The following is a 57671-nucleotide window of genomic DNA, read 5'->3' as shown; positions in this document are numbered from 1 at the left end:
GAAATCCAGTATGGTGCTGGGCCAGAGGAAAGCAAATGCAATGAAACATTTCATCAAAGGATTGGTATTGGCTGCGGCCGTCGCGGCGTCGCAAGTCAACGCTGAAACACAAAGCCTGAACGTGTATGCCTGGGGCGGTTACCTGCCTGAAGCATCGTTGAAAAAGTTTGAACAGCAAGAAGGTGTCACCATCAACTATTCTACTTTCGAGAATAATGAGTCGATGTATACCAAGCTCAAACTTCTCAAAGGTAGTGGTTATGATGTGGTGTTCGCCTCCGCCTATTTTATCGAAAAAATGGGCCGAGAAGGTTTGTTGAGCGAACTCGACCACAACCAAATCCCGAACATGAAGGATACGGTGCCTGCCCTGCTTGGTCAGGCTCATGATCCACAAAACAAGTATTCATTGCCGTACATCTGGGGGGTGACCGGATTAAGTTATAACGAAACAGCCATCCCGCAAGGCATCACTAAATGGCAAGATTTATGGGACAGCCAATACCGCCAGCAAGTCATGCTGATCGACGACATCCGTGATGTGTTTGGTATGGCGCTTAAAATGAATGGTTACAGCATCAATACCAAAAACGAGCAAGAAATTGAAAAAGCGTACCAATCTCTCGCAGCGCTGAAAGATAACGTTTTGCTGTATAACTCAGACGCGCCGCATGTACCTTACGTATCAGGTGAAGCGACCTTAGGTATGCAATGGAACGGCAACGCCTATCAGGGACAACAAGATATGCCGGAACTGAAGTTTGTTATGCCGGAAGAAGGGGCGGTATTGTGGATGGACAACTTCACCATCCCGTCCGGCAGCCAACAAAAAGCCCTGGCACATAAGTTTATCAACTTTATGTACCAGCCTGAAAACCAAGCCGAAATCGTCAACAGCCTGGGTTATGCCTCAGCAACCAAAGGCGGACGAGCCTTGCTGCCGGAAGCGCTGCGTAACAACACCACTATCTTCCCTTCTGATGAAGATATGGCGAAAGGCGAATTTATCAATGATGTCGGCCCGCAAGCGCTGGCTATCTACGAAAAATACTGGCAGCGCCTGAGAAACTAAAGCACTGGCCGTAACCTACACCTATCAAAAAAGCCCGCTTCATAAGCGGGCTTTTGCACTGGCGAGAGCCAGGTTGTATCAACTCAGTTTCTGCTCAACAAATTCCAGAATCTCTTTCATCAACGCATCGTCGACTTTTTTCAGATTCAGCGCCAGATTAGAGCCTTTGCGCGCATAACTTGCACGACCTTTGATAAGATCAACCTTGTTGCTCACGGCACGCTTGGGGGGGACCAGTTCCTGAATCCAGGCTTCCAGCGTCTCAGTTACTTCTTTGGTGATACGGGCAACACCCTGAGCATCACAACGCTGCCAGACGAAACCATCACTCTGATGACACTTAGCCAACAGCTCTCGCTGCTGGGCTTCACTCAGGTCATTAAACTGCTTATGCAGCTTGACGATGGTCGGCCGACCCAGTTCTACCACATTAGGATAAGCCTGCAGCAACTCAAGTGGCAGTGCCGCGGCTTTCAGCGCGCCGCTGACCAGAGCTTCACTGCACTGGAATATCTTAGCCAGCGCTTTCTGATCTTCTGCTTCACCGCTGTCGAGTTTGGCCTGCATTTCACGCCCTTTCTCATACAGCGACAGAGGTTTATGCGCATTTGCTACGTCAGACAGGAACTTGGCGTGTTCGCCATTAATGTGCTCACCAACGTAAATCAAGAACTCTTGGCCGGCCAAAATACAAGACATACGACGACGGCTGCCATCGAGAACCTCAATACGGCCATCCTCACACCGGCGTCCGACCGCCGGATACTGTTGCCCACGTTCACGTAAGGTGGTCAGGACATCCGACAGGGCATGCTCGTTAAGAAAAGCCTGTTCACGGGCGTTTTCGGCAAATACCCGGGTCTGACTCTCTACTTCGTCAGCAGGTATACGTACCAGTTCGAAAGTCACCAGCTCTTCACCGGCCACAGACAGTTCAATCACCTGCGCCTGCTCTTTGGCTGCTGCCTGAGCTTCCGCGGGTGTTGACGCACGACGTTTATTGGCCTTGCCAAACAGTTTTGCATTCAGATCAGACGTTTTAATTGCCATGTGTTACTTACCCCTGGTTAAGTGAAGTCCAATTTGAGTGAAGCACGCGTTCCAGTTCCAGCGCACTCTTTTGCACTGCATCCTGAGCCGTGGCCAGCGTTTTCTTACCGCCTTCAAAGTCACCCGTGGTGAGATCGAATACAGTGCTGTAAGTATCGGCACAAGTTTCAAAAGCACGGCTACGCGGAATGGTTGCCATCATGACCTGATCACCGAGCAGGTAGTTCATTTCGGTCAGGACTGACACTTGTTTCTTGTTGTCATCTTCAAACATGGTCGGCATCAAACGAACAAATTCCAGCCCTTTCCAATCATCCGGAAACATTTCATACACGGTCGGTAAATGCTGAAAGAAGTTCACGGTCGATGCCCAGTCGAGACGCTTCGCGGCACATGGAATCAATAACGCATTCGAAGCATACATCGCATTCCACACCAGCGGGTCGACGTGCGGGCCAGTATCAATCATGATGACATCGAACTCGTCAGCAATCTTGTCAATCAGCTTTTCTTTTAGCAAACGCACAATATCCAGCGACTGATTCTGAGACAGGTATTGCCACGCTTCCGCGTTAAACATCGCATCTTCCGGAAACGCAGAAATGGTTTTCAGGTTTGGATACTGAGTCGAAAGCATCACATTTTTTTGCAGGAATGCTTTGTCAACCTCAACTTCTTCCGGCACATTGTCGAGCATAATGTCGACCGCTGAATAGATGTTGTTGTGCTCTGCCAGGCTGATCTGCGGGTTAAGGAACAAACGCAGTGAGCCTTGGGGATCCAAGTCAATCAGACAAATGCGATAACGTTTATCGAGGTTGAGTGCCAGACACGCCGCCAGATGGACCGCTGTCATCGACTTACCGGTACCACCCTTCTGGTTCTGAACGTTAATAATCCACGGTTTATTATCCGTATTTTTCTTACGTTGGTGGAATTTGGGGATACCCGCCGCATCCATCAGCATATGTGCTTCAGAGAGAGAAATGGAGTAGTGGTTGGCGTTGTTTTTTGTAAACTGATGCCCGGCCTCTTCCATTTTTGCTATTGCCTCATCCAGTTTACGACGTGTCAAACCTGAACGGGTTTCCATTAGCGCCTTGGACATCGGAGGAAAGTGTTCGTCACGACGTTCCTCCAACACAATCTCAATTCGGTCAGATTGGACTTGCTGTGTCTGTTCCGCTAGCTGGTAGAGATTGTCTATCGTTTGTTCTCTTTTCATAGCCAAATTCCGTGATTAGTGCTTTAAGTCGAATTGTACAGCAATATTAACCATATACAATAAAAAGGTGAACAATCACTTTTAGATAACAATCACATTAAATAGATTTTTAACACAACTTTTATCGAATAAGACTTAAAGGCTGAAAAATCATCGTTTAAAACTAGCGTAATAAGATAATCAAACCCGCAAACTTTTAAAAAGTCACAGCGTCACTTATTTACAATGTAAAACCATTACAAAGTACATCAATTCGCCCACTGCGTCTCTCTGGTGATGCACTCACCTAATTTTACCGGAACGATTATCTGTGCGGCTTAAATTACGGAGCCTGTCATTTCAATTTCAATCATTCACCTACCAGAACAAAACCCGAGCATAAGGTGCGTATCTTGATCATTAGACCGAATTGAGCGCACTCAGCAAGTTAGCAATGAAAGCATGATCAAGGCTACAATGATGATCATGCTTCCGGTCACTATGGCTGGTACAGGAAACATGATCAAGGTTATTTTTGATCATCTCGCAGCGCCAATTCATCCCCGCCAAGTTGATCCTGGATCGGATCAATGATCAAGAGCAATGCATTTACGGAAGCATGAAAAATTCCGGCAGAACTACGGACAACGTCAATTACAATCAGGGTTAGCGACGAATACGGCCATTCAAAGCCCGGTGATGAATCCTATTCAAGTAACAGCGTTGACAGTATACAGGCCATGATCATGCTTTCGATGCAGTTTCACACCACAATAAGCAAGCGCTGATAAGTACGAGCCTGTCGATGGATTCAGAAAATGGCGATTTTAGCCGCACACTGACCCGGATTGATGAAACTCTTGATCATGCTTCCGCTAAGATCACGAACAGAAAATGAGAAACAGCTCAGGTTTAACATACTGTTATTTCTCAGCTTGTGGATAAAGTGTGTATCGGCCTTGATCATCGTTTGCAGAATGCGTTGATCATTGATTCATGCTGTTCATGATCATGGTTTCAGAGAAGTTTGATCATGCTTTCAATAAGTTAATGATCATCGTTTCGAAATTACTATGATCATGCTTTCGAGAGGTGTAAAAAAAAGACAAGTTAAAACAATGCATTAGAGGTGACTTTGGACTCAGATCATATGATCACTCTAATCATCTTATATCAATATAATCAGAAAGATCAGTTATTTAAAACCAACAATTTTTTTCTTTATTTATGATCTCTTTTTCTTTATTCTCTTGGAACTATAGCGATATTACGGCTAGTGTGATACGGATCGAATAATGGCATCAGAAAATAAATTGCTGATAAAGGCACCCAGAAGCCACAAAGATGGACATCTCTTTGAGGTTTCTGAAACAGCAGTAGACTGGATTGAACAATATCAGCATTTTAAAGGTGTAACTAAGAGTATTGTTGAACTCCTGAACTTGATCTCACTACGAGGCTTTCGTAGTAGGGACGGCTTAGTTTCAACCACTGAATTGATCGATGCCACCGATGGTCAGCTGACACGTGCTGCGATCCAGCAACGCCTGCGCGCTGCAGTATCGATCGGTCTGTTTAAACAGGTTCCGGTGCGTTTCGAAGAGGGCCTGGCGGGGAAAACCATGCTGCACCGGTTTGTTAACCCCAATCAGTTGATCTCAGTATTAGGATCAACCAGCCTGATGACAGAATCCGTTAAGCAGACCGAAAAACGCAAACGCTCCAAAGCGCTGGCCCAAACTCAGGTAAATCAACGTTTACTCACGGAACACGGCTTGAATACGCCACCAGCAATGAAAGATGAAGCAGATCAGTTCGTTGTTTCTCCAACGAATTGGGCGGGTATTATCGATCAGGCGCTGGCTCCGCCACGAACGCGTAAAAGTTACCAAAAATCCATGGTGTCGATCTCCGGTACCCGAGCTGTGATCGAAACACGATCGTCAAAGAATATCATGACGGTTGACGATCTGATGACTCTGTTTGCTCTGTTTACCCTGACCGTTCAGTATCATGATCATCATCATGAAGACTATCAACTTAATGCCAGCCACGTACCGAATAAAACACCGCTCTATATCACCGATATTCTCTCATTGCGCGGTAAAAAAGACAGTGGCCCGGCGCGCGATTCTATTCGTGACAGTATTGATCGAATTGAATTTACCGACTTTCAATTGCACGAGCTGACCGGACGCTGGCTGAGTGAAAACATGCCGGAAGGCTTCAAAAGTGATCGTTTTCGTTTTCTGGCCCGCACCATTACCGCATCCGAAGAAGCACCGACGGAAGGGAGTGATGGTGAAATTAAGATCAAACCGAATTTGTATATTCTGGTATGGGAACCTTCATTCTTCGAAGAGCTGATGACCCGGGACTACTTCTTCTTGTTCCCGCCAGAGATCCTGAAGCAACACACTCTGGTATTCCAGCTCTACTCTTATTTTCGTAGCCGTATGTCACGTCGCCACACGGATGTGATGCTGCTGAGCGAACTTAACCAGAAGCTGGCGCGTAATATTGAATGGCGGCGCTTTTCAATGGATCTGATCCGCGAACTCAAGCGCTTGTCAGACGGTAAAGGGACCGACGATCTGTTTGTGGTGAATTTGTGGGGTTACCATTTGACGATCACCACTTCGATCGACAAAGGTAAAGTGATCGATTATCAGGTTGATATCAAATGTGATGTCGAAGAAGTACTGCGTTACTCACGAGCCAAAACCACCAATGCTGGCAAACGTAATATGGCGCCAACCCTTCCGAATCCGCTGCGACATGAAATGGTGTCACGTCAGAAACTGGATGAACTGTCAGAAATCATCGATGGCGAATTTGAACCTATTCAGCGTAAAGCGCCTTCTCCGCGCGGTAAACTAGGGCGTCGGGTTAAGCAACGTAAACACCTGGTAGAGATCAACGCGGACGAGATTACCATAACCTTATCCAAATATACCTCTCCAGAGGCTCTGGAACGCAGTATAACGGCTTTAGCCGCTATGACAGGGCATTCCCCTTCCTCTATCCGGGAAGAGTGTGTGGAGCTGATAGATAAGCTGGATTGGCTGCGTGTGGATGACAACGTTATTCCGTACGAGACACTGAGTAAGGTGATTGAGTTGTATAACACCCAAAATCAGAACAAGCATCTGTCGGTCGAGCGGTTGATTTCTGGCCTGGCAGTGCGACGCAAAGTGTGTAAGCAGGTGTTTGAAGGCCATCTGGATGACATGGTATTCCGCGCCCTGGATGAGGTCGCAATCGGAGTGTGAAAACCTCAACCAACACTGAACACAACCCTGACAAAGGCCTGACAAAAGCGGTGACAGGTTTGCGTATCGTTATTAGCGAATAGACAACCTTTTGCCCTATCTGATGAATTAATAGATTGGCTCATATTGTTAGATTCATTCTGAATTATTTTGCGAGTTCTCCCTAAGAACTCGCTTTTTTTTGTCTTAAATTCAATCACATCACTTTAATCCGTTTTACCTTCCTGGAGCGATTTCCTTGATCATGTGTCCGTGAATTGCTGATCGTTGCGCTATATCGCGCAATCTTTGAGCACCAAAAATCGATCCCGCAACAGGCAACTGTCCCGGCTGAATGAAGGGATCGGGGTGAACAGACCGGGCATTGCTCTTGATCATTATCGCCTTGATCATTGTTCCGTCTAGCGAGTTTCGGGTCGTTAACGCTGAATCTTATCGCAGGGGAGGGCGATTGATCTGCTGTTTCTGCCACTCCTTGATCATGCTTTCGTACGTTCAGGAACTGTGGTGTGTAAGAGCAGTAAAACAGCAGTTGGTTATGCAGGACCAAATATGCTCAGGACACGGATGATAGTGGCACTGGAAAAAGTTTAAGAGTCTTGTTGTATAACGGCTGACACGGTGTTTTGCTGCGCTGGTGAGCAATCAACGGGATGAGAAATGAGAACTGGATCGGCTTTATTTTCAGGCGACGATTTTTAAATGTACTTCGAGTTTTGCGGGTCGGCAAAAGATAAATGCAGGCGGACAAATTTAGATTTCTGAACTATCGTTTGAATCACATTCTGGTCTAAATCTGCTTAACAACGATTTACCCGTTTGCTACAGATTAGCTGTCCCTGGCATGGTTTGTTCGGAGGTTAGAATGTCCATCAATTCAATTGACCATGATGAAATGACACATATTGCAAGTAGTTGGGATCTCGCTGAAGAAGTCGAGACTCAACGTCCGGTGAAGAATCTGAAATCAGCGGAAGCGCGCCGTCGTATCGAAACACTGCGCGAGATCCGGGAAAGCGGATTATCCATCGAGGAAGCCAAGGAATTAGGTCTGTTGCATTAACACAACCTGATCGGCATATTGACAAGGGTGGCGTAAGCCACCCTTTGTATTTTTAGCGCTTTTATTGATGAAAGCCGCTTAAAGCGACATTTTGACTCTTAATTTTTACCATTCCTATGCTATATTTCGCCCCACCTTATCTATCTACTGTGGGCTTACTAATGTCTTTCAACCTTGCGCTGCTGGATGCTGCAGAGAAAAACAAAATTGAACTCGATAAACAGGCTTCTTTTTTAGTTTGGAAGATGAAGCAGGCAAAAGGCGGACCGGAAGAGATCACTAAGCAACTAGCCAAGCTCAGCTCCGAGGCGGAGAAAGCGTGGTTTCAACAGTCGGTTGATAAGTACAAACGAGTGATGGGCGTAATGTAACGCTTGGCCCTCTGCAGAAATTTGATTTTCTGCTAAAATCCGTCGCATTAAATTTTGAACTAGAGAGAACATCCCGATGGGAAGAAGTTTTGAAGTGCGCAAAGCCTCAATGGCGAAAACTCAAGGCGCAAAAATTAAAGTTTATTCCAAATACGGTAAAGAAATTTACGTGTGTGCTAAGAACGGTGGTTCAGACCCTGAGATGAATCTGTCTCTGCGTCACCTGATCACTAAGGCGAAAAAAGACCAGGTACCAGCACACGTTATCGAAAAGGCGATTGATAAAGCCAGTGGCGGCGGTGGTGAAGATTACCAACCAGCACGTTACGAAGGTTTTGGCCCTGGCGGTATCAGCGTGATCGTTGACTGTCTGACTGACAACGGTAACCGTACTTTCCAGGATGTTCGCCAGTGTTTCGTTAAGACCGGCGCTAAGATTGGTACGCCAGGTGTGGTTTCACACATGTTTGATCACCAGGCTGTATTCCAGTTCCAGGGCGACGATGAAGAAGCCGTACTGGAAGCGTTGATGATGGAAGATGCTGACGTGACTGATATCGAGCTGGAAGATGGTGTGATCACTGTCTTTGCTCCAAACACGGAATTCTTCAAAGTGAAAACTGCTCTGGGTACCGCATTCCCGGATCTAACTATCGACGTTGAAGAAGTCACGTTCGTTCCTCAGAACCGCACTGCGATTGCCGGTGAAGATGCTGAGAAATTCCAGAAGTTCCTGGATATGCTGGATGATTGTGACGATGTTCAGCAGGTTTACCACAACGCTGAAATCTAATCATTGAAGAGCCGGGCTGAGCCCGGCTTTTTTGTGTCTGCAATTTGTGATGGCAGCGCGGTGAAAAGGGCAGCCTCAATAAGGAGTCAATTATGAATGTCAGTTTTATTGGTTTAGGTGTGATGGGCTATCCGATGGCCGGTCATCTTGTCAAAGCTGGTTTTACCGTGACGGTTTACAACCGCACCGAAGCGAAAGCCAAAGCGTGGGCTGAGCAGTTTGGTGGCCACTATGCAGCGACGGTTGAAGAGTGTGTGCGCCATGCCGAGGTAGTATTGACCTGCGTTGGGAATGACGATGACGTGCGCTGCATGACCACCAGCGCCAGCGGTGCTTTAGCATTTATGCAGCCAGGTGCAATTTTGGTCGACCATACGACTACCTCTGCATTGTTGGCTGAAGAGCTCGCCGCAGCGGCGCAACACGTTGGTGTGCGTTTTATGGACGCGCCGGTTTCCGGTGGCCAGGCCGGGGCTGAGAATGGGGTACTGACCATTATGTGTGGCGGTGAAAAAGCGCTGTTTGATCAATTGCAGCCGGTGTTTGATGCTTATGGTCGCTCGTCGGTGCTGATGGGCGCGGTAGGGCAGGGGCAACGTGCCAAAATGGTCAATCAGATCTGTATTGCCGGAGTGCTGAACGGGTTGTCGGAGGGGCTGATTCTGGCTGAAAATGCCGGGTTGGATATTGCTACTCTGGTCGCTTGCCTGAAAAATGGTGCTGCCGGCTCGTGGCAGATGGAAAATCGGGCGCAAACCATGGCCGAGAATCAGTTTGATTTCGGTTTTGCGATTGACTGGATGATTAAAGATCTCGGTTTCTGTCTCGATGAAGCTGAGCGGCAGGGAATCCGTTTGCCGATGACCGAAAAAACCGCCCAGGCGTACCGGGCATTGTCAGCGCAAGGCGATGGCAGAATGGACACATCGGTATTGATTAAGGCCGTTAAAAACGATAGCCAAAAAACAGCGTAATTAACAGATTGATGTTACACGAGAATGGTTGTTAACTATTTGATAACAAAGAGATCTTGTTCAAAGTTTTAATGTTCCAGAAGCGACGGTTTACAGTGTAAAACCGTCGCTTTTTTAAGCGCTGTTGTTGGCCAATAAGACAGGCACAAATATTAAAATATGGCGTCTATCGACCACATTGGTTGTTGTCGCAGCGGCTTTGACCTGTCAGCCAGCGTGATATGGTGTAACGATGCTTAGCAAACAGAAGATAACACTGGTCGGCTAACGTCTTAATAAGCGGCCAACGTGTCGGTGCATAAATCCAGCCTTTTCCGACCAGTCTCCAAGCCTGGTGTAATACATCCAAACCGCGAATCAATTGGTTACGGTTATTGTAAGCAAGAATGATTCGCTGTGCCTCGGCCGGATCGATGTCGGGATAGTCCGCCATCTGGTCGCTGTTGATATCGATGAGCGCAATCAGATTGTGATCGTCGTAGCGTTTTAAGGCACGCATTTCGCGTACACAAAGCGGACATTGGCCGTCAAAAAAAAATCGTAATTTGTGACATGTTTTAAGAATATTTATTTTCCTTTTCTTTGACAAAATGATGACAGTTATTGACTGAGGTCAAAGAAAGTTTATTTAAATAACAGGAAGTTGACGTCCTTAACCATGGTTTGATAAAGGTTTATATTTGCTTATGATTCCATTTTTGCAAGATTAGATTGCAATTTCGTCTACTGTGATCGACAAACAATGACCGCATAATGCGTCGGATGTAACAATTTGTATGCGGCTGTGGCATTTGGGTATATGCGCGAATGGCAGAGAAAATGACGAATGTCGGAATTCTGAGTGGCGTATACATAAATGTTACATGAAGTAAACATTTGTGCAAGCTCAATTACACATAAAAACTCATAAACATCAACCGCGGGTTCTTAAAAGTGCCAACTTTTGTCTCTGGAATCCCGCAAATACAGTCGAGAAAGTCAATGGAAGCCTCAAGATATAAAAACATCTTGTCGAGAGCCGGATTGTTCATTGCAATTTTGCTCCTCTCGGGATGTCAATCTGCTTTGCTTGATCCAAAGGGCATGGTAGGGGTACGTGAAAAGGAGTTGATCATCACAGCTCTTGTTCTGATGTTGATTGTCGTGATCCCTGTGATTTTGATGACAATCTACTTTGCCTATAAATACCGTGCGAGCAACACTGACGTAGAGTACACACCAGATTGGTCACACTCGACCAAGATCGAAGTGGTGGTTTGGACGATTCCAATCATCATCATCGCGATTTTGGGCGTGATTACCTGGCGTTCTACCCATGAGCTCGAGCCATCTGTTCCTCTGAAAAGCGACGTCGATCATATGACAATCGAAGTTGTGTCACTGGATTGGAAATGGCTGTTTATCTACCCTGAGCAGAATATTGCCACAGTCAACTATGTCGCGTTCCCTAAAGATGTGCCGGTGGAGTTCAAAATCACCTCTGACAACATCATGAACTCATTCTTTATCCCTCGATTAGGTAGTCAAATTTACGCTATGCCAGGCATGGTGACCCGTTTGCATCTGATTGCTAATCATGAAGGTGAGTACAAAGGTATTTCTTCCAGCTACAGCGGCGAAGGTTTCTCTCACATGAAATTCACGGCCAGTGCCCTGCCTGATCAAGCAAGCTTTGATGAGTGGGTACAAAACGTGAAAGCTCAGCCTAAGAAGCTGAACGATTTCAGTGATTACCAAACGCTGGCGAAGCCGAGCGAAGACGTTCCTGTGACTTACTTCTCTGAAGTTCCTCAAGACCTGTTCTCATCTGTTGTGATGCAGTTTATGGGTTCTCTCAATGATGATGAGAAAAAGGAAGTTCACGGTCATATGAACATGGCAGAACACAAAGGGTAACAAACAATGTTTGGAAGACTTACATTAGATTCCATTCCATACCACGAGCCTATCATCGTAATTACTATGGCTGTAATTGCGCTTGTTGGTCTCGCGCTAGTGGCTACCATTACTCGTATGGGTAAATGGCAGTACCTATGGAATGAATGGTTTACGTCAGTAGACCACAAAAAACTAGGCTTTATGTATATCGCCGTTGCAATGATCATGTTGATTCGTGGTTTTGCCGATGCGGTGATGATGCGTAGCCAGCAATTGCTGTCGTCAGCGGGTGAAGCAGGTTACCTGCCTCAGCACCACTACGATCAAATCTTTACCGCGCACGGCGTGATCATGATTTTCTTCGTGGCGATGCCGCTGGTTATCGGTCTGATGAACATCGTCATTCCGCTGCAAATCGGTGCTCGTGACGTTGCATTCCCATACCTGAACAACCTGAGCTTCTGGCTGTTTGTGGTCGGTGTTATCCTGACCAACATGTCGCTGGCTGTGGGTGAGTTCGGCCGTACTGGTTGGCTTGCGTATCCGCCACTGTCTGGCATTGATGCCAGTCCGGGGGTCGGGGTTGACTACTGGATATGGGCGCTGCAGATATCCGGTGTAGGTACCACGCTGACTGGTGTGAACTTCTTCGTGACAATTCTGCGTATGCGTACGCCGTCTATGCCACTGATGAAGATGCCGGTATTCACCTGGGCATCATTCTGTGCCAACATCCTGATCATCATTTCGTTCCCAATCCTGACTGTAACCATCGCGCTACTGACTCTGGACCGTTACTTGGGCATGCACTTCTTTACCAATGACATGGGCGGCAACATGATGATGTATGTCAACCTGATTTGGGCATGGGGTCACCCTGAAGTATACATCCTGGTTCTGCCGGTGTTTGGTGTGTTCTCAGAAGTAACAGCAACCTTCTCGCGTAAGAAGCTGTTCGGTTACACCTCTCTGGTTTGGGCGACAATCGTTATCACCATTCTGGCCTTCGTTGTATGGCTGCACCACTTCTTCACCATGGGTGGCGGTGCAAACGTGAACGCGTTCTTCGGTATTGCAACCATGATCATCTCTATCCCGACCGGGGTTAAGATCTTCAACTGGCTGTTCACTATGTACCGTGGTCGTATCAAGTTCACTACCCCTATGATGTGGACCATCGGCTTCCTGATTTCGTTCTCTATCGGCGGTATGACCGGCGTACTGATGGCGGTTCCTGGTGCTGACTTTGTACTGCACAACTCAGTGTTCCTGATTGCGCACTTCCACAACGTTATCATTGGTGGTGTGGTATTCGGCTGTTTCGCAGCGATTACTTACTGGTTCCCGAAAGCAACAGGTTTCATGCTGAACGAAGCATGGGGCAAACGTGCGTTCTACTGCTGGATCACTGGTTTCATCCTGGCATTCCTGCCGCTATACGCGCTGGGCTTCATGGGTATGACTCGTCGTATCAGCCAGAACATTGACCCAGAGTTCTTCCCTCTGCTGGCGGTTGCTGCCTTTGGTACTGCTATCGTTGCACTGGGCGTACTGTGTCAGTTCATCCAGATTTACGTAAGTGTCCGTGACCGTAAAGAGAACCTGGACGTGACCGGTGACCCATGGGGTGGCCGTACTCTGGAATGGTCAACCTCTTCACCACCGCCGTTCTACAACTTCGCTAAATTGCCGAAAGGCGATGAACTGGATGCCTTCTGGTACCAGAAAGAGCGTGGTGAGCACGATCTGAACAAAGAGGTGGAATACGAGCCAATCCACATGCCGAAGAACACCCCGACGGGTATGTACGTATCGGCTTGGTCTCTGGTCTTCGGTTTCGCGATGATCTGGTACATCTGGTGGCTGGCCGCGATTGGCTTCATCGGTGTGGTTGTGACTTGTATCAAGCACAGCTTCAACGAAGACGTGGACTACTATGTTCAGGTTGATGAAATCAAAGCAATTGAAGAAGCGCACCGTAAGCGTGTGGCTGAAGCTAACAACACCGCAGGTCAGAAAGACGACGATATGGAGGTGACCTATGCACGCTAATGCTCATGATGCGCACGCGCATGATCATCACCACGATACCGGTAGCAACAAGCTGTTCGGCTTCTGGGTTTACCTGATGAGTGACTGTGTACTGTTCGCAACTCTGTTTGCAACGTACGCAGTACTGGCGAACGCAACTGCGGGTGGCCCAACCGGTAAAGACCTGTTTGAACTGCCGTTCGTATTTGTTGAAACCATGCTGCTGCTGTTTAGTAGTATCACGTTCGGTTTCGGCATGATTGCGATGAAACGTCAGGACCTGGCTGGTCTGAAACGTTGGCTGGCTGTGACCTTCCTGCTGGGCGCTGGCTTTATCGCGATGGAAATCTACGAATTCCATCACCTGATCGCCCATGGCGCGGGTCCTGACACCAGTGCATTCCTGTCAGCGTTCTTCACGCTGGTGGGTACGCACGGTCTGCACGTAAGCTTTGGTCTGATCTGGCTGGCAGTGTGCTACTGGCAGCTGTCGACTAAAGGTCTGAACGACATGATGCAAACGCGTCTGAACTGCCTGAGCTTGTTCTGGCACTTCCTGGACATCGTTTGGATCTGTGTATTCACCATCGTCTACCTAGTGGGAGTAATGTAATGAGCAACCAACATGTAGATACTGGTAAAAAGGATTACGTAAAAGGTTTTATCCTGTCACTGATCCTGACCGCCATTCCGTTCTATTTCGTTGCAGCACAAACTCTGCCTGCAGCGGCGACTTACGCGGTAATGTTCGGTTGTGCACTTGTTCAGGTGTTTGTCCATTTTGCATACTTCCTGCACATGGAAACCCGCACTGACGAAGGGCGCTGGAACTTCGTGTCGCTGATGTTTACTGCAATTGTGGTACTGATCCTGATTGGTGGTTCAATCTGGATTATGTGGAACCTCAACGTCAATATGAAGATGTAGGCGTTTCATGATTAAAGGTTACGTTTCTATCACTAAGCCAGGCATCATCATCGGTAACCTTATCTCTGTGGCTGCGGGGTTCTTCCTCGCAGCTAAATCAGAGACGGCCGATGTGGCGCTGCTGGCCTACACCCTGGCAGGGGTGGCAATGGTGATTGCATCAGGTTGTGTGGTAAACAACATTTTCGATCGTGATATCGATTCGCGAATGGATCGCACCAAAAGCCGATTACTGGTGAAAGGCGAGATCAATGCTGACCATGCGTTTGTGTTTGCCATTGTGTTGCTGTTAGCAGGCACAGCTGAGCTGTACCTGCTGGCCAATCCGCTGTCGACAGTGGTGGTGTTGCTGGGATACGTGTTTTACGTGTTCTTCTACACCATGTGGTACAAACGTACCTCGGTGTACGGTACGTTAGTCGGCAGTGTGTCGGGAGCAGTTCCGCCCCTGGTCGGCTACCTTGCGGTGACCAACTACATCAGCCTGGAAGCTGTGTTGCTGTTCGCGTTGTTTGGTCTGTGGCAGATGCCACACTCTTACGCAATCGCGATGTTTCGTATGCAGGACTACAAATCGGCGGGCATCCCTGTGTTGCCTGTTGTGTCCGGCATCGAGAAAGCGCGCAAGCATATGATGGCTTACGTTGTGGCGTTTAACGTTTTGGCGTTTGCTCTGTTCCTGGCCGGTGAAGGCGGTTACGAGTATCTGGCCGTTGCGTCAGCCGTATGCTTCATGTGGACCCGAGTGACATTCCGCCCGGTGACCGAAGACAATTATGTCCAGTGGTCAAAATCGGTGTTCAAAGTGTCATTGTTGGTCGTGATGGGGATCAGTTCGGTTCTCGGACTGGAACTTATTCCTATCTCTATCTAACGGTCCCGCCATTTAAAGCGTCCAAAGGCACCCAATCGGGTGCCTTTTCTTTTTACAAATACCACTCTGAGCGGACCTTTGTGCTATACTTCGTGCCCGTTTCACGAAGAGAGTTTTCCCATGAGTCTGAAAAACGACATTCAACAACTGAACAACCGCCTGGATACTTGCCGTCGCAAGTTGGATGCCGCTAAGACTCGCGGCGACAGCGCGATGATCAGCAAATTCACTGATGACCTGGATCAACTGAGCAAAAAGCTCAACGGCCTCAAAGGCAAAGAAGATTACGAACTGAATAAAGAACGCAAGCAACTGGCGGATATGCCGTTCTCGCGTGAGCTGACCAAAGCTGAACAGTCTGATTTGGGTAAGCTGAAAAAATCAGTGAAAGGTCTGGTGGTGGTACACCCGATGACTAAAATCGGTAAAGCCCTGCGTCTGCAGGCGATGACAGGTTTCGCGCCGAAGTCGTTTTAATCGACCAATGCGTCCTGAGGGCCTGTTAACGGGCCGGAATAAAAAGAGCCAGCAGATTGCTGGCTCTTTGCGTTTTAGCGGCTCTGATGGCACCTCGGGGCTTAATATCCCATCAGCTGCAACAGATTCTCCGCGGTACGCACCGCTTCTTTACGATTGGCGATGTTGAGTTTCTGGTACAGATTACGGATGTGGGTTTTGATCGTGGTACCGGCCACATCGAGTTCCTGCGCAATCTGCTCGTTACTCAGCCCGGAGTAGATAAGACCAAGCACCTGCCACTCACGCTGTGTAAGCGGGCTGGTGCGCACCAGCTCAGGAATGTTCGGGTGATTGATCAGATTCTCAACAAACTCCTCGTCAAAGTGCACGGAGCGGCTGCGCTGAGTGGTGGAAATCTCTTTCATCAGTTGCTGAGCGCGGTGACGTTCCAGATCGCCCAAATCAACCCGGTGGGAGAGTTTTTCCAGCAGATGACCTATCTTGTTCCCGTCGATGAGGAAATTACCGATCATGCCTGTCTGGTTGGTCAGGCGCAGTGCGGCTTTAAGTTTGTCGCGTGCCACGTCATCCTGCGCGCAGGAAGTGGCCAGACACGCTTCGACGATCAGGTTACGGTTGGTATCGGTCACCAACTGGTACTGCTCCGCTTCACTTTGCATAAACGCCAGAGTCTCGCGTGCTTCATCATATTGACCTTGGTTTATCTGCGCGCGGGCTATGTTGCGCCACTGCATCTGCTGGAAGTGGTTGCGGGCATGCTGCGGACGAATACTGCCTTGCAGCCATTCTGCAATCGCGGTTTGATCGTCGCGTGCCTGCCAGTACAGGAGCAGGGACAGTGACGCATTGGCGGTCCAGTCGACATGGTAATTGGACTGCTTGAGCAGATGCTGAATCTGTTCGATAAAGCGGCCGGCCTTATCGAGTTCACCCCGGCCTATCGCAATGCGCGCCAACATGGAGTAACTGTGCAGGTGCTGGCTGGGTGACTGTTTACCCAATACATCCAGCCCTTTATAAGCGCACTCTTCTGCTTCATCAAGGCGGTTCCAGCACCACAGGATCTGAGCGCGGATACGCAGCAGGAATTCATGCAGCGGCAACTGGTGCAAATGCTGATCTTCCACCAGTTTAAATGCGTTATCCTGCACTTCAAAGGCAGCCTGAACATAACCCTGGGCAATCAGAATTTCACTCTGCTGCAGCAGTGCCCATAGCGCCTGATGGTAGACCTGATACTGGCGCGCCAGCTTTTCCGTCTGTTGCATCATAGACAGAGCACGGCTGAGATTGCCGAGCACATGGTTGACTTCGCCGACCACCGACGTGGCGACAATGCGGCTGCGGTAGATGGTGTTATCGAGTTGGCCCAGTGCCTGCTCCGCTAGCTCAAGTGCTTTCTCCGGTTCATTCTGGTTGATGGCGACCTGGGCACGCAGAGCGCAGAACTCACCCTGCTCTTTACTGCTGGGCTTGATATTCAGGGCGCTCATCTCCTGATCCGCACGTGCCAGCAGATCGCCGACGGCATTGTAGCGGTGCTGACTTTGTGCCAGCCAGGCTTGCAGCAGGCACAGTTTCGGCTGGCTGTAGAGCTGGGTCGGGCTGAGCAGATTAATCGCTTCTTCGAGAATTTCCAGTTCACCTTCGTTAAACATTTTCCAGCCATGTTCAACCAGAATTCGTGCCAGCAAATCTGAATCCTGGGCTAAGCGGGCATGGAGCAGGGCCTGATGCGCCGTATTGGCTTCCAGCCAGGCAAGCGCGGCAGCCCGATGCAACTCCTGCTCCTGCTGCGGAATATTAGCCAGGCGCTGGTGGGCCAGAAATTCGGCAAACAGGTTATGAAAGCGATACCAGTTATGTTCGCCTTCCAGCGGATAGATAAACAGACCATAACGGTTGAGCTGCTCTATCATGTTGAGTGCGTCATCACGTTTGGTTAACGCGGCGACCAGCGCATCGTTAAAGTGATCGAGGACCGAGCACTGCATCAGGAAGTGGCGGGTCTCTTTGTCGAGCAGATCAAACACCTCCTCGACCAGGTAGTCCCACAAGTGGGCGTGATTAAACTGAGAGACAGATTCGGCCGACTGGGCCAGGGTGCGTCTCTGGTGCTGAGCCTGCAACGCGATCAGCTGCAGTGCGGACGGCCAGCCTTCGACATAATTTCGCAGGCTGACTGCGGTGCTGTCATCAATGCCTTCGGCAACACGCTGATTGAAAAAGCGTGTGGTCTCCTCATTATCAAACGCCAGCAGATCGTTGCCGATTTCGATCATCAGATCGCGTACCCGCAGGTTGGCCGTACCCAGCGGTGGGATCATACGGCTGGTGACTACCAGGGTCAGGTTATCCGGCATATGCTTGAGGAAGAAGCGCATTACTTCATGAATATCTTCGTCACTGATCAGGTGATAGTCGTCTAAGACCAGATAGCACTCTTGCTGGAACTCGGACATTTCTGCAAACAGTTCGCTCAGCAGCGAGTGCAGGGTAGAGAACTGACGTCGCTCGGCCAGTTTCTGCGCATTCGGGCAGCTTTGATGAGTGGCTTTATTGAGCGCCTGCAGCATGTAATTCATAAAGCGAAACGGATCGTTATCACTTTCATCGATGCTGTACCAGCCGACGTTGGGCTTATCGGCCAGCCACTGCGCTGCCATGGTGGTTTTGCCGTAGCCGGCCGGAGAGCGGAACAACACCAGTTTGTAGTAGGGCGCCTGCTGGAGCAGTTCCAGAACACGTGGCCGGACGATGGCATTATGCAACCGCCCGGGACGCGTGAGTTTAGAAGGTATCCACATGTTAATACGTTCCGTTCTGTCATTTTTGTTATATGAAGTGAGTCAGCTCACGTCTTGATGTAAGAATGTTACTTGATGTCATTGCCTACGTTTATTGATCCGCGGCGAGATTTAAGCAGGATTCACACTTCTTACCGAACTACGCCCTGTAAGTGTGAGTCTGATCACCAATTTGATGCAGTTGTGCACCGTTATGGCGGTGGTCTTCCACCAAATCGCGCGCCATTAGCGGCTTCTGCTCTGTTTGAAATGTGAGCAATGTTGCATTTTGAGCAACGGGTCCATCCATCAATCACCTTGCTTTCATAAAATCTCCGTACGCTTTAAAGGCAGTTTGCTGTGATCCTGGTCACTCAGAAATTCTTACTGGCTGGTTTCTGTGAGAGATGGATCACTCAAACCCGGGAGCTCCTCCTCTACGCCCTTACTCCTACTCCCGTGGGAGCGGTGTTGTGGGAGGATGTTTTGCTGGCGCGCTAGATGCAGGATATGTCCCAGCTGGATTAGAACCATAAGTGAGATTTCTCCATGAAACCTACGCAACAAAAAACATTTGATAAAGCTTTATTCCAAGACAACGTGAAACGCCATCTGACTGCCACCTACGCGAGTACCGTTGAACATGCCAACAGCCGTTTGTGGTACCTGGCGATGGGACGTGCCCTGGCTGAGCTGACCACCTTTGACCTGCTGGAAACTGAGCAGGATGAGCGCATTGTTAATGCTAAGAGCCTCAACTATCTGTCTCTGGAATTCCTGATTGGCCGCCTGACCGGTAACAACCTGATCAGCATGGGTCTGTATGAACAGATCGCTGAAGCTATGGCGGAGCTGGGCCTGAGCCTGACCGATATCCTGGAAGAAGAGCGTGACCCTTCACTCGGTAACGGCGGCCTGGGACGTTTGGCGGCGTGTTACATGGATTCTTGTGCTGCGCAGGAGTACCCGACCGTCGGTTACGGTTTGCATTATGAATACGGCCTGTTCAAGCAGTCATTTGAAGATGGCCACCAGAAAGAAGCGCCGGATGCGTGGGGCGGGGTGGAAGGCTACCCATGGGAAGTGGCCCGTCCGGAACTGAAACAGGAAATCGGTTTTTACGGCCATGTCGAAGTCACCCAGGAAAACGGAGTCGAGAAACGACGCTGGGTGCCGGGCATGCTGGTGCAGGCGATGCCGTGGGATTTGCCGATTGTCGGCTATCAGAGTGAAACCGTTTATCCGCTGCGTTTGTGGGAGTGCCGCGCGATTGCGCCGTTCTCACTGGAGAGCTTTAACAACGGTAACTACTTTGAAGCGCAGCACGCGCTGATCGATGCGGGTAACATTACTAAAGTGCTGTACCCGAACGATAACCATGAAAAAGGCAAAACTTTGCGTCTGATGCAGCAGTACTTCCACAGTGCGGCATCAGTGCGCGACATTCTGCGTCGTCACGAAGCGGCCGGTTTTGCTCTGGCTGATTTGCCTAAGCAGGAAACCATTCAGCTCAATGATACCCACCCGACCATCGCCATTCCGGAACTGATGCGTATTCTGATCGATGAGCGTGAGTTGTCATGGGATGAGGCGTGGGCTATCTGTTCGCATACGTTTGCTTACACCAACCACACCCTGCTGCCGGAAGCGCTGGAAACCTGGAGCGAATCTTTGATCCAGCGTTTGCTGCCGCGCCATATGGAAATCATTTACCAGATCAACCACTTGTTCCTGCAAGAAGTCCGCGCTAAATGGCCGGGCGATGTGTCTAAACAGCAAAAACTGTCGGTTATCGAGGAAGGTTTCCACCGTATGGTGCGTATGGCCAACCTGTGCGTTATCGGTTCGTACGCGGTCAACGGGGTGGCAGCACTGCACTCTGAGTTAGTCAAACGCGATCTGTTCCCTGAGTTTAATGAACTCTATCCTGGCCGTCTGCAAAACGTCACTAACGGTATTACCCCGCGTCGCTGGCTGAAATTCTGTAACCCGGGCCTGTCAGCCCTGATCAGCGCTAAGATCGGTGACGAGTGGCCGGCGCATCTCGACCAGTTGGAGGCCATTTCGCAGTACGCGGATGACAAGACATTCCAGCAGCAGTTTATGGCGGTCAAGAAAGAGAACAAACAGCGTCTGGCGGATTGGGTCAAAGAGCACATGGACATTGAGCTCGATACCAATGCGATTTTTGATGTTCAGATCAAACGTCTGCATGAATACAAACGCCAGCATCTCAACATGCTGCACATTCTGTCGCTTTACCATCGCCTGGTGAACGACGCCAGTTTCGATATGCACCCCCGGGTGTTCTTCTTCGCAGCGAAAGCGGCGCCGGGTTACCACCTGGCGAAAGAGATCATCTACGCGATTAACAAGATTGCCGAGAAGGTCAACAATGACCCGCGTGTCAGTGACAAGCTGAAAGTGGTGTTCATTCCGGATTACCGGGTCAGCATGGCGGAAATCATTATCCCGGCCGCTGATGTGTCCGAGCAGATCTCGACCGCCGGTAAAGAAGCTTCCGGTACCGGCAACATGAAGATGGCACTCAACGGTGCGCTGACCATCGGCACCATGGATGGCGCGAACGTTGAAATTCGTGAAGAGGTCGGTGATGACAACATTTACATCTTCGGTCTGGAAGTGGACGGTGTGGAAGCGTTGCGGGCGCAGGGTTACAACCCGTACGACTTCTATCATGCCGATCCGCTGCTGAAAGCATCACTGGACTTGCTGCTCGGTGACGAGTTTACCCCGGGTATGCCGGGTAAACTGCGCACCACGTATGACAGCCTGCTGGATGGTGGTGACCCGTATCTGGTGCTGGCTGATTTCGCTTCTTACGTTGCGGCGCATCAGGCAATTGATGAGCAGTACCGCGATCAGGCCGGTTGGGCTAAGAAAGCGATTCTCAATACGGCGCTGGTGGGTAAATTCAGTTCCGACCGCAGTATTCGTGATTACGTGAATAACATCTGGAAACTGGAAGCGATCAAACGCTGAGCCTGATTCCAAACCAGTCCGGGCCAACGTCCCGGGCTGTGCCTTCATCATATTAATTACAATAAACCCTACATGATTTGAAGGGTGGCAATTCCCTTCGGAGAGAGCGATGAAAGACAATAATGCGTTAATGCAGGTCGCTGAAATGGCGAATATATCCAACCGCTATATCAGTGCCTGGGGCGACGAAGCGCACGTACAGGATGAGACGATTCGCCATTTACTCGGTTGCCTGGGTTATGACACCAGTAGTGACGACGCACTACTCAAATCGGCGGAGAAAAAGCACAAGAAAGATGTGCTCGAGCCTGTGCTGGTGATCCGCGACGGTGAAGCGGTGGAAGTGCCGTTATACCTTGGCGTTAGTGCGCGTGAAAGTGAATTTAACTGGCGCCTGGAAACCGAGCAGGGAGAAGTACTTGAAGGCTATCTTCAGTCGCAGATCGTTCGGGACGAGCGTGCCGAGGGTGGCCCTCTGGTATTTGCTTTGCCCAGTAATTTGGCCTGGGGATATCACACCCTGTTGATCACCCGCAAGCGTCGTAAAGCGCCCTATAGCATGACGCTGATTATTACTCCGTCAGCCTGTTACAAGCAGCCGGCTCTTGAGCAACACAAAAAACTGTGGGGCCCGAGTGTGCAGCTCTATACCCTGCGTACCCAGCACAACTGGGGTATGGGCGATTTTGGCGACCTTAAACAGCTGGTAGCGGACATTGCTTCACGTGGCGGTGATTTCGTCGGTCTCAACCCGATTCATTCGCTGTTTCCGGCTAACCCGGAAGGGGCCAGTCCGTATAGCCCGTCATCGCGTCGCTGGCTCAATATCCTCTACATCGATGTCAGCTCGGTACCGGAATTTGCGCTGAGTGCTGAGGCGCAGCAAAAAGTCGGCAGTCCGGATTTCCAGCAGCGCCTACAAAAAGTGCGTGAAGAGCATTGGGTCAACTACAGCGAAGTCGCAGCGATGAAGATGAGCGTGCTGCCTTTGTTGTTTGCAGAGTTTAAAACTCGTCATCTGGATAAAAATAGTGACCGCGCTGCCGCGTTTCTGAGCTTTGTTGAGCAGGGCGGTGACAGTTTGTTGCATCAGGCCGCGTTTGATGCGCTGCACGCCCAGTTGCATGCCGAAGACAGCAACGTCTGGGGCTGGCCGGTGTTCCCGGAAAAATATCGCCGCTTTGATCTGGCGGCGGTACAGAAATTTATCGAAGACAACCAGGACAGCGTGCATCTCTATATGTACCTGCAGTGGATTGCCGATACTCAGATCAGTGAAGTGCAGACTCTGGCTGAAGAGAAAGGCATGGCGGTCGGCCTGTACCGTGACCTGGCGGTCGGTGTGTCTGATGCCGGTTCGGAAACCTGGGCGGATGAGGGGATTCTGGTGCAGGATGCCAGTATTGGTGCACCGCCGGATATTCTTGGTCCTCTGGGGCAGAACTGGGGCCTGCCACCACTCAATCCGCAGGTGCTGGAGCAAACCGCGTATCGCGCTTATATCAATCTGCTGCGCTCTAATATGAAGCATTGTGGCTCGCTACGCATTGACCATGTGCTTGGCCTGCTGCGTCTGTGGTGGATCCCGAAAGGTGAAAATGCCAGTAAAGGTGCTTATGTCTACTATCCGGTACGTGACATGCTGGCGATTCTGGCGCTGGAATCGCATCGTCACCAATGCAGTGTGATTGGCGAAGATCTCGGCACCGTGCCGGATGAAATCGTGGAGTTACTGCGCGATGCCGGTGTGCACTCCTACAAGGTGTTCTTCTTTGAAACCTCCAAAGAAGACGGCGGCTTTATCTCGCCTGCTCATTATGCGGATCAATCCATGGCAGCGCTGTGTACCCACGATATGCCTACCCTGCGTGGCTTCTGGCACTGTGATGACCTGAAAATGGGGCGTGAGATCGGCCTGTATCCGGACGAAGAGCAGCTTGAAACCCTGTTTGCTGACCGCCTCAAATGCAAGCAGGGCATTCTTGATTCGGTGGCCTGGCATGGATTTCTGCCAGCAGGTGTCGGGCGTGATGCCAGCCTGGTACCGATGGACTCTTATCTGAGTGAAGCGCTGCAACTGCATGTGGCAGCGGGTTCCTCGGCGCTGCTGAGTGTGCAGCTTGAGGACTGGCTGGAGATGGATAAGCCGGTCAATATTCCTGGCACGGTAAATGAATATCCTAACTGGCGGCGTAAATTGTCGATGAATCTGGATGAGATTTTTACTCGCGAGGATGTAAACCGCATTGCCTCTAAACTGAGTGAAGTCCGAGCCACAGCGTGCAAGTAAATGATTGTGGAGTGATTTATGATTTCTCACTACTTACGCTGAGAAGTTTAGCCTGGGTCACTCCACGACCAGGATGAGTTCGATAAGATGGTTTTATGCTAGCAGCCCGCTTCTTAGCGGGCCTTTTTTTCCTTAGGTAAGTTCAGGTTTAGGAGTAGGAATATTGAAACCGACCAAAAAGAAGCCGTCCAAGCTGCAATTGGCTTATCAGCAACTTTCCGGCGCTGCCTTTGCTGATCCCTTCGCATTTCTCGGTCCTTTTATTCCCGCACAGCAGGGAGCACTGCGGGTATGGATGCCCGGAGCCAGTAAAGTAGAACTTCTGATTGAGGGTGAAGCGAGAATTGAGCTGCAACGTGAACTGGATTCCGGCTTTGTGCTCAACGCAGAACGTGATTTACGCTTTACCCATTATCAGCTGGCGATTGACTGGGATGGGGTCGAGCAGATCATCGATGATCCGTATCAGTATCACGGGATTTACGCCGAGTATGATGATCTGCATACGCCCAAAGCCATGTATCACCATATGGGCTCACAGTTTGTCACTGTGGAGCGCGACGGCAACCAGATTTCCGGGGTACGTTTTTTAGTCTACGCGCCGCATGCATCCGCCTGCAGTCTGGTTGGATCATTTAACCAGTGGGATGGTCGCCGCCATCCGATGCAGCGTCTCGATTACGGCATCTGGGGCCTGTTCATTCCTGGCTTGCAAGCCGGTGTACAATACAAGTTTGAACTCAAGGGCCCGCATGGAGAAGGTTTGCCACACAAAGCCGATCCGTGGGGCAGTTATGCCGAGCAGTATCCGTCGTTTGCCTCCGTGGTTTATGATCATCAGGGCTATCAGTGGCAGGATGAGGCGTGGCAGACGCGCGCGGTAACCGAAAAACGTAAAGAAGCATTGTCGTTTTACGAGCTGCATGCCGGCTCCTGGAAACGCGGTGAAGATGGCCGCTTCCTTAATTACCGCGAGTTGGCCGATCAACTGGTGCCTTACTTGGTTGATATGGGCTATACCCATGTCGAGCTGATGCCGGTCTCGGAGCATCCGTTTTACGGCTCGTGGGGCTATCAGCCAGTCGGACTGTTTGCGCCAACCAGCCGTTTTGGCAGCCCGGATGACTTTAAATACTTTGTCGATGTCTGTCACCAGGCCGGCTTAGGCGTGGTGCTCGACTGGGTACCGGCGCATTTCCCGTCTGACGATCATGGTCTGGCTAATTTTGACGGCACGCCGCTGTATCACGATCCGGATCCTCGCCGTGGCTGGCACCAGGACTGGAACTCGTTTATCTACGATATGGGGCGCGAGCATGTACGTCGTTTCTTAGTCTCGAACGCCTTGTACTGGTTTGAGATGTTCCACATCGATGGCATTCGTGTCGATGCGGTGGCCTCTATGCTATATCTCGATTACTCGCGCAGCCACGATCAGTGGATACCTAATATTGACGGCGGGCGGGAAAACTACGATGCGATCGCCACGCTGAAATGGATGAATGAGGAAGTGTACAAATACTTCCCGAATGCAATGACCATTGCCGAAGAGTCGACCGCCTTTCCGGGCGTCTCCGCACCAACCTTTATGGGCGGGCTAGGTTTCGGTTTTAAGTGGAATATGGGCTGGATGCACGACAGTTTGTCGTACATTAAAGAAGATCCGGTGCACCGTAAGTACCACCATAATACGCTGACCTTCCCGCTTATCTACGCGTTCAGTGAGAACTATGTGTTGTCCTTGTCTCATGACGAAGTGGTGTACGGCAAGCGGTCGCTGATCTACAAAATGCCCGGAGACGAGTGGCAGCAAACGGCCAACATGCGCGCTTACATGGGCTATATGTATGGTCAGCCGGGTAAAAAGCTTAACTTTATGGGCGCTGAATTCGGCCAGACCGCAGAGTGGAATCATGACGACCAGTTGCAGTGGTTCCTGCTGGATTTCCCGCGTCATAAAGGCGTGCAGAGTCTGGTACGTGACCTCAACCACCTCTATCGCAGTGAAGCGGCGTTGCATGAACTGGATTGCGAACCGAAAGGCTTCGAATGGCGTCTGCAGGACTCGGCTGACGCCAGCGTGATTGCCCATGAACGTTTCAGTGCGGACGGCGAGCGGATTCTGATTATTACGAACTTCACTCCGGTGCCGCATGACGCATTCCGACTCGGTGTGCCGGTAACAGGACGTTATCAGTTGCTGCTGAATACCGATGCAAGCAAGTATGACGGCAGCGATTTTGACGTCAAAGATCTGGTCGCGACCGAGACAGTCGCGAGCGAGGATTTGCCGCAGTCGCTTGAACTGCGCGTACCGCCGCTGGCGACACTGATGTATAAATTTATAGCTTGATTCTCAGGCGCAATAGATTGACCATCGCCTGAATGACCGGCCCGATTTATAGTGTAAATCGGGCTTTTTCATATCTGTCTCAATCCATCAGCGCAGGAAGAAGTTTACCCGCCAAGCAAAATGTTGCTCACCCGGAGGCAGTTTGTTGCTCTAAAAATAGTTAATTCAATATAACTAACTGATTTTTAATAGTTGTGTTTTTGGCATTGACCTTGCTCCCTTATGACTGAATTCGCGCCCGGCGCATATTTCAATCATCGTCGCATTAAACGACATCATCAGTTAGAAAGGAATTAGCAATGCCAACTCCATGTTATATCTCTATCGAAGGTCAAACTCAGGGTCTTATCACTGCAGGCGCTTGTACTGCGGATTCTATCGGCGATTCATTCGTTGAAGGTCACGAAGATCAAATGCTGGTTCAGCAGTTCGATCACAACGTGACTGTACCAACTGACCCACAATCTGGTCAGCCTTCTGGTCAGCGTGTACACAAGCCGTTTAAATTCACTGTGTCTCTGAACAAAGCGGTTCCTCTGCTGTACAACGCACTGGCATCTGGTGAGAAGATGACCAACGTTGAGCTGAAATGGTACCGTACCTCTATTGAAGGCAAACAAGAGAACTTCTTCACCACTAAGCTGGAGAACGCCTCTATCGTGGATATTCACTGCGAAATGCCACACTGTCAGGATCCGGCGAAATCTGATTTCACTCAGAACCTGACTGTGTCTATGTCTTACCGCAAAATCACCTGGGATCACGTTAACGCGGGTACTTCAGGTTCTGATGACTGGCGTAAGCCTGTCGAAGCGTAAGTCACGCTCGAACTCAGTTGCCCGCCGCTGGCGGGCAACTTTGTCAGCCTTAAACCCAAAGTATCTGACCCGCGCCATTCTGTTTCAGCATGGTCACGGGTGTTTTGCGTTTAGGGGTGAGCAAAAATTTGTCCGGCTGAGCGCACAGCGTCAACCGGTTTAACTCAGCAGTTACCCATCTTTACCGAGTAGCAAGGAATGGCAGCATGGCGACGTTAAGTTATCAAATTCAGGTCGAAGGGCTGGAAGACGACACCCTGGTGGTGCATGCGTTTAACGGGCAGGAAACCTTGTCCAGTGAGGGGCAGGGTAGTGCGCCTTGTCATGGTTTCCGCTATCAGATTGAACTGGCCAGCCGGCAACCGAACCTGAGTGCTGACGCTATCGTCGATAAAACCGCAGAGCTGACGTTTTATCGCGACAATGTGCTGGTCCAGCGCGTCAACGGCATTGTGCGCCGCTTCAGCCGCGGCGATACCGGCCATCACCATACCTTCTACTCACTGACATTGGTGCCGGCGCTGGAGCGTTTGTCACTGCGTCACAACAGCCGGATTTTCCAGCTTAAAACCGTGCCGGAGATCATCGCTGTGCTGCTGCAGGAGATGGGCATTAATGAGTATGCCTTTTCCCTGACCCGCGATTGCGCGCAGCGTGAGTTTTGTGTCCAGTACCGCGAATCTGACCTCGATTTCGTTCATCGTCTCGCCGCCGAAGAAGGGCTGGTGTACAGCTTTGTGCATCAAGAAGGCAAGCACACCTTGTTATTCAGTGATGCGTCAGACTCTCTGCCGTCACTCGGCGTGCCGGTGCCCTACAACACGTTAGCCGGCGGCGTGATGGATACGCCTTACATCTCCGCACTCAGCAGCAATACCCAGGCGGAAGTCAGCGACACAGCGCTGCGTGACTACAGTTTTAAAAAGCCGGCTTACTCGTTTGCCCAAAGCGCGACCGGCGCCGAGATGGCCTATCAGCAGGACGGTTACCAACACTTTGATGCGCCGGGGCGCTATAAAGATGATGCCAACGGCAAAGCGTACAGCCAGATCCGCCTCGACTATCTGCGCCGTGACGCCCACAGCGCCAGCGGGCGCAGTAATCAGCCGCTGCTGCGCGCCGGGGTTAAGTTTGCCCTGACTGAGCACAGCGATGACAGTCTCAACCGCGAGTGGCTGGTGGTCAGTATTGCGCATCAGGGCAGGCAGCCACAGGCATTGGAAGAGGCGGGCGGCAGCGGTGCCACGACTTATGCCAACCAGTTTAAGCTTATTCCGGGCAATATGAACTGGCGCGCCACGCCGCAAACCAAACCTCAGGTAGACGGCCCGATGATAGCCACTGTGGTCGGCCCGCAGGGTGAAGAGATTTTCTGTGACGAGCATGGCCGGGTCAAACTGCATTTCCCCTGGGATCGCGATTCCAACCGCGACGAGCACAGCTCATGCTGGGTGCGGGTTGCCCAGGACTGGGCCGGCAGCCAATACGGTATGTTGGCTATCCCGCGTATCGGCCATGAAGTGATTGTGTCGTTCTTAAACGGCGACCCGGATCAGCCGATTGTCACCGGACGAACCTACCACGCGACGAATGTGGCGCCGTACCCCTTGCCGGACAATAAAACCAAAACCGTGTTGCGTACCCAAACCCATCAGGGCGAAGGCTATAACGAACTGAGCCTGGAAGACCAGGCCGGTAGTGAGCAGATTTATCTGCATGCGCAGAAAGATCTCGAGCGCCTGATTGAAAACGACCAGACCTACCGCATCAAGCACGATAAACATCAGACCATCACCAATGACAGTTTTACTCAGGTGCACAACAACCAGCACCTCACCATCGGCGGCGAAAGCCGGACCAATATTGCCCTTGATAACAGCGTCGACATTGGCGGCGGACTGCAGCAGAAAGTCGGCGCCAAATCCATCTTTGAAGCCGGCAGCGAAGTTCACCTTAAAGCGGGCAACAAACTGGTACTGGACGCCGGAAGCGAGATCACCATTCAGGGTGGCGGCAGCTTCATCAAAATCGACCCGGCCGGCGTACATGCGGTCGGCTCAGCTATCAACCTCAACTCCGGCGGCAGTGCCAGTTCAGGCTCTGGCTACGGCGGCCTGACGGCTGTATTGCCAGGGGGGATAGAGGCGGTGGCTGCGCCGCAAGCCGCTGAAGCGCAGAGCATCACCGCCAGTCAGCAATCGATGTCGCCGCTGCTGAAAAGCCGGCAGATTGAAGCGCTGAAAGGTAAAGACCCGGTTTGTGAAGTGTGTGAAGAGGCAAAAGAGCAGGCATGAAAGCAAACTTAGTGACCACAGTTCCAGATATGACTATCGATTCACATGAGGTGCTTTACCTTTTGGTCGATGGTGCGCAGATTGAACATCTTGCGGTTAAGCTGTATGGCCTCAAAGGTGAGCTGGATCTGGAGCCGATTTATCTCGATGCTCCGTATCAGGAATTGCTGCCGGTTTCGCCGTATGTCATCAGAGCGACACAATCGGTAACAGATTGGTTTTTAGAGTTAAATGAAGCGATGGCGGGGTATTTCTTTTCCTCATCACTGCCACTCAATCAGGTCGCGGATGGGTTACGAAGTCTGATTAAGGTCAAATCCCCCTATGGTTCTTCAGTATTTGCCAAAATGGCGAACACAGAATGTGGATACATATTGCTCAGTACCGGAGTGGCCAATTTGTGGCAGGTGATGAATCAGGCCTGGCTACCCACCCGAAAAGGCTGGCAGCACTTGGTAAAACCTGACGCGCTGCTTGCGGCGGAGCAAGGCACCTACAAGCTTTCTGATGAGCAGTGGCGATTATTGGGTCAGGTAACCTGGTGTAATACCCTGGAAAGTATCGAAAATCATATGCTGCGCTGGTTTCCGGAAACACTGGCTCAACATGCCTCTCAGCCTGGCTGGCTGGCACGGCAGGCCGAAAATGCCTATCAGCAAGGCTTTAGCTCTGAGCGTGACCTGTTGATGTTTTTTAATGTCATCGGCTTTGTCGGCCAGCAAGCCGTTCAAGAGCCGGTTTATGCAGATATTTATCAGTTGATTCATCAACCTTCGCAACAAACCCCATCACAACGTATTGAAGCAGCAGCAAACCTGGCATACCAGTATTCACAATCGCAGGAGAGACAAGCATGAGTGGCGCAATGAATTCAGCCAAATCCGGCCAGACAAAAGATTCTCAGGATCCGGCCGGTACTTGTCCGCTTAAGCTGTCAAAATTACAGCTGATTCCAGTTAGGTATGCTTTGGTTGAATCACAGCCAGAGCATCCGGCCATTTCCAGTCGCTTAAAACCTGAAGTGTCTTATCGGCATGTTGGTGTAAGGCCTATTGACGAAGGATATATTTACCTCATTCATAGTCAGCGCCAAGATATTATTTATGTTTATCACATTCAGCCAGACGGAAAAGTTATCAAGTTAGAGCAGCAGCAACTTGTGGACGGTCAATCTGGTGAAGAATATGTTTATCTCGAATCAGAGCAAGGACTTTTTGTTGCAAGAGAAGGGACAATAGAGGTCTTATTCAGTCCAACGAAAATATCACCTAAGCTTCAGTCACAGCTTTTAGATTCTGAAAATTTGCGGGCTAAAATGATGCAGACTTGCGATGTAGGTTCGTTCAGTTGTTTAACTGGGTCTCGGCATTTATTACCTACGAGTGCATTAGAGAGTAATATGGCAGATTGTAATCCGGAAAACAGTGATTACGAAGAGGCATATCGCTGGTGCTGGCTGAAAGATAAACCACAGCAAGTAGACCCTAATGAATTACTCAGCCAAATAGAACCAGAATTTGAATTAGACTCTGCTGTACTTATTTTAGAAGATCCAATGGGTGTGATGACAGAACTGTCAAACTGCGATAATAGCATTATTAATATGGAAGTTGAATGGTTTCAACAAGACAATAATAGAGCGAAGTACTTTGCTGCTACACAGATTAAACTTCTTATTGAGGTCGGAGAACGTCAGTTTAATGCGAATACCAATAATGAAAAACTGATGAACTTTATTAAAGCCGACGAAGAAAAATTAAAACAAAGGTTTATCGACTATACGCAAGCGAAAAAGGAATATTGGAGTTTTGTTACTGATAAGACTAGAGGCTATTCACAATATTCTTTGGATATGGATAGCATTGAAACCTCGCATGAATTTCAAAATTATCAATATCAGCGTCAGTTAAACCTGGAAATGGCGGAAAGAATTGGTATAGCTCAGAGTGAATTGGAGTTTTTCTTTCATCAGGTAAAAAAAGAAAATGATGATCAAGTGGAAGGTGAGTTTGGTGGATGGTTAGGTGACCGAGGAATTTTAGCCAGAATTGAATACGAGGATATGGAAGCTTGGTTTAGTTCGGTTCAAAAAAAAAATAGAACAGTGGCATATTCAAGGTGATAAAATAGAGAATGACCGCGTTGCGGTACTGCCTTTCGCTTATGATATCATTCCTGTATTTGATAAAGAAAATAAGGATGAATTTGTATCTCGTTTAGTTTTAGAAAATCATTGGATAGAAGATATTGCAGAATATCATGATAACAAGAAAAAAGTACGAGATTTCTTTTTTGGTACGGTTGGTGAACAAAACTTACATACCTATGTGGGTAATAAAGATAACATTGGCACGATTGATGACAAGTATCTAGATTGGAAAGAGTGGGTTCAATATATTGCACCTTCAAAAAGTGTTTATGACAATACCAATAATACATTGGATGGGCTTTCTGGTTTACATGATTTTCAGGCGTTGTTGACTGGTTTACATTTGATTGAAATAGATAAAGTAGCCGATAGTGTTAAGGAACAATTAAATAGGTTTGCGATTAATCTATCTAGTTTATCTCTAGATGAACTAAATGAATTAGCAAAGAATATTGATTCAACTCAAGCAAGAGTGAACTCTTTTATCTATCAAGCTCGTCCAGGTATGATCGCAGCATTATTGGGGCATAAAAAGAACGCAAATATAATTCTTGATGTAGGTGTTTATTCTGGAATTGAAAGTTTTAATAGAGAGTTTAGTAAATTAGAAAATATTCGGGTAGAGTATGAAAAAGTTATAAAAAATCGTACGTTAGTAGAATCAAACAAACTAACTACTGCACAAAAAGATTCACTTCGCGCTGATTATAATCGTCAGTTAAAGCTGTTAGGTGAAGAATCTGAACAAATTCTGTTGGCATTAGCAACTCGCTCGGAACCGATTGCAAAATCTGGAAGTAAGCATTTACCTTCACAAATTATTATCAAAGCGTCTGGCGTCACAGCGGAAGAAATTAATGAGCTACTTGAAATACGCAGGAAAGTATTGAAAAATGAGCTTTTGTATGGCGTCTCTGAGGGGAAATCATTCAGAGGATCAATAGGGAGTGGTAGTGCGGCATTCGTTGTCTTTGCACTAAATGTATGGAATTGGACTAATACAAAGGAAGCATTCTCTAAAAAATCAGCGTTAACTATTACTGAATCTTTCGAGTATTTTTCTGGATTTACTAGCTTATTATCATCAGCTGCTTCTATATCTCTAGAAATTGCAAAGGTAAAATCAAGTCTAAATTGGATATCTATGTCAAATAAAGCTGACTATAGAGTTCTTTCTAAAGTGATAACTTTTGGTTCGGCAGGCATTAGTACACTAACATTATTTTCAAGTGGGACTGATTTATTAAAACAGCAAGAAAGAATGAAAAAATCTTGGAGTAATGGAGATTTTGCATCAGTAATATCTTCATCCAGTGCTTTTGTCGGAGATTCAATACAAGGTTGGCATAGCGGTAAAATTGCAGGGAAAACTTTCTTATTAGCAGCTTCAGCAGCCCAAGGGCAGGTAACTTGGACTGCTGTAGTAGAGCAAGCATTTGGACTTGTTGCTAGATCTAATCCATATATGTTGTTTGCATCATTATTAATTTTAGGTGGAGAGATCGGATATAATTTTCTTAAATCCTCCCCACTGATGAATTGGGTAAGTAAATCATCTTGGGGAAAGAGTGGTTTTTGGTTTTGGTATGATAATCAAAATTGGAGTTATGATGAACAATTTACAAGTTGGCTCGAAGCAACACAGGCCCCTATAGTACAGATAGCTACAAAAACTTTTAGACAACAACAATTGTCTGCGAATGGTAATATGCTAAGGTATGTAACAAAGCATCGAGTAAAAAAATTACGAATTTGGGCTCCAATGGCTACTCCTAGACAGGTAAAGATAGCTGGCTTTGTTAAAACAGTGGCCAATAAAGAATCTTTAGATATTACTAATGAATTGGTTGATAATGGCCGAGTGAAATATGATGGTAGTAATACATTATTTGAGTTTGATTGGCCACAGGATATACTTCGACAGAAGAAATTACGATATTTAGATTTAATGGTTGAGGTAACATCACAATATGGGAATAAGTTGTTTTCAGAGCAAGGGGGAGCTAGATTCACTATTGATCTGCTCGAACCAGCAACAGGAGATAAAAAGGATTGGTATCAAATTGAACTACTAGAGGATAATGACTTACAAGCAGTTGATGGTTCAGTCTTAGTTGGTGCGTTGAAACAGTTAGAAGATAAAATTGAGGAATATAATGATTAGTAATAGTAGTTCTTTCCCTTTTGTATCTGGTCAAAAAACGGATATAGCATTTGGTGATAGTCAAGTGCTAAGTCCTTTACCCATAAAGTCTTTAGTCAAGAGAGCAAAGAGCTGTAACCAGTTAATCAATAAAAATTCGAGCTATATAGATATTGGTGGCGTAGGTGGGGTTATTTTTCAAACACAGTTAATGTGGATGGTGTTTTGTATCGGCTTCAGTCTTTTTCTATTGCCATATAGTTATTTAGGTGGGGTTGAAGGGATGTACCAGAATTCTTTTAGAGAGGTGCTCATTAATGGTGAATGGCAAAATGAATTCCGAGACCAAGAATTTTACTCAGCACTGTTTGTTTCTTTTGTGCCCTTTCTCGGTCTTTTGTTTATTATTTTTAAAACAATGTTCTCCATGAGAAAACAGCTTTCTCAAACACTTCCAGTTCGTTTTCACCGTCAACGCAGGGAAGTGTTGTTTTCACGTTGGAATGAAGAGCTGAAAAAGACTGAGACACGAGTTGTGCCCTGGGAGCACGTATATGCCATGGTTGGGCAGAGCCGCACAGTGAGCACTGGTGGGGTGATGTCATCGGCGAGTCTGATGATTGCCGCCAACGATGAAGACCATTACGGTCATTTCTGGTCAGCGCTGCAGATTGGGTCAATCGATAAGTTTTATGCCGCATCTGTCTGGGGAGATGATTCGCGTCTTTATGGAAGAGGGGCCGGATGCCATAGGTGACCCCTCACCACTGACGTTGGAAGGGATTATTGAAGAGCACTGCGCGGCGCACGAGATTCAGCGGGATGAATTTAGCTCGGCGACCCGTTTTTGGTGGTACATCAACGGCACGATGCTGGGTATCTGGCGTACTAACTACGAAATGAGCAGATTAAAACGCCGCCCGGATGATTTTCCTGAAGTCGCTGAGTGGAGCAAGCCGCTGCCAGAAGAACAGTGGAAAAAGCCGAGTGCAGAGCTCAATTACGTCAATGACATGCTGGCTCGCAATGAATATGCCCAAGGCCACACCATTTTTAGCATCGGTGATGCGTGCAGCCGCTATATGGAGGCCTGGCAAGAAAAACAGGCCTGATATTGATGCTATCTACACTCATACTCAAAGCGTTGCCGAGCAGCGCTTTTTGCGTTCTTTTCATCTACACTTATCTCCTCAATTGATACTAAGGAAATCTTATGGTTACAGCGTTGTATGCCGTCATTTTGGCTGGGTTGATGATTTGGTTGGCGGTGCAGGTCATCAAGCAACGTCGGCGCCATCGAGTGAAGTATAGGGACGGTGGTGTGAATGCGTTGACTCTGGCGTGCAGTGCGCAGGGCAATGCGACTGAGTATGTACCGATCACTTTGATTTTGATGGGGCTGGCCGAAACGAATGGTGCCGCCGTATGGTGGATTCATCTGTGCGGGATTGCTTTTATGGTCGGTCGCGTGCTGCATGCTAAAGCAATATTAAATGATCAGCTCAAAGGCCGCGTGATCGGCATGAAGCTGACGTTTGGGGTGATGACGCTGTTGATGGTGCTGAATCTGATTCATCTGCCTTATGCCAAGCTGTGGTAATTATTCACTGACTTGAGAATGCTGGCGCTGCTGATATTTGGGCAATTGCTGTCTGAGGCCCTGAAAGGTATTAAAGGCGCTGGAGACGGATAGCTTGTTGGCCATCCAGTCTGGCAGGTTGCCGCCCGGATCGGCGAAGGCAATGTAGTCAATATGAGTCAGACCGTTGGTGAGTTTTTCCAGTGTCCAGGTCGCTTTGACCCCTTTAATGCGAATATAGTCCGGCTGTGGCGGGTAGCGGTTTGAAGCATCTTCGATGGTGAGAATAAAAGCGCCGTTCGGTTGTTCAAAGCGGGAATAAGTTACCATATCGCGATTGCGTGCCGGCCAAGGGGCGCTGAAGCGGGTATAAACAATATTCTCATTGGGTGAGAGCTGTTTGAGTACACGGCTGGAAGAGACGTTATCTATCCAGTTCGGGAGATTGGCGCTGTCTTCCAGCAGCGCCAGAAAAGCCGCATAGCTGGTTTGCTCAAACATCTGGGCGCGGATTTCGACCAGACCATCCTGATGATGGCGGGTGTGAATGGTAATACCATCCTCGTTTTTGGCTATTTCCCATCGTTGTGGACTGTCAGCCTGTGCTGTACAGACTGACAGCAGCCATAGCAAACATAACCAGCGGATTCGCATTGTTGCTCCCTTACGCTCTGGGCGGGTTAAACTTGTATTTGTAAAGCTTAGGGGCTACAGCGCTGCTGTGCCGTTTTTATCTGGCTGGTTTCATCAGGCAGCGCCTTACAGCAACTGGAAGGTCGACAGCAGAAATATTCCCAGGGTACAGGTCACTAGTGAAAAGACCGTGGTCATGGCGATAATATTGGCCGCCAGTGCCGCGTTACCGCCCATCGCGCGCGCCATGACGTAACTGGCGGCGGCGCTTGGGGACGCGCTCATCAGGAAAATCAGGCCCAGTTCCATATCGCGGAAGCCGTAAATCATCGCGGCGACAGTGATCATCAGCGGTGCCAGTACCAGTTTGTAAGCCGTGGAAATCCATGCCGCGACTTTATCATCCCGAAGAGAGCGAATATCGAGCGAGCCGCCGGTGCACAGCAGCGCCAGTGGCAGTGTCATGTTGGCAAAGTAGTGGCCGGCTTTTTCAACCACCTGCGGGATTGGCACGGCGAGAAAGTAGCAAATCATGCCGAGCACAATCGAAATGATGAGCGGGTTTTTGGTCAGGGTTTTGACCATCAGTTTCGCCGCCTGCAGGCCGCTGGTACTGCCTTTTGGCGTCAGGGTGATCACGGCCTGAATGTTGTACAGCATGGTCATTGAGGCCACGTAAATCGCCGCCAGCGCTACGCCGCTGTTACCGTAAGTGTTGGCCATGTAAGCCAGACCGATAATCGCGGTGTTGGCGCGAAAACCACCCTGAATCACCACGCCCTGATCTTTCGGGTTCGGTACGGTGCGTTTGGTGGTCCAGGTGGTGAAAAGGAAGAAGGCAAAATTGGCAATCAGACCAAACAGGATCAGCGGCATACTGGATGAGAAGTCATGCTTAGAGCCGACTATGCTCAAAAACAGCAGGGCAGGCAGGGTAACCTGGAACACCATGCGTGATGCGACGTCGATAAAATTCTCATTGATTAAGTTCATCCGTTTGAAGATGACACCGAGCGCCAGCATTAAACAGATTGGTCCGGTGATAGAAGCAGAAAATTGCAGTTGTTCGAGAATGCCTTGCATATCCTTCCTTAAACGCGGGTGAAGTTTGCTCATTGTTTCATAGTTTCAACAGGGCGAGAAATGCTATTTGCAAAATAGAACGAACGTGCTAAAAATGGAGGGATATTCGATAATAGTGGTCAATATGAGCAAAGGTAGAATCACCCGCGATAATATTCTCGCTACGGCTTTTGAGCTGGCGAGCGCCAATGGTCTGGAGAGCCTGACGATTGGCGAGTTAGCCAAGCAGTGCGGGATGTCCAAAAGTGGCTTGTTTGCGCATTTTAACGCCAAAGAGAATTTGCAGCTGGCGGTGCTTGACTATGCCAATCAGACCTTCGTGGCGCGGGTGATCGCCCCGGCGCGTGAATTGGATGACGGCAATATGCAGGGTAAACTGCGCCATATCCTGGCCAACTGGCTCAACTGGAATCAGTCTTTTCAGGGCAGTTGTATGTTTCTTGATGCGTGGCGTGAAGCGGGACACAGCGAATGTGCCCTGCAGCGAGCACTGAAAGCGACCATTGCCAGCTGGATAGAGTACCTGAGAATCCAGATTGGCAAAGGCGTGATCAGCGGTGAGTTTAAGCGTGATCTCGCGATTGAGCAGGCCAGTTACGAATTGTATGGCTTGTATCTCAGCGCGCATCTGTTTTACTCCCTGTATGGCCAGGAACGAAGTGAGCAGCATTTCTGGCAAGGGGTGGATAGGCTGTTTGCCAGTTGGTTAGGTTAGGCACGGGCCGGAGTCGTCTGGTGGCCTGATTTCATTCTTCGCCTGAGGCGAAAAAATTTAGGATTAAAAAGCACGAGCGTTCTTTTATTAAGCCCTCGTCAAGGACAACATAATGAGTGACAAGATTTACTTTAATACTTCCCGTGGTCTGCATCTGCGCCGCCGGATGATCAACTGGACCACCCGTCTGCACCACACGCTGGCGCCGGCCCATGCCCGTAAAACCGCGCGCAAGCTGCTGCTGACACCGGCACGCATGACGGGCAAAAATGCGCTGCCGCAACGGCTGATCAAATCACAGGTCGATTCTTCGGAGGGCAAACTGACGACTTACCGTCTTGGTCAGGGCCCGGTATGGATTCTGACCCATGGCTGGTCCGGATCATCTAGCCAGTTCTTCCCTTTGATGGAACACATTGCGGCGCAGGGCTTTACTGCTTTGGCTTACGATCACCCGGCGCATGGTGAAAGTGAAGGTATGTTTGGTCATATTCCTGCGTTCGTCCGTGGTCTGGAGAGTATTCTCGACAGTGAAGATAACGTGGCTGGCCTTATCGGACACAGTATGGGTAACGTCACCGCGCTGGAGTGCCGTCATGCCAAGCTGGCCCAGTGTCCACTGCTGCTGATTGCACCAGTGCTGGACTATCTCGATAACCTATTTGGTACTGTGGCCCGTTCTGGCTATTCGATGCGTCTGTTTGAAGAAGTCGTGAATCAGGTACAGGATGAGTATCATTATCCTATTCATTCTATTCAGCCGTTGGAGAAGCTCAGACAGCGCCAGGGAATGACGATTATTGTTCATGATGAAAATGATAAATTTGCCCGTTACGCCGAATCGGAAAAAGCGGCGCGTGAAATAGAACATGTCATGCTGATTACCACGCAGAATCAGGGGCACGGGCGTATCATGAAAGGAAATGAAGTGCTAAATGCATTTGACAATATTGTTAAATTCATTGATTAGATAAATATTTTTAAATGAAACGGGTGTTTTTCATTTTTGTTAAATTTTGGATCTTTATTAATTCTATTTATTTCATGATGTTAAATTGGGTGTAAGAGTTTTGATTGGCTTAACAATTTGGCAATAATAATTGCCCCGGAGCTGGCAAACTATGTGAACATAGAACTGCCGTATGGCCTCCACAAGGAAGCATAATAATGAATAGAAATGATAGTGTCCCTTTACCTAACAATACCCGAGAATGGTTTTTTAACCGTAATAGTCTGATCGTGCTGGCGGATGTCGCCCTGTTTGCCATCCTGTTTAATACTCTGCCATTTGAAGCCAATGTCGTGCTGGGTATCAGTATGCTGGCGTTTATTGCCGTACTTTGGCTGACCGAAGCACTGCATGTCACGGTAACCGCGATCCTGGTACCGGTGATGGCGGTGCTGTTTGGCGTATTTGACACCCAGGCTGCACTGAACAACTTTGCCAACTCAATTATTTTCCTGTTTCTGGGCGGGTTTGCATTGGCGGCGGCCATGCATCGTCAGGGGCTGGATAAAGTCATCGCCGATAAAGTGCTGATCATGGCGCGCGGTAAGATGAGCGTAGCGGTATTTATGCTGTTTGGTGTCACCGGCATACTGTCGATGTGGATCAGTAATACCGCGACCGCGGCGATGATGCTGCCGCTGGTACTGGGTGTACTGAGCAAGGTCGATGATGACCGTGGTCACAGCACTTACGTGTTTGTCCTGCTGGGTATTGCCTACAGCGCCAGTATTGGCGGGATCGCGACCGTGGTGGGCAGTCCGCCTAATGCCATCGCAGCCGCGGAAGTGGGGCTTTCGTTTACCGATTGGATGGAATTTGGTCTGCCGACAGCCATTGTCATGCTGCCTATGGCGATTACTCTGCTGTACTTTTTGCTTAAACCGGATTTGAGCGGCCATTTTGAGCTTAACCATGACCCGGTCCAGTGGGACAAAGGTAAAGTGGTGACGCTGGCGATTTTTGCCCTGATTGTCTTTTTGTGGATCTTCAGTAAGCCGGTGAATGCGATGCTGGGTGGCTTCAAGAGCTTTGATACCATCATTGCACTGGGTGCGATTATTCTGGTCAGCTTCGCGCGCGTTGTGCACTGGAAAGACATTGAGAAAACCGCTGACTGGGGGGTATTGCTGCTGTTTGGTGGTGGTATCTGTCTGAGTAATGTACTGAAGCAGACCGGAACCAGTGTTTTCCTGGCCAATGAGCTGAGTTCGATGATTGCTGATCTGGGTCTGTTCGTGATTGTATTGGTGATCGCTGCGTTTGTGGTCTTCCTGACCGAGTTTGCCAGTAACACCGCCAGTGCGGCGCTGCTTATCCCGGTGTTTGCCAGCGTGGCAGAAGCCTTTGGTATCTCGCCTGTACTGCTGTCGGTACTGATCGCGGTTTCCGCGTCGTGCGCCTTTATGCTGCCGGTTGCGACGCCGCCGAATGCGATTGTGTTTGCGACCGGACACATCAAGCAAAGTGAGATGATGCGGGTGGGTATGTTCCTGAATATCTCCTGTATCGCGCTACTGACTGCGATTGCGATGTTCTTCTGGCAGTAAAGCCGTCAAGATTCCCCCGCTACAAGAACGGAGCAAGATGCTCCGTTTTTTTAGCGATGAAATAAAGGTCTTACCTGGAAGTGCGCGACAGACCATAAATCACATGGTCAACAATTCGCCCGTTGAGATTCTCCGCACGGGTGATGATGCCTTCCTGACGGAATCCAAGCCGTTTTGCCACTTGTTGACTAGGCTGATTACCGTTTGCGATAGCCAGCTCTGCTTTTTCCAGTTGATAGCGGGTAAATGCCACGTCAATTAGCTTTGCCACACAGCGGGTGATGATGCCCTTGCCCTGTTGGTTCTCGGCCAGCCAATAGCCCAGCCGGGCTTTTTGCAGATCGGGGTTGATCTCTTGCAGGCTGCAGTTGCCGACCAGTTCATCGCGGTAAAAGATGGCGCATGTCATCGATTTACCATCGGCATAATCGTGCAGCATCGTTTGGGCGAACAGGCGGAAGTCCTGCTCTGAATGGCAGTAAGCCGGCCAGGCAAGCCATTGACATAGATAGTCCCGATGCGCAGCAACCAAGTGGGCGTAAAGGGGGGCAAAGGTTTCTTCGATCAGAGCCAGCTGCAGATTTTTATCGACCGTTAACGTAAACATGACGGGATCCATGGTGGGTGAAAAGTGTGCAAACTGTAGCATTAACAAGGAGCTGCTCAAACTTTATTAGAATGCTGTTCCAACAAGTTCTCAGTAGCACACAATTACCGTCACAGAATACATCAAAACCTTAATAAAACTAGGGACGGATGACTCAGTTTGTATTAGTCTTTGCTGACATTATTATATAAAAAAGTAGTCAGTTAGCTTTATGGAAACTTGTGAGGAAAAAGTCAGCATTGATCTGCGCCGGGTCTTGCTGAGTATTGCACAGGCTCTGGATGACGTCGGATTTGATACGCTCCATCACAGTCATCGGGTCGGGTATATGGCTTACCGGTGCGCATTACGAATGGGCTGGGATCAAGAGCTGGCTCAGCTCTCTTTTGCTGCCGGTTTGGTTCATGATTGCGGTTCTACTCAGCATTCCGCATTGATGACTTTTGCGGCCACTCGGCGGCCTGGTAGTTTTGCCCGCCACTGTGAAAAAGGATTTAATCTGCTGAGTGCATGTGGGCCGCTATCCCGTTTTGCTTTGCCGATACTTTACCATCATACGGCCTGGTATGAATTGCAAACGCTGGCAATGGATTCGCACGACAAACAAATTGCCGGGTTGATTTATCTCGCCAACCGGGTTGATCATCTCTATTTTCATCAGCACAAAGACCTATTTGGCAACCTTTCTGCCGCCGGTAAACGCCAAATCATCGAACAATTGCAGGCTCATTCGGGCACTCTGTTTGCGGCTGATATGGTTGAGGTTATGGCCGATCTGGTGGGCAATGATGATTTTTGGTTTTCAATGCATCCCCAGCACATTGAGGCCGTTCTGTTACGACTCGAAGCCGCACCTCTGTTCTCCCGTAATCTGAATCTCAATGAACGGATTGAAATTGCCGAGCTGTTTTCTAAGATCGTCGACGCCAAAAGTCCGTTTACTTTCCAACACTCTTTGAAGGTCGCCTTGTTATCACAATTTCTGGCTAAGAAAATGGGCTATTCTGCCAAAATGCAGAAACTGCTCTACCTGGCGGGATTGCTGCATGACATCGGCAAGCTGAGAACGCCAGATTTCGTGCTGCATAAAGAGGGAACACTGACGGCTGAAGAGTATACCTGCATCAAGCGGCATGCGACGGATACGCGATTTATTCTGCAGAACATTCATACCTCATCACTGGTGTGCGATTGGGCATCGAATCATCATGAAAGACTGGATGGCTCCGGTTATCCGCTCGGAAAAACCGCGCAGGAGCTGGATGGCCCGAGCCGTATTGTTGCGGTGGCTGATGTGTTTCAGGCGCTGACTCAGTCACGGCCTTACCGGCAAGGCATGTCGCTCGAGGAGTCATTAAACATTATTGCTGAGCAGGTTGCGAATCATCAGCTTGATGGTGATGTGTTCGCCTGTCTGCAGCATAACGCCGAGCACTGCTACTGGTTATCGGCTGATGAGAATGAAGTTGGGTTGCAGTCGGCGGTAGGCTGAAAAACACGGTGTCGGGCTTAAAAACAGAGATAATAAACGGGCGCTGAACAGCCCGTTTATTTTTTAAATCACGTAGAGGCTTACTTGTTGACGTAAGCTTTAAAGCGCGCTTTGGTTGCCGCATCGGCTTTGTTGTACCAGAAATGCAGCATTTCTTCGGCTGTCGTATCGTTGGCCGCGCCATTGCTCGATTTACCGGTTTTGATGAAGGCGGTGCCGACAGCGGCTTCACCGCCACTCAGGTTGTACTCAAACGTTTCTTGTTTGTAGTCACGACCAATCTGCATACCTTCTTTAATCAGGCGGTCTTGTGTGACCTGCAGCGCCTGTCCCTTATCATCACGCAGTGACCACTGCATAGATTTGATGTTTTCTTCTGCTTCGGTCGCGTTGCGGTATGTCGGCATGTCGAAGCTCAGAGATTGGTCTGCTGCATCAAATTTGGCAATGACAACATCGCCTTCCACACCAATTCTTTCACTACCCTGGCTGTAATATGGGTGATAGCGGAACACGATTTGTTGTTCGCCGTCTTTCAGTTCCACTGAGGTCACCGATGAAAAAATGCTGCCTGACGTTTCTGGTTTTTGGCCGTTCACGACCAGCATTTCTATCGTATCAGGGATCGCCAGCGTGACTTTTGCCGCTGCTGTTGCACTGAAAGCGATAGCTATAATGCATGTTAAGGGTTTGATTATATTCATGAGTTTTATCCTTTAAACCGCTTTAGCGTAATCAGCGAAAAGGGTGCCGATTGTAGCGAAGAAAAGCAAGTTTTCGGCGCGACTCCAGGCCAGATTTCATCAAAACTTAACCTAACCTCAGATTTATCGGGCTCGTCAGCGCTCACGTTCTGTTATCGCTGAATCATCAGTTTTCTGTCCGGTTTCTTTATTGTCAATAAAAATAAACTCGTTTTTTCGAGGTGATGTTTTTTGGAATTAGGACGTTATTTTGATGATTTATGATTAATGAATTTATCATTTGGTCATTATTTACTGTGATTCCGACTCCGTTTTTATGATGTTTTTTTCTATTGGAAATAAACACTCCCTATAGTTAATAGAACGTCATTCTGTTAATCGTTTATACAGAGTATGGCGCAGGTTAAGCTTCTATTAACAAAGGAATTTAAAAACAATGATAAATCGTGTCTCATGGGGCGTCATGTGTGTGGCAATATCGATCAGCGGAGCGGCAGTCGCGCTCCCTTCGACACCGAGTATTGACGTTTATGGCTCAAATAATCTGCAGTTTTCCAAAATTGAGCTGGATATGGGGGCGACCGCAGGCTATTCGCAGATGGTACATTATCAGGATGAAGCGCCGATCAGCATCCTTTTCAACCAATGGGGCGCTGAAACCGGCGACCACTATAAAATTTACTTTGATGGTCAGGAAGTCGCGACCGGCCCGATTACCTCGAGTCAGACCACGGCCAGTTTTGGTTACAGTGAGGGGGGGTAAGTATCAACTTGAAGTTGCAGCTTGTGATGACAGCGGGTGTAGCGTCAGTGCTCCGACTCAGTTGCTCATTGCCGACACCGATGGTGCTCATTTGGAACCGCTGCCGATGAACATCGATCCCAACAATAAAACTTATGCGGAAAAAGCGGATGGCGTCGTAGCCAGTTATTTCGTCGAGTGGGGGATTTATGGTCGTGACTACAGCGTGGATAACATTCCGGCTCAGAACCTGACCCATATTCTGTACGGATTTATTCCGATTTGCGGTCCGAATGAATCCGTAAAATCGGTCGGCGGCAACAGCTATAACGCTTTGATGACCGCGTGTCAGGGAGTGCCGGACTATGAAGTGGTCATTCATGATCCTTGGGCTGCCTATCAGAAAAGCTTTCCGCAGGCTGGCCATGAGTTCAGTTCACCGATAAAAGGGAATTATGGGATGCTGATGGCGCTCAAACAGCGTTACCCGGATTTGAAAATCATTCCATCGATTGGTGGCTGGACTTTGTCCGACCCTTTTTTTGATTTCACCAGTCAGACCAACCGCGATGTCTTTGTGGCTTCAGTGAAGCGCTTTTTACAAACCTGGAAGTTTTTCGATGGCGTGGATATTGACTGGGAATTCCCCGGCGGGGACGGTGCTTCAGCAACCTTGGGTGATCCGGTAAACGATGGTCCGGCTTACGTTGCGCTGATGCGTGAGTTACGCGCTATGCTAGATGAACTCGAAGCCGACACCGGGCGTTCTTATGAGCTGACGTCGGCTATCGGATCCGGTTATGACAAGATTGAAGACGTGAACTACGCCGAGGCCGCGCAATATATGGATTACATCTTTGCGATGACCTACGATTTCTACGGCGGCTGGAATAATGTTCCTGGTCATCAGGCGGCATTGTACTGCGGAAGCTTTATGCGCCCGGGCCAGTGCCAAGGTGATGGCACTGATGCCAGCGGTGTGGCATACGCAGGGCCGGCTTATACCGCAGACAACGCGATAAAGCTTTTACTCGCACAAGGGGTGCCGGCGGGTAAATTGGTACTCGGTACCGCGATGTATGGGCGTGGCTGGGACGGCGTTATGCCATCGAGTCTGAGCGAACCGTCCGACCCGATGACCGGAAGTGGACAAGGTAAACTGACCGGCACCAATGCTCAGGGTGTATGGGAAGCGGGCGTGATCGATTACAAAGGTATTAAAGCCAATATGTTGGGCAGCGACAATCAGGGGATCAATGGCTTTGAATATGGTTATGATCAACAGGCGGAAGCTGCCTGGGTCTGGAACCGTGAGACCGGACAACTGATTTCATTTGATGATGCACGCTCAGTAAAAGCCAAAGCGGATTATGCCCGTAGTCTAGGGCTGGCGGGTCTGTTCTCGTGGGAAATGGACGGTGACAACGGCGATATTCTCAACGCGATGCATGAGGGACTATCCGGCTCCGGGCTGCCAGTGACCAATCGTATGCCGTCTGCTGACGCCGGTCAGGATCAGGTGGTGACCGGCCCGGCCGTGGTGGTGCTGGATGGGTCTGCTTCAACGGACAGTGATGGTACTATTACACACTACACTTGGCAGCAGACCTCCGGTCCTGTGGTGGCGCTGAGTGATGCCTCCGGTGCTGAGCCAAGTTTTACTGTCGATGAGGTGCAACAGGAGCAGACACTGGTTTTTCAGCTGACAGTGACAGATAACGATGGCGCAACCGCGTCAGACAGTATCACCGTGAGTGTGCAGCCTGCCGCTACAGAAACTGAAAACGATGCACCGGTGGTAACGCTGACTGCCCCGGCTGAGGCTGAGGCCGGAGACCGTGTTGTGGTCGATGCTTCAGCATCCAGTGATGCCGATGGTGATGCCCTGACTTTCAACTGGCAGATTCCGGAAGGGATTGAGGCGAGTGTCAACGGTGGCCGTGTTTCGTTTATCGCTCCTGCGTACAACCAAAACACCACGCTAACCTTCACAGTGATGGTCAGCGATGGTCAGAGCACTAGCGAAGCAACCATTCGGATCATTGTACATGAATCGGCACCCGTCAGCGGAGAGTGCGATAACCTGTGGCAAGCCGGTGCGGTGTATGTTGGCGGTGACCAGGTGAACTGGGCAGGCAGTGTGTGGCAGGCCAAGTGGTGGACCCAGGGTAATGATCCTACGTTGTCCGGCCAGTGGGATGTGTGGCAGCGGATTGGTAGTTCGGACTGTACCGTCAACTGACCACTGAATATTGATTGATACAAAGCTCTGCCTCGGCAGAGCTTTTTGATTTCTGCGTCGCGAAAGACTAGGGTTGCGTATCTGCCAGATTCGATATAGTGTTATATCTATGTATAACACTATATCGGTGTATGATAGTGACTGAGTGGCACGATAGCCAGCCGATTTTTCGCCAACTGGCGGATAAACTCATCGCGCAGATTGCGCAGGGTCTGTGGCCGGAAGGTGAGGCTTTACCTTCGGTGCGTACAATTGCATCGGATTTGAAAATTAATCATTTAACTGTGATGAAAGGTTATCAGTTGCTGGTGGATGAAGGACTGGTCGAAAAACGTCGCGGGCAGGGTATGTTTGTTGCCGAAGGCGCCGTATCGGCACTGCGCTGTCAGCAACGTGCGCAGTTTCTGCAGCAGCAAATTCCGCACATCGCCGCAACGCTGGCCCAAATCGATATGTCGCTGGATGAATTCGTTGAGCAGCTTAAACAACACGTCAAGGGTGAATCATGAATCCATATGTTGAAGTGAAACATGTGTCTAAACAGTATGCCGGTGCTGACACGGCTGCGGCCCTGCAGGAGGTGAATTTTACTCTTAACCCCGGACAGGTGCTGGGCTTGCTGGGGCATAACGGTGCTGGTAAATCGACACTGATTAAAGCTCTGCTTGGGGCTCATCGTTTTCAGGGAGAGATCGCCATTCTCGGCCTGGACCCGATTCAACAGCGTGACAAAGTGATGGAGAACCTGGCGTATATTTCAGATGTCAACGTGCTGCCACAGTGGATGACGGTGCAGCAATTGCTGCGTTATACCGCCGGGGTGCATCCGAAATTTAATCTGGAAAAAGCCAACGCGGTGTTGAGTAAAACCAATATTCAGGCACGCAGCAAGATTCAGTCACTGTCGAAAGGGATGCAGGTTCAGCTTCATCTTGCCCTGGTCATCGCGACGGATACTAAGGTGCTGATTCTGGATGAGCCTACATTGGGGCTGGATCTGATTTATCGTGATACGTTTTACCGTCACCTGCTGGAGTGGTTTCATGACGGGCAGCGTTGCCTGATCATTGCCAGTCACGAAGTGGCCGAGATCGAACACCTGCTGACGGATGTATTGATTCTCAAACAGGGCAAGGTTGTATTGCAACAGAGCATAGCCGATGTGGAGCAGGGGTATTTTGTGCTGGAGGCGCCATCGACGCTGGCGGATCAGATTGCTCCTTATCAGCCTTTGGCCTCTGAGCCAGGTTTAGGTACTACGCGTTGGCTGCTGGCTGCGCAATGTTTGCCTCAGGTGCAAACCCTGGGGCGTATTTACACTGTAAAACTGGCCGACCTGTTTCTGGCGCTGCAAAAGGAGAACAACTGATGCATCCTGCGTTTTATATGCTAGAAAAAGAGTGGCTGGAGCACAAATCTGTCACCCGAATCCCGCTGTTTGTCTTGATTTGCGTGTTGGTTTTGTTCGCCGGACTGCTCAGTAATGGGGGATTATCGGCTAATTTCAGTTTTCAAATCAGCAGCAGTGGCTTTGAAGATTTTGATCTGCAGTTTGTTGATGAGTTCAGCTCGTTGCTGATGGCTGGCGTGGGTTTATTGTCGGTAATGCTCAGTACGCTCTATTTCCCGAAAACACTGCGTAAAGAGCGTCAGGAAGGCAGTTTTATGTTCTGGCGCAGTATGCCGGTCAGTAACTTACGTATTCATTTGGTTAAACTCGGCTTTGGACTTTTGGTGATCCCGCTGATTTGCTCGCTGTTAGTGGTGACGGTTGATAGCCTGTTGTGGGTGGTGAATGTGATGACAGACGATGCGATCACGCTATTTTACAATCAGCGTGATGTGCTGTTCATCCCTGTTCATTGGCTGCTGTTTCTGTTGCGCATGGTGTTAGTGGCGCTGGCACTGTTGCCGCTGGCCTGTTTTACGCTGCTGCTTTCTCAGCTGGTCAGTGCGCCGATTATGGTGATGTTTGTCGGCGTATATGCGCTGCAATGGGTGACGTTTGGCCTGACGGGCAGTGACTGGTTTGAACGTTTCTTTGACCAAATTTTCGCTTTGCCGCTGCATTTGCTGACCGACAGCGATATGGCAGAATTAATGACACAAATCAGTATGCTCAATTTGCTGATTTACTTTGCGGTCGGAGCGCTGAGCTTTATCGCCAGCCTACGGCTTTATCAAACCGATGAGACCAGTTGGCGGGCACTATTGAAGCGCTAAGCGCAGGTTTAATTTTTTTCAAAGGGAGCTTTTGCTCCCTTTTTTCTAATCTCACTTTCGGGGGGAGATATTTTAGCGTAGTAATATCGGCTGATTTTTTACAGAATGAAATGCAGATTAGATTTTAGGTCTGGCAACGTAAAGTAATTGCCCGATTCGTAAGCCAGATCTAATTGGCATCAATTCCAAAAAACTATAATTTTATTCGTTATTAGAGCGACTTTGTTGATCAGGTTAAACAGGATGCAAACGGGATAGTCTATGTTCAAAAATCTTTCTTTAAAAAATAAACTGGCCATTTCGGCCAGTGCTGCGATTGTCATCGGCAGTGTTCTGGTGGAAACGTTATCGTTTAACGCTTCACTTCAGCGACTCGATGTTGAAATGGAGCAGCGTTTACAAAGCACCACGGCGTCTTACAACCAGTATGTGACCGACTGGCTGGAATCCAAGCAGTTGGCTTTGACGTCGTTGTCTGAGGAGATGCAATCGGATGCGATAGTGACACACTTGAAGCAGCTCAGGCATGCTGCTGGGTTTGACAATGTCTTTCTCGCCTATCCTGATGGTTCGCAGCAAAATGCCAATGGTGTGACCTTACCGCCAGATAATAACGACCCGCGTAAATGGGGTTGGTATATTAATGCGAAGGCCAATCCGCAGCAGGTGTATATGGACAATCCTACGGTAGCGGCTGCAACCGGAGCCAATGTGGTTTCTTTAGGGAAAGCCATGCAGCTGCATGGCCAGTCGCTGGTGTTGGGAGCTGATGTGGAGATTACTGATATTCTCAACAGCATGCAGCAGGTTATTTTACCGGGCTCAGGCTATATGTTTATTGCCAATCAGCAGGGTAATATTTTTACTCATTCTGATCCTAGCCTGCTCAATCGCAGTGTTGCTGAGCTTGGTCTCTCTTTTGCCGATATTCAGCGTGCGCAGAACTCAGGGGAAGATATTCAGGTTGAGATCAACGGCGAAACCTATGTTCTGTATGCCAAGGCGATTGCCGGCAGTCAGCTCAGTACGGTGATTGTGATTAATTACCACTCACTGGTTTCCCCTCTGTTTGATGCATTGTGGGGCCAGCTACTGGCGACACTTATCGTGGTGGTGGTCTGTATTGTACTGTTTAACCTGCTGTGTAATGTCTTGTTCCGGCCACTTAAGAATGTCGCCCAGGCACTGGAGCAAATTGCCAACGGTAGCGGTGACCTGACCCAGCGGATTGAGGTCGAAAATAACGATGAGGTTGGCAAGCTGGCTTATAGTTTTAATACCTTTGTGGCCAGTTTACAGCAGTTGATCGGTCATATTCGCCATCAGTCACAGCAGTTAAGTGGCCAGGCTGAACACAGCGCGCAGCGCGCCAATCAGTCCGCTGCGGAGCTTGGCACCCAGCAGCAGGAAATTACTATGGTGGCCACTGCAGTGACGGAGATGGCGTCGGCTACTCAGGAGATCGCCTCTCACGCAGAGCAGACTGCGCACGCGGCGCAGAATTCCTCTACCAGTACCAGTAATGGCCGCACTCTGGTGCAAAATACCCGCGCGTCGATCAGTAATCTGGCACAGGAAGTGGGTCAGGCTGGAGAGGTGATTGTCGCTCTCAATCAGCATGCTCAGGATATTTCTGCTGTGCTGGCGACGATTCAGGGTATCGCCGAGCAAACTAATCTGCTGGCACTCAACGCTGCCATCGAGGCTGCTCGTGCCGGAGAGCAGGGGCGAGGATTTGCTGTGGTCGCTGATGAAGTACGGGTGTTGTCGCAACGCACTCATACTTCGACCGAAGAGATTAAGTCGACAATAGATACGCTTCAGGCGACGACCGGACGTGCGGTGACCATGATGCAAAGCAGTTCTGACCTGGCGGTCAGTTCAGTCGAGGATGCCGATAAAGCTGCGCATGCGCTGGAAGAGATCAACGCCGCAGTCGCGTTAATCAGCGATATGGCGACGCAAATTGCCACCGCTGCAGAAGAGCAGACTCATGTCACCAGCGAAATTACTCAGAATATTACCGCGATTAAGGATGTGACTGAGCAGTTAGCTGAAGGCGCCAGCGATAGCTTGAATCAGTCAAATGATCTGCGTCATCAGGCGGCAGAACTGAGTGCGAAAGTGGCGACGTTTAAGTTGGCCTGATTAGCGGTTCCTTCTGTGCAACGGATACCGCTTGGCGTGACCCGTTCAAAAAGCGATGCATTAGCGTCGCTTTTTTTTATCGCTGCAAAACGCGGATGTGCTGTCACTTTACACCGATATTGCATGCTTGTTGTTCGTTTGAATCTGGCGCAGACTCGGCAAAAAACAATCCAATTTTATGGCTATTCCCACCAGGTGAGAATGCAATGCTTTAATTAAAATTAAATTCTCGCTATATAGGAATTCAGGTTTGAGCTTATCAAGGATAAAGGCTAAAACATCGTTATGAAAGAAACAAAGCTCACTGCGAATCAGGTTAACGAAAAATCACTGCAGCTGCTGATGCAGGTTGCGGTAAATGATGAACCGGTATCAGCCAAAGTATTAAGCGAGCAACTCCAGGTTCCTTTGAGCAGCCTCTATCGGCATCTCAAATTGCTTAAAGAGTGGAACCTCATTGAGGAAAGCCCGCATGACAAGACACTGATTATTGGTCCTGCCGCGTTATTACTGATGCGCAGTTACGAAACCAGTCAGCATAATTTAGATGCGGTTGATGCGGTTTTAAGCCGGCTGCAGAAGCAGACGGGAGAAATGGCAGCCTACATGGTTCCGGTCGGTTACCGGGCTTTGTGTGTCAGCCAGAAAGAAAGTATGCAGGCGCTTCGATGCAGCTTCGTCCAGGGTCAAAGTCAACCCCTGCTTCGTGGCGCCTCATCCAAAGTCATGTTGGCGTATATGCCGGCGCAGCGTTGTGAAAAGATCCTGCGCTATTTCGGCGAAGAGCACCAGATGGAAAAGTGGCAAGCCGAACTGGAAAAAATACGCCGCCATGGTTATGCCGTGAGTGAGTCTGAAATTGATACCGGGGTATCAGGTATCAGCGCTCCGGTGATGAAAGGGAGTAAATTGATTGGTGCGATCTCTGTGATGGCTCCGGTACACCGGGTTGAGACTCACAAGCAACGGATCATTTTACATGTGTTGCAGGCCGCGAGAGCGTTGCCACCGGAAAGGTAATTCATCATGTTAAGCTTATTCAAACGTTACCGATTGAGCCGCAGTGCGGTTCCACACATTTCGGCGTTTACCTTTATGACCGTATGTGAACGCGTGAAACCCATGTCTCGCGTTGAGTTTGAATTTGCCCAGCATAGCCTTGAGTTATCATCAGAGTGGCTTTATCAGCAGCAGAGCACCCCTAACTATGCCGATGCAGGTCACATAGTGATTGAAGACAAAGCGGATTTCCGCTTTGAGGATCTGATAAGCCGCAATCTGGCACTGAGTTCGGTGCCTGTAGTACTGGCCAACTGCCATGAAGTGCTGCTGAAAGCCTTACCTGTGATTGTGCTGGATAATGATGAAGTTGGTATTATTCATATTGGTCACGAGCTTGCCTTAAAACAGAGCCTGGAACCTCAGGTTGGATCAGTGTTTCACTTTGCTCTGTCGCGTTTTGCCAATGTACGTCTGTTTTACATGGGGATAGATCCCGAGCGTGTAGCTGGTCCGATGCTGGAATATGCCGAAGATCTGGGTTGTAACTGGGTGACGCATCAGGAGTCTCAGTTCCGTCATCGCAGTCAGCTCAAAACCCAGCTCAACCATTACATGCAGCATTGTGACCAACTGGTGCTCAATATTGATTTGGCTTCTCTGGTGCCGGGACGCAGTCTGGATGACCATGCGGTGTTGGACCTGCAAATGGTATTACGGGTGGTTCGACACGCAGTATTATCCGGTAAGGTGCGTATGATCCAACTGGTCGGGGCCAAAGATAAGCTTATCTACTCCAAACAGACCAAAGCAATTGTCGATGAGTTGTGTGCTCTGTCGGCGGAAGTTACTGTCAGCGAATAACACCACCTCTCCAACGCCACCCTGGGGTGGCGTTTTTACTTCATCTCTTTTTGCTTTAAGAGAAAGTCCCTGTTTATTAAGAAAAATATCTATAAGGTCGCATGGCCCGTCTCGCTATCGCTGCGAATTTTTTCACTCTGGCTTGTCATTATTTAGCAATATATCTTTCACTTAAGCGTCATTTATTCCCGCTAAGCTCCTGCCATCATAAAATTGCATTGATGCAACATAAGACTAATTTGCGCAAACAAACATAACGACTGCGCAACTATAAATCACGAAAGTAAGGAGCAACCCTATGTGGAACCGTGATGAGCAAGATTCACAGTTTAGCGCAATGATTGATGCGCGTTTATCACGCCGTCGTTTTCTGACTGGTACTGCCGCCGCTGGTGCGGGCGCTTTTTTGTCTCTGAACCCGGTTGCTAAAGCGATGGCTGCCAAGCCTCAGTCTTCATTACTCAACTTCGAGCCGGTACCCGCATCCACGTCTGATACCCTGGTGGTACCAAAAGGCTATAAAGCGACACCACTGATGTCGTGGGGGATCCTATCTTCGCTAATGCACCAGAATTTGATCCAAGCGGTAAACAGGACTCCCGTGCCCAGGCGCAGCAGTTTGGTGATAACACCGATGGTATGAGCCTGTTCCCAATCAGCGACGACCGCGCGGTACTGGCCATCAATAACGAATACACCAACTACGAGTACCTGTTCGCTCATCAGGGTAAGGCGATGAGCGCCGATGATGTTCGCAAAGCCCAGGCAGCAGTGGGTATCACCATCGTGGAAATCGTACGTAGCAACGGTCAATGGAGCATTGACCGCTCAGGCAAGCGTAACCGCCGTATCACCGCCAATACGCCGATGCAGCTAACGGGGCCGGCTGCCGGACATGACATGCTGAAAACCCAAGCGGATCCTAAAGGTGTCCTGGCTTTAGGAACGTTTAACAACTGTTCAAATGGTCAGACGCCTTGGGGCACTTACCTGACCTGTGAAGAGAACTTTGATGACTTCTTTGGCGCCAGTCAGGAAGCATCTGTCACGGCGGATCAGAAGCGCTACGGCATTGAAGCCAAACCAAACGACTATCAGTGGTATGTCCACGATGAACGTTTTGATATTACCAAGAACCCGAATGAAGCTAACCGCTTTGGCTGGATTGTAGAAATCGACCCGCATAACCCGGATTCCACGCCAATGAAGCGTACGGCGTTGGGCCGGTTCAAGCATGAAAACGCCGCGTTCACCCTCAACAGCGATGGTCATGCTGTCGTTTATTTGGGCGATGATGAACGTGGTGAGCACCTGTACCGCTTTGTGTCTAAAAATCGTTATCAGGAAGGTAATGATGCGGCTAACCGCGCTCTGCTGGAAGAAGGCACGCTGTATGTCGCCAAATTTGATATGGATGACAAGGAGCTCAAAGGCCAGGGCCACTGGATTGAGCTGACCTTTGGCAAAAATGGCCTGACGGCAGAAAATGGTTTTAACAACCAGGCTGAAGTGTTGATTTTTGCCCGCCGCGCCGCGACTCTGGTCGGTGCGACGACGATGGACCGTCCTGAGTGGGTGGCGATTCACCCGGACAACAAGCACGTGTTCTGTACCCTGACCAACAACAAAAACCGTGGTGTGAAAGAGGGCCAGCCAGTTGGCGGACCGAACCCGCGTGCTGAGAACCATTACGGTCAGATCCTGCGCTGGATGCCGGTCAATGGCGACCATACGGCCGATATGTTTGCCTGGGACCTGTATCTGATTGCCGGTAACCCGACGGTTCATCATGGCGATTTGTATGCGGGTAGTGCCAATATCAGCGCTGAAAACATGTTTAACAGCCCGGATGGTATTGGTTTCGATCAATCAGGTCGCCTGTGGATTCAAACCGATGGTAACTACTCCAACAAGGGTGATTTTGCGGGGCAGGGTAACAACCAGATGTTGTGCGGTGACCCGATCACTGGTGAAGTGCAGCGTTTTCTGACCGGTCCGATTGCGTGTGAAATTACCGGCCTGACTTTCTCTCCGGATTACAAAACCATGTTTATTGGTGTGCAGCACCCGGGCGAAGACAATGCTCCGTCGCATTTCCCGGCTGGTGGTAACAGCAAACCACGTTCAACGGTGATGATGATTACCCGCGAAGATGGCGGCGTGATTGGTGCATAACGGTTTGCCAGCGTAAACAGCGATTAAGCTTAAGCTGCATATGACCAATAAGAAATCCCGGCTCTGCCCGGGATTTCTATTTACGCTTTGTTGATTTTCTGACGGCTTTTATTGCGTAGATCAAGCAACGCTGAGCAGATCAAGCAACAAAAGTGGACAGGATACCAATCACACCGCCAAAAATACCGCCCCAAACGACCAGCCAGCCCAGATGCTCTTTGATCATGGTCTGTACCATTTCTTTGACTAACTGCGGCGTCAGCTCGCTCAGGCGCTGATCAATGATGTTCTCAATATTGGTTTTAATTTCATTCAGCATTGCCGGTGATTCAAGTTGCTCTTTGAGCGCGTTTTTCACCGTATCACTCTGGCTGATATCAACGACAGCATCCTGCATTTTTTCGACAAACGGCTGCTTGAGTGGTTGCAGCGCTTCACGACCGCCAAACATCGCCAGCATGGCGCCAAAGGAAGAGTTTTCAATCACTTCAACCAGAGAATCAAAGGTCGGGTTAAAGTCGATTTTAGCGATCACAGGTTCAAGATCGAGCGCTTTGTCGCCCGCCATTTCCTGATTGAGGAAACGGTCGATGTTGGCGTCGCTGAAAAACTGCGTCATCATCAGCTGTTTAATCGCTGCTTTAAAGGCTTCGAAGCGGGCCGGAATAACCCCTGAGCCGTATAATCCGGGCACTTTTTCAAACAGCATATGAATGGCGAGCCAGTTAGTGATGGCACCGGAGAAGGCAAACAGACCGGCATACAGGGCCAGTCGGTTGTCGAGAGCGTAGCCGCCCGCCAGCAAGACCAGCGCGACAAAATTGGTAATAAAGCTTTTATTCATAACAACGCATTTAGAGTGAAAAGAAAGAGAACTGAATTTTAAGAGAAATTGTCTGGCGGGAAAAGGGTCAGCGTATACACGCTGACCCCGGGTTCTCGATAAATAGCAGGCTTGCAGCTTTTAAGCGACTTCGCCTTCGGTTTCATCGCAGCCGATAAAACCACCGGTCTGATGCGCCCATAACTGGGCATAGATTCCATTTTGCTCAATCAACTGCTGGTGGGAGCCCTGCTCAACGATTCGGCCTTGATCGAGAACGATCAAGCGATCCATTGCCGCGATGGTGGACAGGCGGTGGGCGATGGCAATCACGGTTTTGCTCTTCATCAGCTGATTGAGGCTTTCCTGTATCGCCGCTTCGACCTCAGAATCAAGCGCTGAAGTGGCTTCATCCATTACCAGCAGCGGGGCATCTTTTAGTAACACCCGCGAAATGGCAATGCGCTGACGTTGCCCGCCTGACAGTTTAACGCCACGCTCGCCGACTTGCGCATCATACCCGACATTGCCGTAGGGATCGGTCAGAGTCTCAATGAATTCGTGTGCATGTGCCTGTCTGGTAGCGCGCAGCAGGTCTGCTTCGCTGGCATCCGGATGGCTGTAGAGAATGTTGTCACGGATTGAGCGGTGCAGCAGAGAAGTATCCTGCGTCACCATGCCTATCTGACGGCGCAGCGAATCCTGGGTAACGCCTTTAATGTTCTGACCATCAATGCGTATTTCACCACTTTCCACATCGTGGAAACGCAGCAGCAAATTAACCAGTGTCGATTTGCCGGCTCCGGAGCGGCCAACCAGGCCGACTTTTTCACCGGGTTTGATGTGCAGGTTGAGGTGGTTGATCACCCCTTTGTTTTCGCCGTAATGAAAGCTGACGTCGTTAAACTCGATGCCACCCTTAGGTACATTCAGTTCGCGCGCGCCGGGTTTGTCTTCAATACTGATTGGCTGGGACAGGGTTTTCATGCCATCGACCACGGTCCCCATATTTTCAAACAGACCGCCCACTTCCCACATGATCCATTTCGACATGCCGTTGATACGCAGGGCCAGACTGATGGCAATCGCAATGGCACCCACGCTGATGGCGCTGTGCATCCACAGATAAATCGAAATCGCAGCAATGGAAAATACCAGCAGATAGTTGGCGATTTCTACCCAGATATTAAAGCCGGTCACCAGACGCATCTGGCGGTATACCGTATCGAGAAAACCCTCCATGCCTTCTTCGGCATACTGGGTTTCTCGCCGGCTGTGCGAAAACAGTTTTACGGTCGCAATATTGGTGTAGCTATCGACAATGCGTCCTGTCATGGTTGAGCGGGCGTCTGCCTGTTCAGCCGAGATCTTTTTCAATTTCGGCACAAAGCGGACCTGAATGGCTATGTAGGCCACAAGCCACAACAGCATCGGCATCATTAGGCGCCAGTCGGCCTGAGCCAGCATGACCAGCATCGCGGTGAAGTAGACCGCGACATAGACAAACACATCCAGCGTTTTCATCACGGTTTCCCGTACTGCCAGCGCGGTTTGCATCACTTTGGTGGCGATGCGTCCGGCAAATTCATCCTGATAGAATGACAGGCTCTGTTTGAGCAGATAGCGGTGTGCCAGCCAGCGGATTGACATCGGATAGTTGCCGAGCATGGTCTGGTGAATCAGCATGGAATAAACCGAGACCAGAATCGGCATGCCGATCAACAGCAGGAGTGATAATCCAATCAGGGTATTGCGGTTATCCTGGAAAAACGTTTCCGGATTGCTCGATGAAAGCCAGTCAACCAGCTGACCCATAAAACCAAACAGCGACACTTCGATGATCGCTATGGTGGTGCTCATCAGAGCCATGACCAAAAGTGGCTTTTCGTAGCCGCTGGTGTAGTGGCGGCAGAATGCCCACAACGTATCCGGTGGACGTTGGGGCTCGTTTTTCGGGAAAGCCTGAGTAAAGCTTTCAAACAATTTAAACATGAAACATCCTTTTGATTGTCCCGTAACGCTCTTCTGCTGGCCGGACAACGATGGGCTAACAGTGATGGGGCAAGAGTTTGATGACCCGGTGGCTGCGGCAGCCAGTATTATGCAACTGATTGTTTTCTGAGTCGTAACCAGTATAACCTGAATCCGTAGTTACGGGGCAGGATTCAAGCGAATCGGCCGCGCAGATGAAGGGCGATTTTTGTCACAGAGAATGACAACGCCCGGCTGGCGGGCGTTGTGGAAGGCTGTCAGACAATATG

General features: G+C 49.4%; 43 protein-coding genes and 2 pseudogenes. 35 read left to right on the top strand and 10 right to left on the bottom strand.

Translation table 11 applies throughout. The annotated features are described in order from the left end of the window. Positions 1-40: 40 nt before the first annotated feature. Complete coding sequence (locus tag KNV97_RS04460; RefSeq protein WP_136483657.1) at positions 41-1072, top strand: ABC transporter substrate-binding protein; 1032 nt, start codon at positions 41-43, stop codon at positions 1070-1072. Between the two features lie 78 nt (positions 1073-1150). On the opposite strand, the gene KNV97_RS04455 is transcribed toward KNV97_RS04460, so the two are convergent. Together KNV97_RS04455 and KNV97_RS04450 are read right to left on the bottom strand one after the other, a co-directional pair. After that, entirely contained in the window at positions 1151-2122 is a 972-nt protein-coding gene (locus KNV97_RS04455; RefSeq protein WP_136483658.1) for a ParB/RepB/Spo0J family partition protein, read from the bottom strand. 7 nt (positions 2123-2129) lie between these two features. Next, complete coding sequence (locus KNV97_RS04450; RefSeq protein ID WP_136483659.1) at positions 2130-3347, bottom strand: AAA family ATPase; 1218 nt, start codon at positions 3345-3347, stop codon at positions 2130-2132. 1274 nt (positions 3348-4621) lie between these two features. Between KNV97_RS04450 and KNV97_RS04445 the strand changes: the two genes are divergently transcribed. The 5 genes from KNV97_RS04445 to KNV97_RS04425 all read left to right on the top strand — a co-directional run bounded on the left by KNV97_RS04445 (position 4622) and on the right by KNV97_RS04425 (position 9799). Next, positions 4622-6598 (top strand): replication initiator protein RctB domain-containing protein, encoded by a 1977-nt coding sequence (locus KNV97_RS04445; protein ID WP_136483660.1) that lies wholly within the window; start codon positions 4622-4624, stop codon positions 6596-6598. Positions 6599-7463: 865 nt separating this feature from the next. Beyond that, the gene (locus KNV97_RS04440) at positions 7464-7661 is read left to right on the top strand and encodes a PA3496 family putative envelope integrity protein (RefSeq protein ID WP_136483661.1); all 198 of its coding nucleotides are present in this window, start codon (positions 7464-7466) and stop codon (positions 7659-7661) included. 161 nt (positions 7662-7822) lie between these two features. After that, positions 7823-8032: a DUF3283 family protein gene (locus KNV97_RS04435; protein ID WP_168796966.1), complete on the top strand. Its 210-nt coding sequence runs from the start codon at positions 7823-7825 to the stop codon at positions 8030-8032. 76 nt (positions 8033-8108) lie between these two features. After that, a complete protein-coding gene (locus KNV97_RS04430) occupies positions 8109-8825 on the top strand; it encodes a YebC/PmpR family DNA-binding transcriptional regulator (RefSeq protein ID WP_218561629.1) in 717 nt (238 codons plus the stop codon). Positions 8826-8917: 92 nt separating this feature from the next. After that, complete coding sequence (locus KNV97_RS04425) at positions 8918-9799, top strand: NAD(P)-dependent oxidoreductase (RefSeq protein WP_218561628.1); 882 nt, start codon at positions 8918-8920, stop codon at positions 9797-9799. Positions 9800-9965: 166 nt separating this feature from the next. On the opposite strand, the gene KNV97_RS04420 is transcribed toward KNV97_RS04425, so the two are convergent. Then, a complete protein-coding gene (locus KNV97_RS04420; RefSeq protein WP_407701867.1) occupies positions 9966-10298 on the bottom strand; it encodes a thiol-disulfide oxidoreductase DCC family protein in 333 nt (110 codons plus the stop codon). 482 nt (positions 10299-10780) lie between these two features. Between KNV97_RS04420 and cyoA the strand changes: the two genes are divergently transcribed. The 6 genes from cyoA to KNV97_RS04390 all read left to right on the top strand — a co-directional run bounded on the left by cyoA (position 10781) and on the right by KNV97_RS04390 (position 15986). Beyond that, entirely contained in the window at positions 10781-11695 is a 915-nt protein-coding gene (cyoA, locus tag KNV97_RS04415; protein WP_136483666.1) for a ubiquinol oxidase subunit II, read from the top strand. Positions 11696-11701: 6 nt separating this feature from the next. Continuing rightward, entirely contained in the window at positions 11702-13729 is a 2028-nt protein-coding gene (gene cyoB / locus KNV97_RS04410) for a cytochrome o ubiquinol oxidase subunit I (RefSeq protein ID WP_136483667.1), read from the top strand. After that, positions 13719-14321, top strand: coding sequence for a cytochrome o ubiquinol oxidase subunit III (gene cyoC / locus KNV97_RS04405; RefSeq protein WP_136483668.1), 603 nt, complete (start codon positions 13719-13721; stop codon positions 14319-14321). Before cyoB ends, cyoC begins: the two co-directional genes overlap by 11 nt. Beyond that, a complete protein-coding gene (cyoD, locus tag KNV97_RS04400; RefSeq protein ID WP_218561627.1) occupies positions 14321-14635 on the top strand; it encodes a cytochrome o ubiquinol oxidase subunit IV in 315 nt (104 codons plus the stop codon). The genes cyoC and cyoD overlap by 1 nt, the downstream gene beginning before the upstream one ends. A 7-nt stretch (positions 14636-14642) precedes the next feature. After that, complete coding sequence (cyoE, locus tag KNV97_RS04395) at positions 14643-15509, top strand: heme o synthase (protein ID WP_218561626.1); 867 nt, start codon at positions 14643-14645, stop codon at positions 15507-15509. 120 nt (positions 15510-15629) lie between these two features. Further along, a complete protein-coding gene (locus KNV97_RS04390; protein ID WP_136483671.1) occupies positions 15630-15986 on the top strand; it encodes a YibL family ribosome-associated protein in 357 nt (118 codons plus the stop codon). Positions 15987-16087: 101 nt separating this feature from the next. Here KNV97_RS04390 and malT read toward each other — a convergent pair whose 3' ends face one another. After that, positions 16088-18796, bottom strand: coding sequence for an HTH-type transcriptional regulator MalT (malT, locus tag KNV97_RS04385; RefSeq protein ID WP_136483672.1), 2709 nt, complete (start codon positions 18794-18796; stop codon positions 16088-16090). Between the two features lie 528 nt (positions 18797-19324). On the opposite strand from malT, the gene KNV97_RS04380 reads away from it, so the two are divergent. From KNV97_RS04380 to KNV97_RS04330, 11 genes are all read left to right on the top strand, one after another. After that, positions 19325-21778, top strand: coding sequence for a glycogen/starch/alpha-glucan phosphorylase (locus KNV97_RS04380; RefSeq protein ID WP_218561625.1), 2454 nt, complete (start codon positions 19325-19327; stop codon positions 21776-21778). A gap of 109 nt (positions 21779-21887) precedes the next feature. Then, positions 21888-24068, top strand: coding sequence for a 4-alpha-glucanotransferase (gene malQ, locus KNV97_RS04375; protein WP_218561624.1), 2181 nt, complete (start codon positions 21888-21890; stop codon positions 24066-24068). 163 nt (positions 24069-24231) lie between these two features. Continuing rightward, entirely contained in the window at positions 24232-26421 is a 2190-nt protein-coding gene (gene glgB / locus KNV97_RS04370; protein ID WP_218561623.1) for a 1,4-alpha-glucan branching protein GlgB, read from the top strand. A gap of 299 nt (positions 26422-26720) precedes the next feature. After that, positions 26721-27239 carry a type VI secretion system effector Hcp-2 gene (hcp-2, locus tag KNV97_RS04365; protein ID WP_218561622.1) on the top strand — a complete coding sequence of 173 codons (519 nt, stop codon included), beginning with the start codon at positions 26721-26723 and terminating at the stop codon, positions 27237-27239. 206 nt (positions 27240-27445) lie between these two features. Beyond that, positions 27446-29533 carry a type VI secretion system Vgr family protein gene (locus KNV97_RS04360; RefSeq protein WP_218561621.1) on the top strand — a complete coding sequence of 696 codons (2088 nt, stop codon included), beginning with the start codon at positions 27446-27448 and terminating at the stop codon, positions 29531-29533. Beyond that, positions 29530-30390 carry a DUF4123 domain-containing protein gene (locus KNV97_RS04355; protein WP_218561620.1) on the top strand — a complete coding sequence of 287 codons (861 nt, stop codon included), beginning with the start codon at positions 29530-29532 and terminating at the stop codon, positions 30388-30390. Before KNV97_RS04360 ends, KNV97_RS04355 begins: the two co-directional genes overlap by 4 nt. Continuing rightward, positions 30387-31655 carry a toxin VasX gene (locus tag KNV97_RS04350; protein ID WP_218561619.1) on the top strand — a complete coding sequence of 423 codons (1269 nt, stop codon included), beginning with the start codon at positions 30387-30389 and terminating at the stop codon, positions 31653-31655. The genes KNV97_RS04355 and KNV97_RS04350 overlap by 4 nt, the downstream gene beginning before the upstream one ends. Beyond that, positions 31582-33846, top strand: coding sequence for a hypothetical protein (locus tag KNV97_RS04345; protein WP_218561618.1), 2265 nt, complete (start codon positions 31582-31584; stop codon positions 33844-33846). The genes KNV97_RS04350 and KNV97_RS04345 overlap by 74 nt, the downstream gene beginning before the upstream one ends. Beyond that, a complete protein-coding gene (locus tag KNV97_RS04340) occupies positions 33839-34582 on the top strand; it encodes a hypothetical protein (RefSeq protein ID WP_218561617.1) in 744 nt (247 codons plus the stop codon). The genes KNV97_RS04345 and KNV97_RS04340 overlap by 8 nt, the downstream gene beginning before the upstream one ends. Beyond that, the gene (locus tag KNV97_RS04335; protein ID WP_218561616.1) at positions 34539-34937 is read left to right on the top strand and encodes a hypothetical protein; all 399 of its coding nucleotides are present in this window, start codon (positions 34539-34541) and stop codon (positions 34935-34937) included. Before KNV97_RS04340 ends, KNV97_RS04335 begins: the two co-directional genes overlap by 44 nt. A 101-nt stretch (positions 34938-35038) precedes the next feature. After that, positions 35039-35425: an MAPEG family protein gene (locus tag KNV97_RS04330; RefSeq protein WP_218561615.1), complete on the top strand. Its 387-nt coding sequence runs from the start codon at positions 35039-35041 to the stop codon at positions 35423-35425. Here the strand turns inward: KNV97_RS04330 and KNV97_RS04325 are convergent, their stop codons facing one another. Next, positions 35426-36058: an START domain-containing protein gene (locus KNV97_RS04325; protein ID WP_136483683.1), complete on the bottom strand. Its 633-nt coding sequence runs from the start codon at positions 36056-36058 to the stop codon at positions 35426-35428. A 105-nt stretch (positions 36059-36163) separates the two neighbouring features. Further along, positions 36164-37120 (bottom strand): AEC family transporter, encoded by a 957-nt coding sequence (locus KNV97_RS04320; RefSeq protein WP_136483684.1) that lies wholly within the window; start codon positions 37118-37120, stop codon positions 36164-36166. Between the two features lie 124 nt (positions 37121-37244). Between KNV97_RS04320 and KNV97_RS04315 the strand changes: the two genes are divergently transcribed. From KNV97_RS04315 to KNV97_RS04305, 3 genes are all read left to right on the top strand, one after another. Beyond that, positions 37245-37835 carry a TetR/AcrR family transcriptional regulator gene (locus tag KNV97_RS04315; RefSeq protein WP_136483685.1) on the top strand — a complete coding sequence of 197 codons (591 nt, stop codon included), beginning with the start codon at positions 37245-37247 and terminating at the stop codon, positions 37833-37835. 112 nt (positions 37836-37947) lie between these two features. Beyond that, positions 37948-38805 (top strand): alpha/beta hydrolase, encoded by an 858-nt coding sequence (locus tag KNV97_RS04310; protein ID WP_136483686.1) that lies wholly within the window; start codon positions 37948-37950, stop codon positions 38803-38805. A gap of 197 nt (positions 38806-39002) precedes the next feature. Further along, entirely contained in the window at positions 39003-40391 is a 1389-nt protein-coding gene (locus KNV97_RS04305) for an SLC13 family permease (RefSeq protein ID WP_218561614.1), read from the top strand. A gap of 70 nt (positions 40392-40461) precedes the next feature. Here the strand turns inward: KNV97_RS04305 and KNV97_RS04300 are convergent, their stop codons facing one another. Then, complete coding sequence (locus KNV97_RS04300; RefSeq protein ID WP_136483688.1) at positions 40462-40998, bottom strand: GNAT family N-acetyltransferase; 537 nt, start codon at positions 40996-40998, stop codon at positions 40462-40464. 211 nt (positions 40999-41209) lie between these two features. Here KNV97_RS04300 and KNV97_RS04295 point away from each other — a divergent pair, with 211 nt between their 5' ends. Beyond that, the gene (locus KNV97_RS04295; protein ID WP_218561613.1) at positions 41210-42490 is read left to right on the top strand and encodes an HD-GYP domain-containing protein; all 1281 of its coding nucleotides are present in this window, start codon (positions 41210-41212) and stop codon (positions 42488-42490) included. A gap of 80 nt (positions 42491-42570) precedes the next feature. On the opposite strand, the gene KNV97_RS04290 is transcribed toward KNV97_RS04295, so the two are convergent. Then, on the bottom strand, positions 42571-43185 hold the full coding sequence (locus KNV97_RS04290; protein ID WP_206208386.1) for a DUF2057 family protein: 615 nt from the start codon (positions 43183-43185) through the stop codon (positions 42571-42573). 445 nt (positions 43186-43630) lie between these two features. Between KNV97_RS04290 and KNV97_RS04285 the strand changes: the two are divergent. The 8 genes and pseudogenes from KNV97_RS04285 (at position 43631) to KNV97_RS04250 (ending at position 54587) form a co-directional block, all read left to right on the top strand. Beyond that, a pseudogene (locus KNV97_RS04285) lies at positions 43631-46178 on the top strand (glycosyl hydrolase family 18 protein). Between the two features lie 137 nt (positions 46179-46315). Then, positions 46316-46687 (top strand): GntR family transcriptional regulator, encoded by a 372-nt coding sequence (locus tag KNV97_RS04280; protein ID WP_136483691.1) that lies wholly within the window; start codon positions 46316-46318, stop codon positions 46685-46687. Next, positions 46684-47547, top strand: a complete 864-nt coding sequence (locus KNV97_RS04275; RefSeq protein ID WP_218561612.1) for an ABC transporter ATP-binding protein — start codon at positions 46684-46686, stop codon at positions 47545-47547. The genes KNV97_RS04280 and KNV97_RS04275 overlap by 4 nt, the downstream gene beginning before the upstream one ends. After that, positions 47547-48401: a hypothetical protein gene (locus tag KNV97_RS04270; protein WP_136483693.1), complete on the top strand. Its 855-nt coding sequence runs from the start codon at positions 47547-47549 to the stop codon at positions 48399-48401. The genes KNV97_RS04275 and KNV97_RS04270 overlap by 1 nt, the downstream gene beginning before the upstream one ends. A 261-nt stretch (positions 48402-48662) precedes the next feature. Beyond that, entirely contained in the window at positions 48663-50549 is a 1887-nt protein-coding gene (locus tag KNV97_RS04265; protein WP_218561611.1) for a methyl-accepting chemotaxis protein, read from the top strand. 285 nt (positions 50550-50834) lie between these two features. Then, positions 50835-51569 carry an IclR family transcriptional regulator gene (locus KNV97_RS04260; protein WP_136483695.1) on the top strand — a complete coding sequence of 245 codons (735 nt, stop codon included), beginning with the start codon at positions 50835-50837 and terminating at the stop codon, positions 51567-51569. A gap of 6 nt (positions 51570-51575) precedes the next feature. Continuing rightward, complete coding sequence (locus tag KNV97_RS04255) at positions 51576-52412, top strand: arginase family protein (RefSeq protein ID WP_218561610.1); 837 nt, start codon at positions 51576-51578, stop codon at positions 52410-52412. A 298-nt stretch (positions 52413-52710) separates the two neighbouring features. After that, a pseudogene (locus KNV97_RS04250) lies at positions 52711-54587 on the top strand (PhoX family protein). Between the two features lie 139 nt (positions 54588-54726). Here KNV97_RS04250 and KNV97_RS04245 read toward each other — a convergent pair. Then, entirely contained in the window at positions 54727-55431 is a 705-nt protein-coding gene (locus KNV97_RS04245) for a DUF445 domain-containing protein (protein WP_218561609.1), read from the bottom strand. A 120-nt stretch (positions 55432-55551) separates the two neighbouring features. Beyond that, the gene (locus KNV97_RS04240) at positions 55552-57402 is read right to left on the bottom strand and encodes an ABC transporter ATP-binding protein (RefSeq protein ID WP_218561608.1); all 1851 of its coding nucleotides are present in this window, start codon (positions 57400-57402) and stop codon (positions 55552-55554) included. Positions 57403-57671: the final 269 nt, after the last annotated feature.

Source organism: Vibrio ostreae (genome assembly GCF_019226825.1).
Classification (GTDB): Bacteria; Pseudomonadota; Gammaproteobacteria; order Enterobacterales; family Vibrionaceae; genus Vibrio; species Vibrio ostreae.
Note: the sequence above shows the minus strand (reverse complement) of the source record. Positions and strands in the feature narration are given on the sequence as shown.

What these genes read in the sequence shown, in the direction of transcription:
- KNV97_RS04430 (WP_218561629.1), top strand. Translation starts at nt 8,109, where the DNA reads ATGGGAAGAAGTTTTGAAGTGCGCAAAGCCTCAATGGCGAAAACTCAA.
- KNV97_RS04390 (WP_136483671.1), top strand. Translation starts at nt 15,630, where the DNA reads ATGAGTCTGAAAAACGACATTCAACAACTGAACAACCGCCTGGATACT.
- KNV97_RS04270 (WP_136483693.1), top strand. Translation starts at nt 47,547, where the DNA reads ATGCATCCTGCGTTTTATATGCTAGAAAAAGAGTGGCTGGAGCACAAA.
- KNV97_RS04360 (WP_218561621.1), top strand. Translation starts at nt 27,446, where the DNA reads ATGGCGACGTTAAGTTATCAAATTCAGGTCGAAGGGCTGGAAGACGAC.
- cyoB (WP_136483667.1), top strand. Translation starts at nt 11,702, where the DNA reads ATGTTTGGAAGACTTACATTAGATTCCATTCCATACCACGAGCCTATC.
- KNV97_RS04255 (WP_218561610.1), top strand. Translation starts at nt 51,576, where the DNA reads ATGTTAAGCTTATTCAAACGTTACCGATTGAGCCGCAGTGCGGTTCCA.
- KNV97_RS04445 (WP_136483660.1), top strand. Translation starts at nt 4,622, where the DNA reads ATGGCATCAGAAAATAAATTGCTGATAAAGGCACCCAGAAGCCACAAA.
- malT (WP_136483672.1), bottom strand. Translation starts at nt 18,796, where the DNA reads ATGTGGATACCTTCTAAACTCACGCGTCCCGGGCGGTTGCATAATGCC.
- KNV97_RS04305 (WP_218561614.1), top strand. Translation starts at nt 39,003, where the DNA reads ATGAATAGAAATGATAGTGTCCCTTTACCTAACAATACCCGAGAATGG.
- KNV97_RS04295 (WP_218561613.1), top strand. Translation starts at nt 41,210, where the DNA reads ATGGAAACTTGTGAGGAAAAAGTCAGCATTGATCTGCGCCGGGTCTTG.
- KNV97_RS04320 (WP_136483684.1), bottom strand. Translation starts at nt 37,120, where the DNA reads ATGCAAGGCATTCTCGAACAACTGCAATTTTCTGCTTCTATCACCGGA.
- KNV97_RS04340 (WP_218561617.1), top strand. Translation starts at nt 33,839, where the DNA reads ATGATTAGTAATAGTAGTTCTTTCCCTTTTGTATCTGGTCAAAAAACG.
- KNV97_RS04275 (WP_218561612.1), top strand. Translation starts at nt 46,684, where the DNA reads ATGAATCCATATGTTGAAGTGAAACATGTGTCTAAACAGTATGCCGGT.
- KNV97_RS04265 (WP_218561611.1), top strand. Translation starts at nt 48,663, where the DNA reads ATGTTCAAAAATCTTTCTTTAAAAAATAAACTGGCCATTTCGGCCAGT.
- cyoD (WP_218561627.1), top strand. Translation starts at nt 14,321, where the DNA reads ATGAGCAACCAACATGTAGATACTGGTAAAAAGGATTACGTAAAAGGT.
- KNV97_RS04450 (WP_136483659.1), bottom strand. Translation starts at nt 3,347, where the DNA reads ATGAAAAGAGAACAAACGATAGACAATCTCTACCAGCTAGCGGAACAG.
- cyoE (WP_218561626.1), top strand. Translation starts at nt 14,643, where the DNA reads ATGATTAAAGGTTACGTTTCTATCACTAAGCCAGGCATCATCATCGGT.
- cyoA (WP_136483666.1), top strand. Translation starts at nt 10,781, where the DNA reads ATGGAAGCCTCAAGATATAAAAACATCTTGTCGAGAGCCGGATTGTTC.
- KNV97_RS04435 (WP_168796966.1), top strand. Translation starts at nt 7,823, where the DNA reads ATGTCTTTCAACCTTGCGCTGCTGGATGCTGCAGAGAAAAACAAAATT.
- KNV97_RS04420 (WP_407701867.1), bottom strand. Translation starts at nt 10,298, where the DNA reads ATGCGTGCCTTAAAACGCTACGACGATCACAATCTGATTGCGCTCATC.
- KNV97_RS04355 (WP_218561620.1), top strand. Translation starts at nt 29,530, where the DNA reads ATGAAAGCAAACTTAGTGACCACAGTTCCAGATATGACTATCGATTCA.
- hcp-2 (WP_218561622.1), top strand. Translation starts at nt 26,721, where the DNA reads ATGCCAACTCCATGTTATATCTCTATCGAAGGTCAAACTCAGGGTCTT.
- KNV97_RS04315 (WP_136483685.1), top strand. Translation starts at nt 37,245, where the DNA reads ATGAGCAAAGGTAGAATCACCCGCGATAATATTCTCGCTACGGCTTTT.
- KNV97_RS04350 (WP_218561619.1), top strand. Translation starts at nt 30,387, where the DNA reads ATGAGTGGCGCAATGAATTCAGCCAAATCCGGCCAGACAAAAGATTCT.
- KNV97_RS04455 (WP_136483658.1), bottom strand. Translation starts at nt 2,122, where the DNA reads ATGGCAATTAAAACGTCTGATCTGAATGCAAAACTGTTTGGCAAGGCC.
- KNV97_RS04330 (WP_218561615.1), top strand. Translation starts at nt 35,039, where the DNA reads ATGGTTACAGCGTTGTATGCCGTCATTTTGGCTGGGTTGATGATTTGG.
- KNV97_RS04380 (WP_218561625.1), top strand. Translation starts at nt 19,325, where the DNA reads ATGAAACCTACGCAACAAAAAACATTTGATAAAGCTTTATTCCAAGAC.
- KNV97_RS04310 (WP_136483686.1), top strand. Translation starts at nt 37,948, where the DNA reads ATGAGTGACAAGATTTACTTTAATACTTCCCGTGGTCTGCATCTGCGC.
- malQ (WP_218561624.1), top strand. Translation starts at nt 21,888, where the DNA reads ATGAAAGACAATAATGCGTTAATGCAGGTCGCTGAAATGGCGAATATA.
- KNV97_RS04245 (WP_218561609.1), bottom strand. Translation starts at nt 55,431, where the DNA reads ATGAATAAAAGCTTTATTACCAATTTTGTCGCGCTGGTCTTGCTGGCG.
- KNV97_RS04440 (WP_136483661.1), top strand. Translation starts at nt 7,464, where the DNA reads ATGTCCATCAATTCAATTGACCATGATGAAATGACACATATTGCAAGT.
- KNV97_RS04335 (WP_218561616.1), top strand. Translation starts at nt 34,539, where the DNA reads ATGATTCGCGTCTTTATGGAAGAGGGGCCGGATGCCATAGGTGACCCC.
- KNV97_RS04425 (WP_218561628.1), top strand. Translation starts at nt 8,918, where the DNA reads ATGAATGTCAGTTTTATTGGTTTAGGTGTGATGGGCTATCCGATGGCC.
- KNV97_RS04260 (WP_136483695.1), top strand. Translation starts at nt 50,835, where the DNA reads ATGAAAGAAACAAAGCTCACTGCGAATCAGGTTAACGAAAAATCACTG.
- KNV97_RS04460 (WP_136483657.1), top strand. Translation starts at nt 41, where the DNA reads ATGAAACATTTCATCAAAGGATTGGTATTGGCTGCGGCCGTCGCGGCG.
- KNV97_RS04325 (WP_136483683.1), bottom strand. Translation starts at nt 36,058, where the DNA reads ATGCGAATCCGCTGGTTATGTTTGCTATGGCTGCTGTCAGTCTGTACA.
- KNV97_RS04300 (WP_136483688.1), bottom strand. Translation starts at nt 40,998, where the DNA reads ATGTTTACGTTAACGGTCGATAAAAATCTGCAGCTGGCTCTGATCGAA.
- KNV97_RS04240 (WP_218561608.1), bottom strand. Translation starts at nt 57,402, where the DNA reads ATGTTTAAATTGTTTGAAAGCTTTACTCAGGCTTTCCCGAAAAACGAG.
- cyoC (WP_136483668.1), top strand. Translation starts at nt 13,719, where the DNA reads ATGCACGCTAATGCTCATGATGCGCACGCGCATGATCATCACCACGAT.